General features: G+C 59.2%; 48 protein-coding genes (2 of these 48 running past the window's edge). 29 read left to right on the top strand and 19 right to left on the bottom strand.

From position 1 onward, the window contains the following. The 6 genes from XX99_RS17335 to XX99_RS17310 all read left to right on the top strand — a co-directional run. Positions 1-436, top strand: partial view of a formimidoylglutamate deiminase gene (locus XX99_RS17335; protein WP_050060658.1) — the 3' portion only. 944 nt of this gene lie to the left of the window's left edge; only the last 436 of its 1,380 coding nucleotides appear in the window; the start codon falls outside the window, past its left edge; it ends in the stop codon at positions 434-436. 42 nt (positions 437-478) lie between these two features. Then, the gene (argE, locus tag XX99_RS17330; protein ID WP_050060657.1) at positions 479-1,588 is read left to right on the top strand and encodes an acetylornithine deacetylase; all 1,110 of its coding nucleotides are present in this window, start codon (positions 479-481) and stop codon (positions 1,586-1,588) included. Positions 1,589-1,984: 396 nt separating this feature from the next. Continuing rightward, on the top strand, positions 1,985-2,446 hold the full coding sequence (gene purE, locus XX99_RS17325; RefSeq protein WP_050061127.1) for a 5-(carboxyamino)imidazole ribonucleotide mutase: 462 nt from the start codon (positions 1,985-1,987) through the stop codon (positions 2,444-2,446). An 86-nt stretch (positions 2,447-2,532) separates the two neighbouring features. Beyond that, complete coding sequence (locus tag XX99_RS17320; protein ID WP_050061126.1) at positions 2,533-3,681, top strand: 5-(carboxyamino)imidazole ribonucleotide synthase; 1,149 nt, start codon at positions 2,533-2,535, stop codon at positions 3,679-3,681. Positions 3,682-3,809: 128 nt separating this feature from the next. After that, positions 3,810-4,520, top strand: a complete 711-nt coding sequence (locus tag XX99_RS17315) for a DUF433 domain-containing protein (protein ID WP_184085024.1) — start codon at positions 3,810-3,812, stop codon at positions 4,518-4,520. Then, positions 4,483-4,908 carry a PIN-like domain-containing protein gene (locus XX99_RS17310; RefSeq protein ID WP_184085022.1) on the top strand — a complete coding sequence of 142 codons (426 nt, stop codon included), beginning with the start codon at positions 4,483-4,485 and terminating at the stop codon, positions 4,906-4,908. The genes XX99_RS17315 and XX99_RS17310 overlap by 38 nt, the downstream gene beginning before the upstream one ends. A 20-nt stretch (positions 4,909-4,928) precedes the next feature. Here the strand turns inward: XX99_RS17310 and sucB are convergent, their stop codons facing one another. After that, a complete protein-coding gene (gene sucB / locus XX99_RS17305; protein WP_050060654.1) occupies positions 4,929-6,593 on the bottom strand; it encodes a 2-oxoglutarate dehydrogenase, E2 component, dihydrolipoamide succinyltransferase in 1,665 nt (554 codons plus the stop codon). Positions 6,594-6,831: 238 nt separating this feature from the next. Between sucB and XX99_RS17300 the strand changes: the two genes are divergently transcribed. Then, on the top strand, positions 6,832-8,427 hold the full coding sequence (locus tag XX99_RS17300; RefSeq protein ID WP_050060653.1) for a Na+/H+ antiporter: 1,596 nt from the start codon (positions 6,832-6,834) through the stop codon (positions 8,425-8,427). Positions 8,428-8,798: 371 nt separating this feature from the next. Here the strand turns inward: XX99_RS17300 and XX99_RS17295 are convergent, their stop codons facing one another. Beyond that, positions 8,799-9,506, bottom strand: coding sequence for a cytidylate kinase-like family protein (locus XX99_RS17295; RefSeq protein ID WP_231581459.1), 708 nt, complete (start codon positions 9,504-9,506; stop codon positions 8,799-8,801). 137 nt (positions 9,507-9,643) lie between these two features. Here XX99_RS17295 and XX99_RS17290 point away from each other — a divergent pair, with 137 nt between their 5' ends. The 5 genes from XX99_RS17290 (at position 9,644) to XX99_RS17270 (ending at position 14,344) form a co-directional block, all read left to right on the top strand. Next, entirely contained in the window at positions 9,644-11,128 is a 1,485-nt protein-coding gene (locus XX99_RS17290; protein ID WP_082125744.1) for an outer membrane beta-barrel protein, read from the top strand. A 334-nt stretch (positions 11,129-11,462) separates the two neighbouring features. Then, entirely contained in the window at positions 11,463-12,779 is a 1,317-nt protein-coding gene (locus XX99_RS17285) for a collagen-like domain-containing protein (protein ID WP_082125666.1), read from the top strand. Positions 12,780-12,979: 200 nt separating this feature from the next. Next, positions 12,980-13,513, top strand: coding sequence for a phage tail protein (locus XX99_RS17280; protein ID WP_050060650.1), 534 nt, complete (start codon positions 12,980-12,982; stop codon positions 13,511-13,513). Between the two features lie 149 nt (positions 13,514-13,662). Further along, the gene (locus tag XX99_RS17275; protein ID WP_050060649.1) at positions 13,663-13,923 is read left to right on the top strand and encodes a DUF4160 domain-containing protein; all 261 of its coding nucleotides are present in this window, start codon (positions 13,663-13,665) and stop codon (positions 13,921-13,923) included. Beyond that, positions 13,910-14,344, top strand: coding sequence for a DUF2442 domain-containing protein (locus XX99_RS17270; RefSeq protein WP_050060648.1), 435 nt, complete (start codon positions 13,910-13,912; stop codon positions 14,342-14,344). The genes XX99_RS17275 and XX99_RS17270 overlap by 14 nt, the downstream gene beginning before the upstream one ends. 137 nt (positions 14,345-14,481) lie before the next feature. On the opposite strand, the gene XX99_RS17265 is transcribed toward XX99_RS17270, so the two are convergent. The 3 genes from XX99_RS17265 to XX99_RS17255 all read right to left on the bottom strand — a co-directional run bounded on the left by XX99_RS17265 (position 14,482) and on the right by XX99_RS17255 (position 19,404). After that, positions 14,482-15,273: a bestrophin-like domain gene (locus tag XX99_RS17265; protein WP_050060647.1), complete on the bottom strand. Its 792-nt coding sequence runs from the start codon at positions 15,271-15,273 to the stop codon at positions 14,482-14,484. Between the two features lie 730 nt (positions 15,274-16,003). Continuing rightward, positions 16,004-16,540, bottom strand: a complete 537-nt coding sequence (locus XX99_RS17260) for a type II toxin-antitoxin system antitoxin SocA domain-containing protein (protein WP_050060646.1) — start codon at positions 16,538-16,540, stop codon at positions 16,004-16,006. A 266-nt stretch (positions 16,541-16,806) separates the two neighbouring features. Beyond that, positions 16,807-19,404 (bottom strand): endonuclease MutS2, encoded by a 2,598-nt coding sequence (locus XX99_RS17255; RefSeq protein WP_050060645.1) that lies wholly within the window; start codon positions 19,402-19,404, stop codon positions 16,807-16,809. Positions 19,405-19,796: 392 nt separating this feature from the next. On the opposite strand from XX99_RS17255, the gene XX99_RS17250 reads away from it, so the two are divergent. From XX99_RS17250 to hemB, 3 genes are all read left to right on the top strand, one after another. Further along, positions 19,797-20,255 (top strand): hypothetical protein, encoded by a 459-nt coding sequence (locus tag XX99_RS17250; protein WP_050060644.1) that lies wholly within the window; start codon positions 19,797-19,799, stop codon positions 20,253-20,255. Positions 20,256-20,529: 274 nt separating this feature from the next. Then, a complete protein-coding gene (locus XX99_RS17245; protein WP_050060643.1) occupies positions 20,530-20,934 on the top strand; it encodes a hypothetical protein in 405 nt (134 codons plus the stop codon). A gap of 25 nt (positions 20,935-20,959) precedes the next feature. Then, positions 20,960-22,057 (top strand): porphobilinogen synthase, encoded by a 1,098-nt coding sequence (hemB, locus tag XX99_RS17240; RefSeq protein WP_050060642.1) that lies wholly within the window; start codon positions 20,960-20,962, stop codon positions 22,055-22,057. Between the two features lie 268 nt (positions 22,058-22,325). Here the strand turns inward: hemB and XX99_RS27330 are convergent, their stop codons facing one another. Then, positions 22,326-22,547, bottom strand: a complete 222-nt coding sequence (locus XX99_RS27330) for a hypothetical protein (RefSeq protein ID WP_156186050.1) — start codon at positions 22,545-22,547, stop codon at positions 22,326-22,328. Between the two features lie 226 nt (positions 22,548-22,773). Here XX99_RS27330 and XX99_RS17230 point away from each other — a divergent pair, with 226 nt between their 5' ends. The 5 genes from XX99_RS17230 to lipB all read left to right on the top strand — a co-directional run bounded on the left by XX99_RS17230 (position 22,774) and on the right by lipB (position 26,384). Further along, the gene (locus tag XX99_RS17230; RefSeq protein ID WP_050060640.1) at positions 22,774-23,250 is read left to right on the top strand and encodes a nuclear transport factor 2 family protein; all 477 of its coding nucleotides are present in this window, start codon (positions 22,774-22,776) and stop codon (positions 23,248-23,250) included. 438 nt (positions 23,251-23,688) lie between these two features. Next, positions 23,689-25,119 (top strand): dihydrolipoyl dehydrogenase, encoded by a 1,431-nt coding sequence (lpdA, locus tag XX99_RS17225; protein WP_050061125.1) that lies wholly within the window; start codon positions 23,689-23,691, stop codon positions 25,117-25,119. Positions 25,120-25,201: 82 nt separating this feature from the next. After that, complete coding sequence (locus XX99_RS26800) at positions 25,202-25,402, top strand: type II toxin-antitoxin system HicB family antitoxin (protein ID WP_082125743.1); 201 nt, start codon at positions 25,202-25,204, stop codon at positions 25,400-25,402. Continuing rightward, positions 25,402-25,614: a type II toxin-antitoxin system HicA family toxin gene (locus tag XX99_RS17220; protein ID WP_050060639.1), complete on the top strand. Its 213-nt coding sequence runs from the start codon at positions 25,402-25,404 to the stop codon at positions 25,612-25,614. Before XX99_RS26800 ends, XX99_RS17220 begins: the two co-directional genes overlap by 1 nt. Before the next feature lie 23 nt (positions 25,615-25,637). Next, positions 25,638-26,384 carry a lipoyl(octanoyl) transferase LipB gene (gene lipB, locus XX99_RS17215; RefSeq protein ID WP_050060638.1) on the top strand — a complete coding sequence of 249 codons (747 nt, stop codon included), beginning with the start codon at positions 25,638-25,640 and terminating at the stop codon, positions 26,382-26,384. Between the two features lie 298 nt (positions 26,385-26,682). On the opposite strand, the gene XX99_RS17210 is transcribed toward lipB, so the two are convergent. From XX99_RS17210 to greB, 4 genes are all read right to left on the bottom strand, one after another. Next, complete coding sequence (locus tag XX99_RS17210) at positions 26,683-29,358, bottom strand: ABC transporter permease (RefSeq protein ID WP_050060637.1); 2,676 nt, start codon at positions 29,356-29,358, stop codon at positions 26,683-26,685. Between the two features lie 176 nt (positions 29,359-29,534). Beyond that, positions 29,535-29,888 (bottom strand): PadR family transcriptional regulator, encoded by a 354-nt coding sequence (locus tag XX99_RS17205; protein ID WP_050060636.1) that lies wholly within the window; start codon positions 29,886-29,888, stop codon positions 29,535-29,537. Between the two features lie 166 nt (positions 29,889-30,054). Then, positions 30,055-31,110, bottom strand: coding sequence for a cytochrome P460 family protein (locus XX99_RS26795; protein WP_082125664.1), 1,056 nt, complete (start codon positions 31,108-31,110; stop codon positions 30,055-30,057). Between the two features lie 454 nt (positions 31,111-31,564). After that, a complete protein-coding gene (gene greB / locus XX99_RS17195; protein WP_050060635.1) occupies positions 31,565-32,194 on the bottom strand; it encodes a transcription elongation factor GreB in 630 nt (209 codons plus the stop codon). 362 nt (positions 32,195-32,556) lie between these two features. Between greB and XX99_RS17190 the strand changes: the two genes are divergently transcribed. The 5 genes from XX99_RS17190 to XX99_RS17170 all read left to right on the top strand — a co-directional run bounded on the left by XX99_RS17190 (position 32,557) and on the right by XX99_RS17170 (position 41,504). After that, the gene (locus XX99_RS17190; protein ID WP_050060634.1) at positions 32,557-33,834 is read left to right on the top strand and encodes a glycoside hydrolase family 18 protein; all 1,278 of its coding nucleotides are present in this window, start codon (positions 32,557-32,559) and stop codon (positions 33,832-33,834) included. Positions 33,835-33,931: 97 nt separating this feature from the next. Then, a complete protein-coding gene (locus XX99_RS17185) occupies positions 33,932-34,663 on the top strand; it encodes a hypothetical protein (RefSeq protein WP_156186049.1) in 732 nt (243 codons plus the stop codon). A gap of 393 nt (positions 34,664-35,056) precedes the next feature. After that, positions 35,057-36,457: a metallophosphoesterase gene (locus tag XX99_RS17180; protein WP_050060633.1), complete on the top strand. Its 1,401-nt coding sequence runs from the start codon at positions 35,057-35,059 to the stop codon at positions 36,455-36,457. After that, positions 36,426-37,877 carry a multicopper oxidase family protein gene (locus tag XX99_RS17175; RefSeq protein ID WP_231581458.1) on the top strand — a complete coding sequence of 484 codons (1,452 nt, stop codon included), beginning with the start codon at positions 36,426-36,428 and terminating at the stop codon, positions 37,875-37,877. The genes XX99_RS17180 and XX99_RS17175 overlap by 32 nt, the downstream gene beginning before the upstream one ends. Before the next feature lie 63 nt (positions 37,878-37,940). Continuing rightward, entirely contained in the window at positions 37,941-41,504 is a 3,564-nt protein-coding gene (locus XX99_RS17170; RefSeq protein ID WP_050060631.1) for a glycoside hydrolase family 38 N-terminal domain-containing protein, read from the top strand. A gap of 73 nt (positions 41,505-41,577) precedes the next feature. Here XX99_RS17170 and XX99_RS17165 read toward each other — a convergent pair whose 3' ends face one another. Next, the gene (locus XX99_RS17165; RefSeq protein ID WP_197081901.1) at positions 41,578-42,324 is read right to left on the bottom strand and encodes an SDR family NAD(P)-dependent oxidoreductase; all 747 of its coding nucleotides are present in this window, start codon (positions 42,322-42,324) and stop codon (positions 41,578-41,580) included. A 68-nt stretch (positions 42,325-42,392) separates the two neighbouring features. Continuing rightward, positions 42,393-42,965, bottom strand: a complete 573-nt coding sequence (locus tag XX99_RS17160) for an OsmC family protein (protein WP_050060629.1) — start codon at positions 42,963-42,965, stop codon at positions 42,393-42,395. Between the two features lie 203 nt (positions 42,966-43,168). On the opposite strand from XX99_RS17160, the gene XX99_RS17155 reads away from it, so the two are divergent. After that, positions 43,169-44,170, top strand: coding sequence for an AraC family transcriptional regulator (locus XX99_RS17155; RefSeq protein WP_231581456.1), 1,002 nt, complete (start codon positions 43,169-43,171; stop codon positions 44,168-44,170). Between the two features lie 102 nt (positions 44,171-44,272). Here XX99_RS17155 and XX99_RS17150 read toward each other — a convergent pair whose 3' ends face one another. Genes XX99_RS17150 through XX99_RS17135 form a run of 4 tightly spaced genes read right to left on the bottom strand, consistent with a single transcriptional unit; the run spans position 44,273 to position 46,925 of the window. After that, positions 44,273-45,523, bottom strand: a complete 1,251-nt coding sequence (locus tag XX99_RS17150) for an MFS transporter (RefSeq protein WP_050060627.1) — start codon at positions 45,521-45,523, stop codon at positions 44,273-44,275. Next, positions 45,520-45,849 carry a hypothetical protein gene (locus XX99_RS17145; RefSeq protein ID WP_050060626.1) on the bottom strand — a complete coding sequence of 110 codons (330 nt, stop codon included), beginning with the start codon at positions 45,847-45,849 and terminating at the stop codon, positions 45,520-45,522. Before XX99_RS17145 ends, XX99_RS17150 begins: the two co-directional genes overlap by 4 nt. A 2-nt stretch (positions 45,850-45,851) precedes the next feature. Then, positions 45,852-46,415 (bottom strand): isochorismatase family protein, encoded by a 564-nt coding sequence (locus XX99_RS17140; protein WP_050060625.1) that lies wholly within the window; start codon positions 46,413-46,415, stop codon positions 45,852-45,854. A 57-nt stretch (positions 46,416-46,472) separates the two neighbouring features. Continuing rightward, a complete protein-coding gene (locus XX99_RS17135) occupies positions 46,473-46,925 on the bottom strand; it encodes a MarR family winged helix-turn-helix transcriptional regulator (RefSeq protein WP_050060624.1) in 453 nt (150 codons plus the stop codon). Positions 46,926-47,209: 284 nt separating this feature from the next. On the opposite strand from XX99_RS17135, the gene XX99_RS27760 reads away from it, so the two are divergent. Beyond that, positions 47,210-48,409: a YXWGXW repeat-containing protein gene (locus XX99_RS27760; protein ID WP_050060623.1), complete on the top strand. Its 1,200-nt coding sequence runs from the start codon at positions 47,210-47,212 to the stop codon at positions 48,407-48,409. 113 nt (positions 48,410-48,522) lie between these two features. On the opposite strand, the gene XX99_RS17125 is transcribed toward XX99_RS27760, so the two are convergent. Next, entirely contained in the window at positions 48,523-52,014 is a 3,492-nt protein-coding gene (locus tag XX99_RS17125; RefSeq protein WP_082125663.1) for a TonB-dependent receptor, read from the bottom strand. Between the two features lie 231 nt (positions 52,015-52,245). Here XX99_RS17125 and XX99_RS17120 point away from each other — a divergent pair, with 231 nt between their 5' ends. Both XX99_RS17120 and XX99_RS17115 read left to right on the top strand, forming a co-directional pair. Then, on the top strand, positions 52,246-53,688 hold the full coding sequence (locus tag XX99_RS17120; protein ID WP_050060622.1) for a sensor histidine kinase: 1,443 nt from the start codon (positions 52,246-52,248) through the stop codon (positions 53,686-53,688). Then, positions 53,689-54,387: a response regulator transcription factor gene (locus tag XX99_RS17115; RefSeq protein ID WP_050060621.1), complete on the top strand. Its 699-nt coding sequence runs from the start codon at positions 53,689-53,691 to the stop codon at positions 54,385-54,387. A 154-nt stretch (positions 54,388-54,541) separates the two neighbouring features. On the opposite strand, the gene dnaN is transcribed toward XX99_RS17115, so the two are convergent. After that, positions 54,542-55,663 (bottom strand): DNA polymerase III subunit beta, encoded by a 1,122-nt coding sequence (dnaN, locus tag XX99_RS17110; protein WP_156186086.1) that lies wholly within the window; start codon positions 55,661-55,663, stop codon positions 54,542-54,544. Between the two features lie 991 nt (positions 55,664-56,654). Then, positions 56,655-57,671 carry the 3' portion of an NCS2 family permease gene (locus tag XX99_RS17105; protein WP_050060619.1) on the bottom strand. It continues 291 nt past the right edge of the window, so the window shows 1,017 of its 1,308 coding nt (coding positions 292-1,308); its start codon lies beyond the right edge, outside the window; the stop codon is at positions 56,655-56,657.

The following is a 57,671-nucleotide window of genomic DNA, read 5'->3' as shown; positions in this document are numbered from 1 at the left end:
GCGCGGCATACGCTTCGCTTTCGGATCGGATTCCGAGACGCTGATCGATCCTCTCGAAGACGCGCGGGAGATTGAGTATCACTTACGGTTACAAATTCAGAAGCGCGTAGTGCTGGACGAGATCGGCGGCAGGAATTTGTCACAGCGACTGTTTCAATATGCGACAGAAGGCGGGGCGCAGGCGCTGGGCTTCGACAGCGGCGTGATTGCGATTGGGCGTCCGGCGGATTTCTTCGCGGTCGATCTTGGCGATCCCTCGATCGCGGGCAACTCGCCGGAAGATTTGCTGGCCAGCATCGTCTTCGGCCTGTCGCGGACGGCGATTCGCGATGTGATGGTCGGCGGCGAGCATATTCTGCGTGATGGCCGGCATCCGTTGCAGGAGGAGATCGTGAATTCGTATCAGTCGGTGTATAGAAAAGTATGGCAAGCGTGAGCCAAATGACAGGCTGGCGAGCGTGAATTGGGGCTGTCGTTCATGACCCGCGCGGTTGCAATCCTGCGCGAACTGGTGGCGATTCCCTCGATCTCTGCGATGAGCAATCGCGCGGTGATCGAAGCAGCTGCGCGCATTCTTGCCGACGCCGATTGGACTGTGCGCATGCTGCCTTATACGGACGCGCATGGGACAGAGAAGATCAATCTCATCGCACAGCCCGCGGGGCAGAGCTCAGCTCAGCTTGATCTCGCCTTCGTCTGCCACACGGATACTGTCCCCTTCGACGCGCAGGCATGGCCCGATGCGACTTCGCTCATAGAAAAAGATGGCATGCTGCATGGCTGCGGATCATGCGACGTGAAGGGATCGCTGGCCGGGATTCTGGCGGCCATCGCGCAGACGCCGGCGATTCAGCAGAACATTGCGCTTATTCTTACTGCCGATGAGGAGATCGGCTGCATTGGCGCAACCAGGCTGCTCGCTTCGGAGCAGCTTCGTGCGAGGCGAGTGCTGGTTTGCGAGCCGACGTCGCTGCGTCCCGCAGTTGCGGGCAAGGGCTATGGCCTCGCCGAAGTTACCGTCACGGGAAAAGAGGCGCACAGCGCTTTCCCGCATAAGGGGCGCTCGGCGATCTTTGCGGCTGCTGCGATGATTGCGCAGATCGAAGCAGCAGCCATCGATCCCAAGATCAATCCCCTCTTCGACCCTCCTTTCACCACGTTCAATGTGGGCACGATTCAGGGCGGCACAGCGAAGAACATCATCCCCGGCGCATGCCGCTTTCTGGTGGAGTGGCGGCCGCTGCCCGAAGAGCGCCCCGCGGATGCCGTGGCATGGCTGCATCGGCTGGCCGAAGACGCCGTGCAGTCCCATCCCGATTGCACCATCAACATCGAGGCACGACGCGCGGATGCAGGATTCGCCTACGATGCCGATTCGCCCTTTGTGAATGCGCTTGTCAGCCAGCTCGGCACTGCGCCCACCGGCATCTCGTTTGGATCGGAGGCGACACGCTTCGCTGCGATTGCCGACGAGGTGGTCGTCCTCGGGCCCGGCAACATGCACACGGCGCATAGCGACCGCGAGTGCATTCCCGTTTCCGAGCTGGAAGCCTTTGTGGAGTGTGTCGGCGCGTTGCTGCGCGGTTAGAACTGGATGGAGCTTCAAGTTCGCTTGCTTTACCAGATAACAGCTATTCACCGCTAAGACGCTAAGACCGCCAAGGAAACTTTGCGATCTCGCGTCGACGGCATTCATCGTTCTGGCCTCGGAGGTCGGGGCCGTGCGTTGATGCTGAGCTAAACGACTATAGAAGCACGCGGGAAAACGAGACTCCCAAATCGTGAGGCGTGGATTGACGGGGCATCCGCGAAAGCCTGGCTTCGATTACCCTAAGATGTGCCACGTTCAACGGAGCCATACGAAGTGAAGAAATCAAGCAAACCTGCGAGATCGGCGGTCACTGAAGTTACAGAGGAAACCCCGGCTGCAAACCCGGTGCCGGAGGCGCTTCCGCCTGCACGGCCAGTCCTCGTGGGCGTGGTGATGGGCTCGAAGAGCGATTACGAATACCTCGCGCCAGCCATCGAAGTTCTCAAAGCCTTCGACATACCTTACGAAGCGCGCGTGGTCTCGGCGCATCGCACTCCCGACTGGCTCTTTCAATATGCGGAGGAGGCGGAGGGACGCGGGCTGCGCGTGATCATTGCGGCAGCCGGCGGCGCGGCGCATCTGCCGGGAATGCTGGCGGCGAAGACGCTGGTTCCGGTGCTGGGCGTGCCGGTTCCGGCAACCATGCTGAACGGCATCGATTCCCTGTTATCGATTGTGCAGATGCCCAAGGGCATTCCCGTGGGCACGCTGGCCATCGGCAGGCCGGGCGCGGCGAATGCGGCGCTGCTGGCGGCGCAGATATTGGCCACGACGAACAAGGCTCTGCGCGAGAAGCTGCGCGAGTGGCGCGAATCCCGGCGCGATGAAGTGCTGGCGCAGGAGCTGCCGTCGTGAGCGAAGAATCTAAACCAAAACGCGCCACGAAAGCGATCCTGCCCGGCTCGACCATCGGCATCCTGGGTGGCGGCCAATTGGGGCGCATGATGGCCATGGCCGCGCGCTCACTGGGCTACCGCATCCAGGTGATGGACCCCGACCCTTCGTGTCCCGCGCGCTTTGTGGTGGACGCGTGCTTCGAAGGCGGATGGAACGATGCCCGAGCAGCGGCCGACCTGGCGCGCGGCTGCGATGTGGTCACGCTGGAGATCGAACAGGTATCTCTCGCGGCTCTGGAGGCGGCGAAAAAATATGCTCCGGTGCGTCCCTCTGCGGAGTTGATGGGTGTTGTCCAGGATCGCATCGTGCAGAAGACGTGGCTGGCCGAGCGTGGCTTTCCGCTAGGGCCATGGCGGGCGATTGAATCGGAAAGCGATCTCGCGGAGGCCGTGCCGGCACTGGGCGGAAAGCTCTTTGTGAAGAGCGCGCGGGGCGGGTATGACGGCCGCAGCCAGGTGAAGATTGGGTTCGATGATCCTTCTATCTCGGATGAATCCCACGTCTCAAATTCGAGACGTGGGGCACCCGCAGCTGTTCATGCATGGAGATTGCTGGGTGAGCGGCCTTGCGTGGCCGAGGCGGCTATCGATCTCGATAAAGAGATTTCGGTGATGGTGGCGCGGGCTCCCAATGGCGAGACGAAGAGCTTTGCTTCGGCGATGAACCATCACGAAAACCAGATTCTGGTGTGGAGCGTGATTCCCTCTTCCATCCCTGCGGAGATGGAGGCGAAGGCGCAGGAGATTGCGTGCCGCATCGCCGCGGAGTTCGAGCTCGAGGGCGTGTTGGCGGTAGAGATGTTCGTGACGAAGCCGGGAGCAGACGGAACCAGCCAGCTGCTGGTGAATGAGCTCGCGCCGCGCCCACACAACAGCTATCACGCGAGCGAGCGCGCCTGCGTCACCAGCCAGTTCGAACAGGCGATTCGCGCGGTGTGCGACCTGCCGCTGGGCGATGTCTCCGTAGTGCAGCCAGCGGCAATTGCGAACCTGCTGGGCGATCTCTGGTTCAACGAGGACGGCTCGCCGCGCGAACCGCGCTTCGATGCGGCGCTCGCCGTGCCCGGCGTGCGGCTGCACCTGTACGAGAAGCACAATCCGCGCAAGGGACGGAAGATGGGACATCTGTCGGCGGTGGGTGCGACTCCGGATGAGGCGGTGCGGCGGGCGTTGGAGGGGCAGAGGCAACTTTAGGATGCCATTCCGGCGCGCGAACAATCAGTTCGGTTTCGGGTCACTTTGCATCCTAGTGGTATTCAATGTTCCGGCGTGTAAAACTTGATACTTGTGCCATCCGCGACAGCGGCTATAGTAGGTGCGACGTGGCTCGTAAAAAGGTAGACAGAACACAAGATGAGATAAGAGAGTACCCCTGCTACAGCATTGAGCAAGTAGCGTCGTATATTGGCGTGCCCAAAAGAACTTTGCGCAATTGGGTGACTGGCTACTCTTATCAAACCAGGCATGCGATGAAACGCGCGAACCCCGTCATCACACCGGCTGACCCTGAAAACAACTTACTGTCGTTTTATAACCTAGCGGAAGCTCAGGTGTTAGCTGCGACAAGAGAGCGAAATATTGGGCTCAGAAGGATCAGACATACGGTTGAGTACATGCGCGAAGTTCTCCAAGAAGAGAGACCTCTTCTACGTTGCGTCTTCGAGACTTCGGGGCAAGACATCTTTTTGCAGAATATTTCTGGCAAGAATCTTCGCAATCCATTAAACGTTTCTAAGTTCGGCCAATACGGTTTCCGGTCCATCTTAAAGAAATACTTGAGTCGGATCGAACGGGACGCGAACGGTAATCCAACACGCGTTTACCCCTTGAAAGCCGGAGCAAGGTCGGCCAAGCGCAACATTGTCATCCATCCCTTCGTTTCAGCCGGCAAGCCGTCCTTGGCCGAAAGTGGAATTATGGTTGAAGCAATCTGGAAACGAAAGAAGGCTGGAGAAACAGTTAAAACTCTCGCAAAGGATTTCAGGCTAAAACCGAGTGAGATCAAGGCGGCGATCAACTACTACGCCGCCTGATCCGGTTTTCTTTACAGACCGAAATCTTGGGGCCGAACTCTTTCCCGGCATGTTACGTGAGGCCGGATTTGCTCTGATCATTCACGATGAGCACTTCGGCAGACGTCAAGATGTTCTGGATCCAGAAGTGATCAGAGCCTGTGGAGAGAATGGATGGTTCTTGATGACGGCCGACAGCGATCTTCCTCGAAGATGGGCCAAGGAAATGTCCATCGCGCAAATCGGCGTCTTCTGCCAAACTAACAATCACCAGGGGCCGAAGTTATGGGCGCCGCGGATTTGTTCACTAAAAGCCGAAATCATGTTGCTAGCAAGTACTGAGGCTCGACCTTTTACGGCTTATATCACCGCGGAGATCAAGCCCCAATTACTTCTTAGAAAAGCCTAAGCAAAACGCTGACCGGTTTTCTACCCAATATCCTCCGACCAGTTCTCCAGGTACTTCTTTACCTCGGCCATGAATTTGCCTGCGTCGGCTCCGTCTACGATGCGGTGGTCGAAGCCTAGCGTGAGGTGGATCATGTGGCGGATGGCTATGGAATCCATTCCGTCTTCGGCGGTGACTACGGCTGGCTCCTTGAATAAGCCGCCTACGCCGAGGATGGCTGACTCGGGCATGTTGATGATCGGCGTTCCGAACTGCTCGCCGAAGATGCCGGGGTTGGTGATGGTGAAGGTGCCGGAGCCCACTTCGTCGGGCTTGAGCTTCTTGCCGCGGGCGCGCTCGGCCAGATCGGCGATGCCGCGTGCGATGCCGAGGAAGCTCTTCTCTTCGGCGGCCTTGATGACGGGCACGATCAATCCCCAGTCGAGCGCGACGGCGATGCCGATGTTGATGTTCGCGGGGTAGCGGATGGCGTCGCCTTCCATCTGCGCGTTGATGATGGGCATCTTGCGCAGCGTGGCCACGACGGCGCGCGTGATGAAGGGCATGTAGGTGAGCTTCACGCTGTTGCGCTGCTCGTACTTGTTCTTCTCTTTCTCGCGCAGCTTCACGATCCTGGTGAAGTCGATCTTGAAGACGGTGTGGACGTGCGCGTTGGTGCGCTTGGACTCCACCATGCGATTCGCGATAATGGTGCGCATCTTCGACAGGGGCACCAGCTCGCCTGGCGCAGGAATCGCAGCAGCAGGCTTTGCGGCGGCCGGAGCGGGAGCCGAAGGTGCAGCCGCGGCGGGCGCTGCTGCCGGAGCAGCCTTGGCGGCGGGCTTTTCGAGATAGCCGAGCACGTCTTCCTTGGTGATGCGGCCGCCGGCTCCGCTGCCGGAGACCTTGCTGAGGTCGAGGTTGTTCTCCTTGGCGATCTTGCGCACCAGCGGCGAGGAGCGGGCATGCTCGGCAGAGCCAGCCGCGATCTCTGTCTCGGCAGCTTCGGCGGAGGCGGCGGCCGGAACCGGGGCTCCGGGTGCTGCTGGGGCTGAGGTAGCTGGCGCAGTCGTTGCGGGAGCGGCAGCCTTGGCTCCGGCTGCTCCGCCGATCACCGCGACCACGGTGTTGATCTGCACGGTCGAACCGGCTTCAACCTTGATCTCGGAGAGCGTTCCGGCAGCGGGCGACGGAATTTCGGCATCGACCTTGTCGGTGGAGATTTCAAAGAGCGGCTCGTCGCGCTGGACGGTATCGCCGACCTGCTTGAGCCACTTGGTAATGGTGCCTTCGAAGATGGATTCGCCCATCTGCGGCATCACGACATCGGTTGCGGGACCTGCGGCAGGCGCGGCTGGAGCTGAGGGCGCAGCAGATGCACCGGAGCCATCGCTCGCCGGAACCGGCGCCGGAGTGGGCTCAGCCTTGGGAGCGGGGGCCGGCGCTGCGGCAGAAGCCGATGCCGATCCGCCTTCTTCGATCACGCCAACAACGGTGTTGATCTGGACGGTGGCGCCGTCGGCAACCTTGATTTCCTTGAGCACGCCGGCGGCGGGTGACGGAATCTCGGCATCGACCTTGTCGGTCGAGATCTCGAACAACGGCTCGTCGCGCTGGACGGTGTCGCCGGGCTTTTTCAGCCATTTGGTGATGGTGCCTTCAAAAATCGACTCGCCCATCTGGGGCATCAGAACATCCGTCGGCATGCAAATCCCTTTCCCGTGTGACAGCAATCAAGCGTGAACGCGCAAGAATCGATTATAAACGGCTGAAAAGCGGGTGGCGAAGAGGCGGTTGGCCGTGGTCCGGGCGGCAATCCCACGTTGTTCGGCAGCATTCGCCCGACCTGTCTGATACAACTGTCTTCGGCTGAATGCCTATCCTAAATGCCCTAAACACTGACTGCGAAGGCCAGCTCTGGTTACGCATATTCACAACACGGAATTGACGCTGCTGATCCTGGTGGTGCTGGTGTCGTCGCTGGCCGCTCTGGCGCAACGGGTCAAGACGCCTTATCCCATCGTTCTGGTGCTCAGCGGGCTGATTCTCAGCTTCTTTCCCGTCATTCCGCACGTTTCCATCAATCCCACATTCGTCTTTCTGGTCATCCTGCCGCCGCTGCTCTTCGCCGCCTCGCTCAACACTGCGTGGCGGGAGTTCCGCTTCAACCTGGTGAGCATTGCCATGCTGGGGCTGGGGCTGGTGGCCTTTACGGTGGCCGGCATATCGACGGTCGCCCATTTCTTCATGCCGGAGTTCGACTGGCGCACCGGCGCGGTGCTGGGAGCGGTCATCTCGACGACGGACGCCATCGCCGTGGCGGCCATCGCCAGCCGCGTGGGACTGCCGCACCGCGTGCTCGAGATCATCGAGGGCGAGAGCCTGGTGAACGACGCCACCGGACTGCTGGCCCTGCAGTTCACGACTGCGCTCGTGGTTTCGGGGGAGATTCCGTCGATCGGGGGCGGGGTTCGCGAATTCATCTGGCTGATCTGTGGAGGCGTCGCCGCCGGACTGCTGGTTGGCTGGTTCGTGGCGCGCTTCGACCGGCTGCTCTTCCGGCTCTTTCAACAATCGAGCGAAGTGCCCATCCTGGTGAGCATTGCTACACCCTACTTTGCCTACCTGCTGGGCGAAGCCATCCACTCTTCCGGCGTGCTGGCGACCGTGGTGTGCGGGCTGTACCTTGGCCGGACGACCTCGGAGACCTTTTCCACCCGCGCGCGGCTTGATTCCCGCGTGATCTGGAACACCCTGGACTTCGTTCTTAACGGATTTATCTTCATCGTCATCGGCCTGCAACTGCCTACGGTTCTCAACGGGATGAGAGATCGGGCCGGGCATCTCAACTGGCCGCATATGATCGCCGGCGCAGCCTTTGTTGCCGCTGTGGCCATCGCAGTCCGCATGGCGCTGATCTTTCCCGGCGCGCACCTGGCGTGGTTCCTGCGGCGCCGCTTGCTGCACCAGCAGGTGGAGAAGCCGACCAGCCGCGAACTGGTGGTTACCGGCTGGAGCGGGATGCGCGGGGTGCTCACACTGGCCGCCGCTCTCTCCCTGCCCGAGTTCCTCGATAACGGCAATCCCTTCCCCAAGCGCGGGCACATCATCTTTTATGCCTTCACTGTCATTCTGGTGACGCTGGTCGGCCAGGGGCTCTCCCTGCCGGCCATTATCCGCAAGCTGGGGCTGGTGGATTCGGACGAATCGCTGGACGAGGAGCGCAAGGCACGCCGTGTGCTGCTCAAAGCGGCGCTCAAAACCCTGCGCGAAACCCCGGGCGATGAAGAGGAGGGCGAGAGGAGTGCGGCCGCAATCCTGACCCGCTACTACGAGCAGCGGCTGGAGGCCCTTAGAAAGCAAGACGCCGAACCGGCGCAGCTCCAGCAGCGCAAGTATCAGGAGCTGGCGGCCAAGGTGCGGCGGGTGGAGCGGGAGCAGATCCTGCGCCTGCGCGGCGAGGGCACGTTTCGCGAGAGCACGCTGCGGGATCTGGAGCGGGAGCTGGATTTGTTGGATCTGCGTTGGGAGAAGAGCTGAGGGCTTTGATCCCTCGGCGGCTGAAGCCGCGCTCCTTTTGGTCCGCTTATGTACGGCCTCAAGGCCGTACCCTTCAGAAGCCTTGGCGGCAGTCTGGCAGGGCTTCTTTCGTCATTCGTTCTGGGCTTAGAGAGAGATCTCAGCGCAGCTGGCTGGGATTCTTCCTCCCTGCGGTCGTCAAGAATGGCGTTTGTTCTTCGGTGACGCCGGTGGCGATGCCGATGCGCCAGCAGACTACTGCAGGTCCCTCGACTCGCGGTGCTCGCTCGGGATGACAATTTTTTGGTGACGCGAGATGACCCGTTTGCGGTCACGCGGATGGCAAATTTGTTGAAATGCCGTCGCGTTGTGAGCGCATCGAAGCGCCGGGGTTAGCGCAGCGCGGGTTCGGTCACCAGTGTCCCGGCCCCATCGATGGTGGCTTGCACCATGGCGTCGAAGCCCATGCAGGAGTTCAGCATGAGGTGGTAGAGACGGCGGTCGGTCCAATCCTGATCGAAATAGCGGCGGATATAGGCGGCGCGGCGGCGGTCGGTGGCCAGCAGTTCCTGCTCGGCCTCCCTGGCGTGCTCGGGGAAGTTCTCCTCAAACCAGAGAATCTTGCGCCACATCGAGGCGTAGACGAAGACGTGGAAGGCTCCCGGCGCGCGGGCCAGCATGGCGGCGGCTCCGCGGCCGACGACGACGCAGCTTCCCTGCTCGGCGATGCCGGTGAGATAGTCGCGGACGAACTCCACCATGCGGTCGCTGTCGAAGACATCCAGGTCGGAGGGGGCGGGGAGGCGCTCCAGCGAGCCGTGCCAGAAGGCCTTTCCGAAGCGGTGGTACCAGGGGTCGAGGCGCTCATCGCATCTCTCGGCGAGCTTCTTGGTGACGCCGGCCTTCTGCGCGATCTCCTCGATGAGGCACTGGTCGATCAGCCTCCAGCCCAGGCGCTCGGCGAGGTGCTCGGCGTACTCGGCGCCCTTGCTGCCGTACTCGCGTTCGACAGTGATGACCCGGATCAATGGCCTGTCTCCTCCCGAAATTGCGTGCCGAATGCTAGCACTGTTCCTCTTTGAATCGCAAACTGTCTGCATGGGTGCATCTTTCTGAATTTATCGCCGCGTTTACGCCGCTACGGATAAGCTCGAAGAGGGACGATCACTGCTTCGAACGAACCGGAACGGCGCCGGTCTCGTATGCAAAACAATTCGCCGTACTGAAAATTCCCTCCATGACCCCCCAGAAATCCATCGCAATCAGAGAAATAGCGCCGTCGCGGCGAAATTCACCGCTTCTTCTGCTGTCGCTTCTCCTGACCCTATGCGGAGGGGTCTGTGCGGCCCAGACGCCGTCTCCGAGCCCGGCATCGCAGGGAAATCAGGGCCTTCCGGAGAGCCCGGCTCCGCAGCAGGCTTCGGCGCAGGGTTTCTGGGCGCGGCTCGCCGGGGCGTACCGCGAGGACTGGCATCCGACGCAGCCTGCCGGTCCAGCTCCGCTGCGACGCGGATTGCCCTCGCCGCTCGATTCGCCGCCCTTTCCGAACGCCGACTGGTCTTATGGAGGCTCGCCGACCATCGGCGAGGCGGATACGAATACCTATCCGCTGATGACCGCCTGGAACGGAGCGAAGAGCCGGACCAAGGTTTATGGGTGGGTCGAGCCGACGGTCAACGGCAGCACCTCTTCGCATAGCAACTCACCCGAAGCCAATGACCTGTTCTCGAACCGCCTGGAGATGGATCAGATCGTTCTCTACGTGGAGCGCCTGCCAGACTCCGTGCAGCGGGAGCACGTCGATTTCGGCTTTCACCTGACCGCTCTTTATGGCACCGACTACCGGTTCACGACGGATAAGGGTTATCTAAGCTTTCAGCTGCTCAAGGACAAGCACCAATATGGGTTCGATCCGAGCCTGGAGTATGTGGACGTCTACTTTCCCCATGTTGCGCAAGGCATGAATCTGCGCGTGGGGCGCTATATTTCGATACCCGGAATTGAAGCGCAGCTTGCTCCGAATAACTATATGTACAGCCACTCCCTGCTGTACTCGGTCGATCCCTTTACTGACACAGGCGCGCTGGCGACTATCCAAATGAACAGCCACTGGGTGCTGCAGACCGGCATCTCGGCGAGCCACGATGTTGCGCCGTGGACCCCGGACGCGAAACCATCGGCGACGGTATGCGCGAGCTATACGACGGCATCGGTGAACGATAACTTCTACCTCTGCGCCAACGGCATCAACAACGGTAAGTATGCCTATAACAACGTTCAGCAGTACGACGCAACCTGGTACCACAAGTTCTCGAAGACATGGCATACCGCGACCGAGGTCTACTCCATGTCGCAGCGCGACGTGCCCAGCGTCTTCGGCCCCATCAAGCCGGAGCTGAATACCTTTGCGGCTGCATGCCATGCAGGTTTAACTACCTGCTTTGCCCCGGAGTATGCGGCTGTGAACTACATCAACAAGGAGCTGGGACCGCATAACTTCATCTCCTTCCGCAGCGACTATCTCGACGATAAGAAAGGACAGCGTACCGGCGTGAATTCAAAGTACACCGAGAACACGCTGATGCTGGCGCACTGGATCGGATCGACGATACAGATTCGGCCGGAGATTCGTTTCGATCGCGCCTGGGATCGCAAAGCCTATGACAACGGCAGGCGGCAGAGCCAGTTCACGGCGGCCACTGACTTGATTTTCCACTTCTAGAAAAGGGAAAGATCGCGGATTCGCGTTGTAGTCAGGGTAACCCTATCAAATAACTTTTAAGTTATTTCACGATAGCTTATCTTTTCCACCTCGAAAGTCGTAGTTACCTTCACTCTCGGCCTCCCTTCTTATCCCGCGCATATATTTTCTTTACAAAACTTATCTCGCCTGCTTAGAATCGCCCGCGTCCCGGATTAGACCGGAATCTTGCCTCCCGGCCTGGGCTCTTGTGTAACAGACAGCATCGAAGCGGCGGGTTCGCAGCACCTAGTCGAGCCTACATCTATGTACGACAGTTAATGGCACGGCCTACTCACTTACCTCGAGGATAGTTATGCTCGCACGTCTATGTCTTGCCTTGTGCCTGGCGGCTCCCAGTCTCCTTCTCGCTCAGGAAAACACCATTCCGCTGATCTCGGATGTGACCGAGAACGCTGCCGGGACCCAGATCACGATCAACGGAATTGGCTTCGGAAAGACAGCCCCTTTCGTCGCGCTGGGCGAAACCGAGCTGAGCGTAGTCAGCGCCAACGATCTCGCGGCTACCGCGAGGGTTCCGAGCGGAACCACGCCGGGGACATACCTGATTTATCTCAGGAATAGCCGGAGCCGTCGCGTCGCCCAATTCACCGCAACGATCGGTCAGCAGGGAGCGGCCGGACCGCAAGGACCAGCGGGACCGATGGGGCTGCCTGGTCCAGCTGGTCCAACTGGTCCGGCTGGCGCTAAAGGCGCTACTGGAGCAGCCGGACCGGCTGGAGCCACAGGCGCAACCGGACTTACGGGACCGGCCGGCGCAACTGGCGCAGCCGGGCCAGCGGGGCCGATCGGACCTACGGGCGCCACAGGAGCAACCGGGCTCACCGGACCAGCCGGCGCAACGGGTGCGGCTGGACCCATCGGACCGGCGGGTCCAACCGGATTGACCGGGCCGGCAGGGGCGACCGGCGCAACCGGAGCGACAGGAGCAGCCGGACCTATCGGTCCCACGGGACTTACCGGGGCGGCGGGAGCCACTGGCGCGACGGGCGCAACAGGGCCTGCTGGACCGATCGGATTGACGGGTCCGGCGGGGCCGACAGGTGCAACCGGGGCTGCTGGGGCGACCGGAGCTGCGGGCGCAACAGGAGCGACCGGACCAGCAGGGCCGGCGGGACCTGCCGGACCTGCTGGACCTACGGGTGCTACCGGAGCAACCGGAGCGACGGGGCCTGCCGGACCGGCTGGCGGATCGAATCTGTCCGGCTTTTCCCTCAACGCCGCCTTCGTCAACCCCGGAAGCGGATCGGCAGGAACCACCTATTTCCTTGCACCCGACGCCGTGAGCGGTATTGACGTCAACAACAACACATCCATCCTTTCCCAGGCGAACTTTGTGGTGGCTCCCTCGGCGTGCACCGTCTCCGCACTCAATGTTGGAGCGAACAACTTCGCTGCGCCCACGGGAACTGACACCGTCACCGTCACCGTCTACAAGAACACAACGGCCACCAGTATGACGTGCAGCACTACGGTCAATAACAATGGGGCCAGCTGTTCCGACCAGAGCCACACCTTCACCGTGGCCGGCGGCGACATCCTGAACCTCGCCTACTCCGAAACGAACGTCAACCCCAACCTGAAGATCACGACCACTCTCATCTGCCAATAACTGCTTATCGACCAAGCCCCGGTCCGGACCGCGCTATGACGATCCGGATCGAGGCATGAATCGATGAGCGATGCTGCCGGAGTCTGGCTCGAAGCTCGATCCCAAACCATCGTTGCGATTTGATCTAGAGCGCGACCGGCACACCGCCTGCGACTTACTACGCCGTAAATTCGCTCAAGAAGAAATAAGGAGAATGCTGAATGAATAACTATATTGGCCAAATCCTGCTGGTCGCCTTCAACTTCGCCCCGCAGGGCTGGGCTCTCTGCAACGGACAGACGCTCTCCATCGCGCAGAACACCGCGCTCTTCTCGCTGATTGGAACCACCTACGGAGGAGACGGTGTGAGCAACTTTATGCTGCCCAATCTGCAGAGCCGGGTTCCTGTGCATCAAGGCCAGGGCCAGGGCCTAAGCCCGTATGTGATGGGCCAAGTGGGCGGAGTGGAGCAGACCGCTCTGCTGGTCGCCAACCTGCCCTCGCATACTCACCCGGCCAACTGCAGCAACACGCCGGGCCCGAACGCCGACCCGACGAACGGTTTCTGGGCCGAGGTGAACACGGGAGGCCGCGAGCCCTCGATCAGCCCCTCCTATGCGACCAGTGCCACCAAGACGATGGCTCCCACCGCGATCGGTCTCACCGGCAGCAACCAGCCTTTGGGAGTGGTGCAGCCGTATCTGTGCATGAACTACATCATCGCGCTGCAGGGAATCTTCCCGTCACGGGGCTGATTCGTCCGAGATAGAAAACAAACAGGAGCCGGAGTTGAGCTGCTTGTCCTCGATTGATCTGGGGATGAGGAGCCCTCCGGCTTTGGTTTTGTTGGCGTCTATTTCTTTTTTGGGGCTATAGAACCTAACCATGTTTAGGTTATGATTTTATGGGATTACTAAAATTCGACGGTGTCCTGTTCGTGGTCTACTCCAATGATCATCTACCGCGGCATGTTCATGGATATCTCGGGGAGACAGAGGCGATTGCCGACCTTTGCAGGGATGGATCGATCACACTCGCGGATCGCAAGGATGCTATCCGGCCATCGAATGCGAAACGATCCGACGTAAAGAATATTTTGGACGCCGCCGCTCTGCGCTTCGAAGAGCTTGTGGCGCTGTGGGAGAAGATGCATGGCAAAACATAGAATCGTGACGACCGACGCTGAGATCGATCGCGCCATTGCGCGTGCGGAGAGCCTTGAAGGCGAGCTGCGTGTGACCGCCGTTGAATACAGGCCGAGCCCGGGACTCGATCTGCTCATCCTCAAATTAAGCGATGGACACCGGTTGCTGATTCCGCGTGAGGATCTGGAGGGATTGCAATCGGCTACGCGAGATCAAATTGCGCGGGTGGAGATTCTCGGCGATGGAACCGGGCTGCACTGGCCGTCTCTCGATCTCGACTATTACGTGCCGAATCTGCTGCGCGGCGTGTATGGAACAAAGCGCTGGATGGCGCAGATCGGACGCAGCGGCGGTTCGGTTACGAGCAAGGCCAAGAAGCGGGCTTCGCGGGCGAATGGGTTGAAGGGTGGGCGACCGCGGAAGGTGGTCGCGGCGTCGTAAGTGGAATCCTACATCTCGAAGGCGGGATGGGACTGGCCGTCCAGGCAATTGGGCCTTTGGCGCTCGTTCTGGTGGTCATCACGATGGTTGAGATCTTCCACATCGCAAGGGCGAGATCTGGGGCACGCTGCTAGCCCCTATTTCATGAGTGCTTGATATACGCGCTCCAGAGATTCAGGCCCAACGGAAACATTCCCCCTAAAAGGATTGTCCAAGGCCGCGATGAGGAAGATTAATAGTCCTAGCAGACCGCTCATCAGGCCAGTCATCCAGCGGTGCATGATCATAGACCGCATATCGAAAAAGAAAGTGACACTGATCGAGATTATCGCTCCAAAAATTACCAGCCACCAAAGTGACGGTGGAAGGCTCATGTCAGTACTTTCCAGCCTTGAACGCCTTGCCTCCACTAACTGATTGAACTGTCTGAACACTTCAGCATGGAGAACCTGTTGTCCCAATGACTTTGGCTCGAAATTCAGAATATCTTCCTGCACGCTCGACAGTATCTCATCAGCACCACCGGGACTGATGCCTTTGCGCTGAAGTGGCCAGCTTTTGTCAATGATCTCGCGCGTATATGCCCTCAGGTCAGCCATTAGCTTCGAACTTACAGGCTCCGGGTAACCGCGCGAATCCCGATAAAGCGAGGCAATAATCTGTGCCTCGTGATCAACGCGATCCTGAACGGCGGAGTAGTTAGTCCAAGTTCCCACGGCAACCAGGCCTAAGGTAATGCCATAAAACACCGTCACCGCGCCAAGAAAGTAGCCAACGATGTCATTGTGTGAATGATCTTCGGAGTGGGCCCGCTTTGCTATCTTTCGTGTGAGCGGAAGCCCGATGAGGCCGAAGAGGACAAAGGCTACAATGCACAGCAGAGCGAATAACCAATTGGGGAGATCGTAAACCCAATAAAGCGTGAACATTTCTCTCTCCTGACATCTGATTTAAGCCAGTCGTTTACTCCGTCCGGGCGACCTGCTTGGAGTAATGATGTCACTCCCCGCGTGGCCTAAGTCCGCCGCGTCCCGTGTAGAAAGTTAGCGCTTTTTTTCTCGTACAGTTATACATCACGTGTTGCCGGGGATGACCTTGGAACCGTGAGGGCTCTAAAAAACTTGAAGCGTGTTTCCTAAATCTTTTCGTAGGGTGATTCAGAAGCAGGCGAGATAGAAGGAGGCTCTCTAAGTGGACTTCTATCCGCCGATTGATCCAGACCCACACCTGAAAATCTGGCGGCGTGCCGACGCGAAGGGGTGGTTATGAGCAAGGCCAAGAAGCGGGCTTCACGGGCGAATGGGTTAAAGGGTGGGAGGCCGCGGAAGGTGTTGGTTGTGTCGTAAGTGGAAGCCCACATCTCAATGGCGAGATGTGGGCACCCGAGCGCTATTGAGAGCCTCTGAACAGAGCTGCATGCAGCGTGACTTCGTTATCTGTGAATGAATAAAGCACAGTGATGTCAGGAATTTTGAGCGCCTTACATCCAGATTGGCGATAAATCCAATAAATGCCTGACCGATGCGTTCCAGCCTCAGGCCTGCGGCTCAAATACCACTCTATGGCTTCGATCGATTCGTGGACTAATCGAAATGTTTTCGAGGCGGCGTCTATATCTTGTGATACTTCAGGGTCATGAATCAACGTCCGTAGTTGCATTTATCGAGTGAGTTCCGCAATCTTGCGATCTGCCCACTGCACATCCTCCTCGGTTATCTCCCCGCGATTGGCTAAGACTGTATATATAGGAATTTCTTCGCCAATCTCGGCAGCCTTCCAGATCTCGTTGTGGGTGGCATCGCTCACGGACTTCGCGGTATTTTGGTCGCACACCATGGTGATCATCCGATCTATAAGGCTTATTTCCTGCGCGGTGAAAAGGCCGTCTATTTGCGGCTCAGTCAGAGAAATATATTCTTTCTTCGGCTTGCCATAGTAGACAGCATCCTTAACGAGGATGGCATGATCCTCTACTAGCTCATTAATAACCGGAACTATGGCGTGAGCCCTGGGGCCGTATTCTCCCTTGACGAACTTCACGCCAGTTAGAGGCTCGTCTGTTTTCAAAAAAGAACTGGTTTCTGTATACCAAATCACTTTGTTTAACTTGGTTGCTCCTAAACGAGAGGGATTCTCGCATCTAGAGCAAATGAAGTGAACAAGCGTTTTAAATTTCTCTCTTTTGAAGGTGCTCATATGCCCTCCGCAATCTCGACCTAGACTGCCTTCCGTCTGACGATGCACGTTATTCCTATCGGCACCAAGACGTTTACCCCGACTGCGGGAAGGCATTCTCAAACTTTCATACAGATTTAGACGCAACGATAACAATGAATTTCACACCTTGCACAGATTAATCTCCAGCGGCCGCATTTCGCATCAGAAAATGCACTCTATGAACGTGATTTGTTCTATATGGGAGTGTGAGTTTAAGCGATCGCGATGTAGCCATTGACAGAACCTTACTCTTTAAACTCCACCACCGTAGCACCAGCTCCGCCTTCGTTCTGTCCTGGCTCGGTTACTGTGGCTACCTGGGGGTGGTGTTTTAGCCATTCTCTTAGGGTTCTTCTTAAGATCCCCATTCCGGTCCCGTGGATGATTCTTATTCTGGGCAGGCCGTTCAGGAATGCTTTGTCTAAGAACTTCTCTACTTCGTCCTGAGCTTCGTCGGCGGTGCGGCCGATTACGTTGATCTCCCAACTGATGCTGGCGTCGGGTTCGGCCATGGATACTGAGACTCCGCTGCGCCGGCGTACGGCCTGGAGCGGCGTCTGGCGCTGGTTGGTATTGGATGGCGAGTGGATGACCTCGGCGATCTCGTCGCGGGCTACGCGCATCTTCATGATGCCGACGGAGACTTCGAAGTTCTTGTCGTCGATCTGGCGCTGCACGGTGGCGGTCTTGCCCAGCGTCTTGAGCTTGACGGTGTCCCCCGCGGAGATGTGGCGCACGATGTGCGGCTGGGCGTGGGCATCGCCCTTGTCGGCTCCGGTGTGCGTGGCGACGACCGAGGCGTTGAAGCCCTCGGCAAACTCGCGGCGCAGGCGGGCGATGCGGCGCTCAGCATCCTTACTTAGCTTTTGTTGGGCGGCCTTGTCGTCGATGGCCTTGACCGTCTCGCGCGCCTGGTACTCAAAATCTTTCAGCAGAGACGCGAGCTGGTGCTCCATCTCCTTGACCTTGGCGCGCCACTCCTTCATGCCGTCAGCTTCGAGTCTCTGCTTCTCCCTCTTTAATTCGCCTTCAAGTATCTGGTAGCGGGCGCGCTCGGCGGTGACTTCGCGGAGCTGCTGGTGCAGGCTGTCGAGGAAGCGGCCGATGTCGAGGGTCTGCGTGCTGAGGCGGCGGCGCGCGGACGCGACCATCTCCGGTGCGAGGCCGAGGCGGGCGGCGATGTTGATGCCGGCGGAGGCTCCCGGCACGCCCTGGCGTAGCTCGTAGGTGGGGGCGAGGGTCTGCTCGTTGAATCCCACGGCGGCGTTGATGACGCCCTCGGTGTTCTCGGCATAGACCTTGAGCGAGGTGTGGTGCGTGGAGATGATGGACCAGCAGCGCGCGTGCAGGAAGTGCTCGGCGATGGCGACGGCCAGGGCTGCGCCCTCTTCGGGGTCGGTGGCGGAGCCTAATTCATCCAGAAGAACGAGCGATGCCGAATCTGCGCGGGCGGCGATGCGGTTGAGGTTCACGATATGCGCGGAGAAAGTCGACAGGTTCTGCTCGATGGATTGCGCGTCGCCAATGTCGGCGAGGAAGGCGTCGAAGATGGGGAAGACGGCTTCTTCGACGGAGACGGGCACGCCGCTCTGGGCCATGATGGCGAGCAGGCCGGTGGTCTTGAGGCCGACGGTTTTGCCTCCGGTGTTGGGACCGCTGATGATGAGCTGGCGGTCGTCGGTGGTGAGCGCGAGGCTGACCGGAACGATGGCTCCTCCCTGGGCTTTGAGGCGATGTTCGAGGAGAGGATGGCGGGCGTGTTTTAGGGTTAGGTTGGCCTCGGGGGCTAAAGCCCCTTTCTGCTCGGTGTGCGCGGTCCGCGGGCTGAAGCCCGCTCCTACCTGGGTTTGATCCCACATCTCAGAATCGAGATGTGGGGCACCCGATGCAGTGGACGGTGTGTCGCTTAGCGAGAACTTTGGGGCGATGCAGTTGTATTCCTGCGCGAAGCGGGAGCGGGCGTGCAGGGTGTCGACTTCGGCGAGGACTTCGGAGCCCTTCAGGATGGTTGGCGCGTACTGGCCTATCTGGCGGGTCATCTGCGCGAAGATGCGATGGATCTCGGCCTGTTCGTCCTCTAATAATCGGACGAGGTCGTTGTTGAGCTCGATGGTTTCGAGGGGCTCGACGTAGACCGTTTGCCCGGACGAGCTCGATCCATGAACGACGCCTTGCACACGGCGCTTCCACTCGGCCTTGACAGGGATGACGAAGCGCTCGCCGCGGATGGTGATGAGGTCATCCTGCGTCGAGCCGCCTTCGGCGAAGCGGCGCAAGGCTCCGCGCAGGCTGTCTTCGATGGCTTTTTGTTGACGATCCATCTCGCGGCGGATGCGGCGCAGCTCGGGCGAGGCGTCATCGGTGAGGCTCCCGTCGGGCAGGATGCGGTCGCGCAGCGACTCGACGAGCGGCGTGAGCGGGGTCGAGCAGAGCTCAGAGCTCAGAGCGCAGAGCTCAGGTAATGCATCGGCGAGCGATTGTGGCGGTTGGGCGATGATCGAGGCCCATGCCGAAACGTCTTCGGCGAGGTTGACTACGCGGCGAATCTCTTCGGCTTCGAGAGCTGCGCCTTCGATGCGCGACTTGGCCAGCAGGTCCGAGGGATCGAAGAGGGAGCCGACGGATGGCCGGACTCCTTCGTTGAGCAGCAGGCGCATTTCAGCGACCAGGGCGTGCTGGCGGTCGATCCAATCGCGGTCGGTCGAGGGCGCGAGGGCGAGCAGCCAGTCGCGGCCGGTGGCGGATTGGGCGTAGGCGGAGAGCAGCGCGAGAAAACGATCCCACTCGAGCGCGGAACGGCTACAATCGCTGACGATTGACGGAATAGGATGCGCCAGGGGCATGTTTACATGATAGTCGGCTGAAAAGCGGGTCGCGGGGGAAGCGGTTGGCTGAAGGGCGGATGGCTGAGAAGCGGGTCGCGGGGGTTGTGGTATCCGAAGAGAAGAGTTTACCCACATCTCAGAAGCGAGATGTGGGGCACCCGGTTTTTAGCTGACCGCTTTTTAGCCAACCGCACTCTAGCTAACCGGCTTTTAGCCAACCGCTTCTTAGCCGGCGGGAACCCGCGCGGCTCTGCATACGTACTTTCTTTCAGGTTCTTTTGTTGTAAAGGAGGGCCAACATGTTCTGTAGCGGGTGTGGACAACCGATTACTCCGGGGCAGCAGTATTGTTTGCGGTGCGGGCGGGCGGTTCCGGTAGCGGGGCTTGCAGGAGGGCCTGTTGGCGGGCCGGTGGCTTATGGTGGAGTGGTTATTCCTCCGGTTGGTTATGTTTATAACCGCGTTCACCGGCACCTGCAGGCGGTGAGCGTGTTGTGGATCGCCTATGCGGCGTGGACCATGTTCCAAGGGCTGCTGGCTCTGTCGTTCTTTGCGGGCGGACCGCTGGGACATTATTTCGGGCACTGGAATCATGGGCCCTTTGGGGAGTTTCCCTTCAATCGCATGGCCTGGCTAGGGCCTGTGATCCTCTTCTCCACGATTGCGCGGACGATTCTTTCCGCGGTGACGGGTATTGCGCTGGCGCGGCGAGCGCCGTGGGCGCGCATGTTGGCGCTGGTCGCGGCTTTTCTTACGCTCATCAAACCGATTACGGGAACGGCTCTGGCGATCTATACGCTGTGGGCGCTGTTTCCGGCGGCTTCCGCGGTTGAGTATGAGCAGATGAAGTGCCGGGAGCCGCTCTTGTAACTCCACTTTGACTGCAGGGTAGAACCCACATCTGAAAATCCAGATGTGGGGCACCCGGTTTTGTTTGAGGGATGGAAACTGCTGGTCCCTCGGCTCGCGGTGCTCGCTCGGGATCACAGGTCTGGAGGACGGCCCTGACATGAAAACAGTCCGCTCAAGACGTCTCCATCGTTGCCACTCTTTGCCACAATGAAGCGTTTCCTTGCGTCGCTCGAAGACGGGACTGCCCCTTTTCCGAGAAGCTTGATCTACTCAATTGGCAAGGAGCACTGCAATGATCCGTTCCGTGTACGAAGGAGAATCGCTATTCGAAGATGAGTCCGGTGGGACGGCAGCTCGAACGGCCAGGTTCACGGTCAAGCTGAATCTGCTTCAAAATGGATTCAACGCAACCGATGACTTCCTGGATAGCTGGATAAAGCTTTCCGCCGCGGGACGCTTTGGAACCACGCTGGGGTTTCGGAAACGCGTCTGCGAAGGAGATCACTTTCAGGTGATTGTGCCGCTGCGAGGAAAGAAGAAAGTAGTGAACGGCTTCGTCGTGTGGGGATATCCGATCCTGTACACGTGGGACGGTAAAGCGAAGCCCGTAATGGCCAGAGTAATGCCACCGGGCTGGCACATTTCGCAACCGGGACGATCGATCCTTCCGCCGCAATTTTGCCAAACGAAACCGTGAATCCCGCACGCTTTAAAATCAAGATATGGAATTTCCTGTTACGCGTTTGCGCCGTCTGCGACGCTCGGAGGCTATGCGCAGCCTGGTGCGTGAGACGAGCCTTGAGCCCTCTGCGCTGATTTATCCCTTGTTTCTTTGCCCCGGTGAAGGTGTGCGCAAAGAGATCGGCTCGATGCCCGGCGTCTTCAATCTCTCTATCGATGAAGCGGTGAAGGAAGCTGAAGAGGCTGCGGCGCTTGGTCTCGGCGGCCTGCTGCTCTTTGGGCTGCCGGAGTCGAAGGACGAAAAGGGCTCGGGCGCTTACGACGAAAATGGAATCGTGCAGAGCGGACTGCGCGAGCTGAAGAAGGCGGCGGCGGCGAAGAAGCTGCTGCTCATCGCCGATGTCTGCCTGTGCGAATACACCTCGCATGGCCATTGCGGGATCGTGAAGAAGACGAAGAGTAGTTCGGGGGCGAGCAGTTCGGGGGCGAGTAGTTCTTCAACGAAGGGGTCGGCGGCGGCGAAAAAGTCCGCCGCTGGTTCGGGAAAATCGGATAGCGGTTCGGATGCCGACTATGAGATCGAAAACGATTCGAGCCTGCGCCTGATCTCGAAGACGGCCGTGTCGCTGGCTGCGGCGGGTGCGGATATCGTGGCTCCGAGCGACATGATGGATGGGCGCGTGGCGGCGATTCGCGACGAGATGGACGAGGAAGGCTACGAGCAGATTCCGATCCTGTCTTATGCCGCGAAGTTCGCATCGGCGTTTTATGGGCCGTTTCGCGAGGCGGCGGATTCGGCTCCGCAGTTCGGCGACCGACGCAGCTACCAGATGGATGGGGCGAATCTGCGCGAGGCGATGCGCGAGATCGATCAGGATCTGGGCGAGGGCGCGGACATGATCCTGATGAAGCCGGCGATGCCGTATCTGGATGTGATTCGCGCGGCGCGGGAGCGCTTCGATGCGCCGATCGGGGCGTATCAGGTGTCGGGCGAGTACTCGATGCTGCAGGCGGCCTTTGCCAAGGGCTGGCTGGAGCCGCAGCGGGCGATGATGGAGTCGCTGCTGTCGATCCGGCGCGCAGGTGCTGGGTTTATCGTGACTTATTTTGCTAAGGATGCGGCTCGGGTGCTGGGCTAAAGCAGACTGGTATGGGCGCCAATCACTATTGGCGCCGTCCGGCAGATATTGATCCCGAACCATTTTGCTTGATCGTCTCGGAGCTCCAACGCTGCATCCTCGCTTTAGACGATTTGGGTGTTCCGCTGGCAGGTCCCAGCGGCAACGGTCTTCCGCAAATCTCCGCGCGGAGTCGATCGCTTTCAACGGAGTCAGCGCCTGCGGCCATCCTGAAAATGATGAAATCTCGATTCCATTTCCATCTGAACTGGCATCGGGGGTCGGCGCCTCAGACGACGCCGTTGTGGGGCGGTGGTTCATCGGCGTGGAGATTCGGCGCAGAACGTGTAACGGGAATTGCAGCTACGAGCCATTTCTTCTGCCCCGTGTCGTAAAGCCGCGCACGCTCACCGTCGACGATCCCGACGATCGCCCATTCGAAGACTGCAAGACAGGCTTTCGCCCTTATGATCTTGCAGCGCAGTGCGCACTGCTCATTTGCAAGCATCATCTCGGGAATCGATTCAACGTCTGGTCGGGTGGATCCGACTGGCACTGGAATGACGCGCGTCGAATCTGCTACCTCTCCCTCCACTATCCGTTGACTCAATTCAGAATCGACCGCGATCTAGGCTTGATCGAACAATGAGGTTACAACTCACAACGGCTTGAAGATTCAAGAAACAAAAGCGCTCACGGAGCATCTTTCACTAGAGAAAAGATTCAGGAGAAAGCGAATGACATCGACCGTAGCGACTACCCTTGCGCCCCCCTTCACCCGTGAAACCGCTATCCAGAAGGTTCGTGCCGGCGAAAATGGCTGGAACTCCCGCAACCCGGAGAAGGTCTCGCTGGCCTATACCGTCGACAGCATCTGGCGCAATCGATCGGAGTTTGTGACCGGCCGAACGGAGATCGTTGCCTTCCTGACCCGCAAATGGGCCAAGGAACTGGATTACCGGCTGATTAAGGAGCTCTGGGCCTTCGACGGAAATCGCATTGCGGTGCGTTTCGCGTATGAGTGCCATGACGCGTCGGGACAGTGGTATCGCTCTTATGGCAATGAGAACTGGGAGTTCGACGAGAACGGCCTGATGAAGCATCGGCATGCGAGCATCAACGACCTGGCGATCAAGGAGTCGGAGCGTCTGTATCACTGGCCCCTGGGAACGCGTCCCGAGGATCATCCTGGGTTGAGCGATCTGGGGCTTTAATTTCTATTCAGCTGCGGAGGGGGACTGCAGGTCCCTCGGCTCGCTGTGCTCGCTCGGGATGACAAATTTGTGTGGGGAGTTGTAGCTTTTGTTGAATCCCACATCTCAAACGTGAGTGTTCAGTCTCATGACCTTCTTTACAGAATGTCCCTGTAGATCCTTTACACTTCTGCGCTCGGCTCGCGGTGCTCGCTCGGGGTGACAAGTTTGTGGGAAGTTGCAGCTTTTGTGGAATCCCACATCTCAAGATCGAGATGTGGGGCACCCGCCTCATTCCGTCCTGTCGACGCACGGTGGTCTCGCATCTTTGCGCCTGGCTGTGCATCTTGAACTTTGGAACCCTTGCGTACAATAAGACTGTTTGGGTGAAGGCGGCTTTTGCCTCCTTTTCGCTCACGCATGTGGCTTGCAGAACCCATTTTCAGATCGGAGTTTCCCTTGGCAGAGACCATTTACGACGTAGCGATCATCGGTGGCGGCCCCGCCGGCTATACCGCAGCCATCCGCGCGGGCCAGTACGGCTTGAAGGTCGCGTTGATTGAGAAGGATAAGGCCCTGGGCGGCACCTGCCTCCTGGTCGGCTGCATCCCGACCAAGGCCCTGCTCTTCAATGCCGAGGTCTACGACCATCTGAAGCATGCGAAGGATTACGGGATCGACGGATTGAGCGAAGGCTCTCTGAACTGGAAGACGATTCTCGACCGCAAGAACTCGATCGTGACCCGGCACACCAAGGGTCTGGACTTCCTGATGCGGAAGAACAAGGTGACGGTGGTTCCGGGCTTCGGCAAGCTGACCGGTCCGGCAAAAGACGGCGTTCACTCGATCGAAGTTACGCCGCAGGATGCGGAAAAGGGCAAGGCCACCACGGTCAAGGCGAAGAACGTGGTTCTGGCCACCGGCTCCAATGCCCGGCTTCTGCCTGGCCTCGAGGCCAGCGACCGGGTGATGACGAATATCGAAATCCTCTCGATGGCGAGCATTCCGAAGTCGCTGGTGATTATCGGCGCGGGTGCGGTGGGCGTTGAGTTCGGATCGATCTTCAAGAGCTTCGGCTCCGATATCACGATCATCGAGTATTTGCCGCGGCTGGTTCCTGCCGAGGATGAAGAGGTCAGCAAGGAGCTGGCTCGCGCCTTCCGCAAGCGCGGCATCGACACCAACGTCGGCGCCAAGGTGGAGAAGGTGGAGACGACCAAGGACGGCGTGAAGGTGACCTTCACCGGCTCGGACGGCAAGCAGGTGGTGAAGGAAGCCGAGAAGGTGCTGGTGGCCGTAGGCCGCGCACCGCGCACCGAAGGCATTGGGCTGGACAAGACCAAGGTGGCCGTGGACCGCGGCTTCATCAAGGTCAACGAGTACATGCAGACGGATGAGGCGGGCATCTACGCTATCGGAGACATCGTGGCGGGCATGCCGCAGCTGGCTCACGCTGGTTCCATGGCCGGACTGGTTGCAGTGGCCAAGATCGCAGGCAAGTACGCGCGACCCATCAAGCGCGAGCGCATTCCCGGCTGCACCTATACCGAGCCGCAGATCGGCAGCGTGGGTCTAACCGAGGCCAAGGCGCGCGAAAAGGGCCTGGAGATCAAGGTGGGCAAGTTCCCGTTCGTGGGCAACTCGAAGGCCACCATCGTCGATTCGCACGACGGCTTCGTGAAGGTGATTGCCGATGCCAAGTATGGAGAAATCCTCGGCGTTCACATCATCGGGCCGCAGGCGACGGAGCTGATCGCCGAAGCGGTGACGGCGATGGAGCTCGAGGCGACGGTCGAAGACATGATGTGGACGATTCACGCTCATCCCACTCTTTCCGAAGCGATGCTGGATGGCTTCAGCAGCGTGGAGGGGATGGCGATCAACGTTTAAGTGACCGGGGTGAGTGACTTTCGATTTAGTAAACAGACGAAAGGGTAGCCTCGGCTACCCTTTCACTTCTATGATTCCTTTTATGACCTATCGAGTGGTGCTGCAAAAATCCGAGGAAGGTTTCGCGGTTTCTTGCCCGGGTTTGCCCGGCTGCTGGTCACAAGGTGCTACGGAACAAGAAGCGCTGGCGAATATCCAGTCGGCTATCGCTGAATACCTCGAGGCCGTCGAAGAGCTTACCCGAGGGCGCGACGTTCGTGAAGTGGAAGTAGCCGCTCATTAATGGGCAAGCTGCCTGGGGTCGCTCATCTTCATGCAGTGCGGGCTTTGGAGAAAGCGGGCTTCCGAATCTTGCGGCAAGGCAAACACGTCGTGATGACGAATGGCGAACGTATCCTTACCATTCCTCGACATAATCCCGTAAACGCCCTGACCATGGGCGGAATTATTCGCGATGCGGGATTGACGATAGAACAGTTTCGCGAGTTTCTGTGAAGCTGTGTCCGGTCTGATTCCGAATGATCCTCAATCTTGTCCATCTCGGCCGTGTCGATTATGCCTCGGGGCTTTCGATCCAGAAGCAGGTGATCAAAGCTCGGCATGCGGGACTGATCGGCAACACGCTGCTGCTGCTCGAACATCCGCCGGTGTTGACCTACGGGCGCAACTCCGGCCGCGGCAATATCCTCGCCAGCGATGAGTTTCTTGCTTACCGCGGAGTGGAGATCCATGAGATCAATCGCGGCGGCGATGTCACCTACCACGGGCCGGGCCAGCTGGTGGGTTATCCCATTCTCGATCTGCGCAGCTTCACTCTGGGTGGATCGGAGAAGCGGTTGGGCGCGGTCGACTATGTGCGGCTGCTCGAAGAGGTTCTGATTCGCGCCTGCGCCGATTTCGGCGTTCGTACGCAGCGCATTGCGGGACGCACGGGAGTGTGGACTCTGGCCGGCGGGTCGATCGAGGAGAAGAAGGTCGCGGCGATTGGAGTTCATATCTCTCGCGGCATTACTTCCCATGGGTTCGCGTTGAATGTGACGACCGATCTGCGCGATTTCGATCTCATCGTGCCTTGCGGCATCTCCGACCGCACCGTTACCAGCCTGGAGCAGGAGACGGACGTGGGTTCCCCGGCTACGATGGAAAACGCCATCAACGCGGTGGCTCGCCATTTTGGGCGAGTCTTCGAGCACCAGGTGCTCTGGTTGGAATCGGTCGAGGATCTTCTCGGCGTGGCTCCGCAGGCCGGCGAGTCAGCAGGTTAGCTAGTCAGCTGCCTCGTTCGCTCCCACATCTCAAAATCGAGATGTGGGGCACCCGGTTGGGTTTTGGAACATCTCCCAAGGGCTGAAGCGCTGAAAGCCTGGTTTGTATCAGGACATGGCTGAAGCCATGCCCTGATACAGAACCATCTACCCGTCAGCGCACTGCTGGTCACCGGCATCGGCCTTTACGGCGTGCTCGCCTCTTCCACGGCCTTAAGGAAAACTGCAGGTCCCTCCACTTCGCTTCGCTTCGGTCGGGATGACAACGCACCGGTGGCCAACGAGCATCGGCGTCGCATCACTCCGAACGTAGCGCCTGCATGGGATCGATGCTTGCCGCTCTGACTGCCGGCACGAGCGAGGCGATGGCGGCGATCAGGCAGAGGATGGCGAGCGACGCGGAGAGGATCCAGGGATCGCGCGCCGAGGTTCCGTAGAGAAACGATGCGACCGCACGCGAGGCTAGAATCGCGGCGATGAGTCCGGCCACGCAGCCTGCGCCCGCGGTCCATGCATTTTCGCGGAAGATGAGCCCGATCACCTGCGACGGCGCGGCTCCCAACGCCATCCGGATGCCGATCTCGCTGGTCCGCCGCGCGGTGGAATAAGCGAGCACGCCGTAAAGGCCGATGCCGGTGACCAGCAGCGCGCTAACGGCAAAGAAGATGGAAAGCAGCGCCATCACCCGTTCCGCTGCAATGGAATCGTCCACCTCTTTGTCCATGGTGTGGAAGCTGGGCTCCGGAATGTCTGGAGAGACGGAGGTAAGAATGCCGCGAATCGCCGCTGCCAATGGTGCAATGGGGCCAGAGAAGCGAACCATCGCGGTGAAGCTGGGCTTCTTGTTATGCCCGTCGGCGCTTATGGGGTAGTAGACCGTAGGCGGCGCAGGCTCTTTCAAAGTGCTGTACTTGGTGTCTTCGACAATGCCGACGATGGTCTCGATCCGTTCGGGCTTGCCGGGTATCGAGCCAGCCAGAGTCTTGCCCAGCGCATCGCCGGATGGAAAAAACATCTTTGCCGCTGCGTGATTGATGATGACCCGGCCTCCCTGGTCAGGCAAATCTCGCGTGTTGAAATCGCGGCCTTCGAGGATTGCCGTACGCATCGCGTCAAAGTAGCCGGGGCCGATGGTATTGGTATAGACGTCGCGGTCTCCTCCGCCGGGTGCATGCTCGCTGCTCATCATCGAAGAGCCGGAAAGAGGCGGCACGCTGGCGTAGCCCACGGCGCGCACCCCGGGCAGAGCGGAGATGCGTTCGGCGATATCGCGATAGAGGCGAATCACCGCTGGCCCCTCAAGCGGCTGCCGGTCGGGATCGATATTCACTTCGACCAATCCGTGGGCATCGAAGCCCTGGCCGGAGTGATAAAGCCGGAAGAGGCTGGCCCCGAGCAGTCCGGCTCCGGTGACCAGGACCATGGTCAGCGCCACTTCCAGCGTCAGCAGGGCTTTGGGCAACAGCCGCCGGTGTTCGCTCTTCGTGGAGCCTCGTCCTCCATCCTTCATGTGCTGCACAAGATCGCCGGCCGTGGCCTGGAACGCGGGCAGCAGGCCCACCAGCATGGTGGAGAGAACCGCAGCGCCCGCTGCAAAGAGCAGCACGCGCCAGTCGATGCTCGCATCCAGATAAAGCGTCTGCGAGCCGTGCGTCAACATGTTCACCAGCAGGCGGCTGGCAAGCGGCGCGAGTGCGAGCCCAGCGCCAGTTCCGAGAACAGCGAGCAGCAGGCTGTCGATCATCAATTGCTGAATCAGGCGGCGGCGCGAAGCTCCAATCGCGAGCCGTGTGGCAATCTCGCGTTCGCGCGATGCGGAGCGGGCCAGCAGCAGGCTGGCCAGATTGAGACAGGCCAGCAACAACACCAGCACGCAGAGCGCGAAGGTCATCAACAACGGGCTGCGATACTCGGTGCGCAGATTGGAGAAGCCGGCCGCTCCGGATTCGGCGCTCACGCCGAGACTTTCCCGGTCCGCCTTGAAAAATGACCACTTCGGATCGGTGATCACCTCTCGCATGATCGCCGGAGAAGCCGCCGCCAGCGCCGCATTGGCCTGAGCCAGAGAGACGCCGGGCTTGAGGCGGGCGCCCACGCGCAGCCACCATGACTGATAAGACTGATCCAGCATGGCGTAGGGGCCATCCACCAGCGGCTCGGCGCTCAGCGGGATGTACAGCCGGGGCCGGTGCGTGGCATCGGCGCCGATGAAGCCGGGAGGCATGACACCGACGACGGTGAAGGCAACGCCATCGAGCATGAGCCTGCGGCCCAACACGTTCGGGTCGCGATCGAAATGCACCTTCCAGAAGGAGTCGCTGATTACAACGCCATACCCAGCTGCACCCTTGCGATCATCGCCCGGGGTGAGCGCGCGGCCCAGCTGCGGTGCTGTCTCCATGGCGTCGAAAAACTGTCCGCTCACCATGGCGCCATCGACCTGCTCATTGCCGTTCTTGCCTCGAAATTGAAACTCATGGGAATTCGTAGCAAAGGCGTGGTGGAAGATATCGTGGCGAGCTTCGAGCGCGCGAAAGAGCGGTGTGCAGAAGCTATAGGCTATCGGCCCGGGATGTAACTTGAGCAAGACCAGCCTCTGCGCATCGGGCACGGGCAGAGGACGCAGCAGCAGTCCGTTCAACAGGCTGAAGACCGCGGTGTTCGCGCCCACACCTAATGTCAACGTGAGTATGGCTACGAACGTAAAGCCGGGCGAACGGCGCAGCAGGCGCGCGGAGAAGGCAATGTCGCGCAATAAATTCTCGATAGCCGGCCATTGCCACGATGCGCGGCTGCGCTCCTCGATCACGGTGCGATTGCCGAAGGCCCGGCGCGCCGCCTGCTCTGCTTCCTGACGGCTGAGGCCATCGAGACGCATGAGCTGTTCGGTCTTCTCTTCGAGGTGCTGGCGCAGCTCCTCGGACAAATCGCTGTAGATGCGACGGCGGCGGAAGATAAGCCTGAATGGGTTCATAGAGTGCTACTCGTTTCTCAGCGCTTGCACGGGCCCGATGGATACGGCGCGGCGCGCCGGCAACAGTGCGGCTATAAGGCCTGATCGCGCCAGCGTTGAAATGGCTGCAAGAAAAATCCTCGCGCTTCCGTATGAACGCGGAAGATGCTCGATAGCCAGCCACGCGCTTCCTCTTCTCAGGATTGCTGTCTGGCCGGGCCTAGAACCAGCGCAATGCCTTCGAACATGCGCTCGAAACTCAACTTCTCGCGCTCCAGGCGACGCACACCGGCAGCGGTGATGGTGTACATCCTTATGCGCCGGTTGGTCGAGGAGATGGCCCATTCCGCCTTGACCAGCTTGTCTTTAAGAAGACGCTGAAGGGCGGGATAGAGCGAGCCTTCTTCCACCTGAAGAAGATTGTTGGAGCGCTGCTGGATGTGCTGGACCAGCGCGTATCCGTGCGCCGGCTGCCGGCGCAGCGATTCGAGAATCATCATCTCGAGCGCACCGGGAAAGAGATCACGCGATGTTTCTTTGCCTTGTACCATAATGCCTTGTACCAACAGGCCTAGACTAAAATGGTGTCCGGCCGGATGTCAAGGGTTTGTATTCTCTCGCAAAAAATTGGACTTCCGAGGAAGTCCACTTTGAGGATCGTTGAGTCAACGATTCAGCTTGGCTACAAAACGAGAGGTGCGGGGTGCTGCTACAGCTTCATCTGCGCCCGTAATCGGTGAAGACGTAATCTTTTGTCTTCACTTTCGTGTGGCATGTGAATCCGCACTTGGCGTCGTTCGCCTGCGGCGGCTTGTCAGTCAAGTTGCCGAGCCTGAATTGACCGGAGGCTGCGTCATACTCGAAGACGCCATAACCCCATCCGCCGCTGTCCGCGAATCTCTTGCTGTCCTTCACCATGAAATCGACGTCATGCTGCGGGCCTGGCACGGTCGGCGCACCGGGTTCACCGACATCGACCTTCGCAGTCCAATGGACCTTCGCCATCTTGGCGCCATCTGGAAAGGGCTTGCCGTTACCGGGAATGCCCGACTTATAAGCCTCGATCATCACAGGATTCCCGAGAATCGCAGCTACCGCGTTTCCATTGTGGCTAAGAGCGATCACGGGCCAGCCTTCGTATCCTCTGAACTCAGCGAACGCGAGACCATTCGGTACTTTGAGGGTGTACTTGTCCTGCGCGGACGTGACGGTTCGTGTCTGTGAAGGGCCTGCCGTGGAAGCGGAGGCAGCGTCGAGGCGGGGAAGGTTGTGGATGTAACGCGTAAGCTTCCAGGTGTCGTTCTCTGAGATACTCGACTTCCATGCCGGCATGCCGGTGAGGCGGACTCCGTTTTGTATGATCCAAAACAGTTCCGCGTCGCTCCAATGCTGCACGTGGGCTGAGGTCAGATCCATGGCAGGCGGCGCCATGTTGCGCCCGATGTTGGTGTCGCCACGCGCCTCCGGACCATGACACTGCGCGCACGATCCGAGAAACACTTCCTGGCCCTGGCTCGCGACCTCTTCCGTATCGGGCAGCGGGTTCTTCATCTTCCCTGCCTCCAATGGAATGGCGACGTCTTTCGCCGCATTGGCCAGGCTGGTCTCTCCCTCTGACGGAGCTTTGCCCGCAGTGCAGCCTTGAAGCGAAGCGCCCAGCATCGCACCGATCACGCCAAGCATCAGCTTATGTTTTAGCGTCGCGCTGCGATCACTTCCACACCGCGCGCCGATCGCCGGCAGACCCACAGCTTTCCTCTTACGTTCAGGCATGCCGTGCTCTCCTTTTACAAAGAAAGTTTCTAGGCCCGATCCAGCGTGTGATTGCCCCTTGGGGCTTCTGATGTCTGTGGAACTGAATGCGGCGGTGGTCGAGTCCCGCTCCGCGCCGCCGGCCGCTAACGCGGCGCGAGTGATCTATTTGTACTCCGGCGCTTATGGTTTGGGAAGACTACGTTTCAGCTGTCGAGTGAAGGACGGGATCTCGAAAAAGTTGGGGCTGCGCGCCTCCGACATCGCGCGCTGCCGCAACCCAACAAATAGCTGGAGACTCACAGACTTCTTCTAAGTGATCTGAGCGTGGCGATAGCATGGATTCATGGAGGCTCGCATCGCTCTCGTGCGATATGGATTCCTTCCGCAACCTGCGTTTATGCGGACGCGACTCATCTTCCGTCGCTTGCCAAGAGCCGATATCGTTCTATTACGGTCGTCGCTCTTTCATGGCTTATGCCGTTTCGTCTTCTTCGTCGAGTGAGAGCCGGCGAGGAAGTTCTTTGGTCGAGGCCTCGGATCCAGGCGGTTCACGAAACGGTTCCACAGGGATGCGCTTGTAGCACACTTCCTCCACCGTCAAGTGTTCTGTGCCGCCCGGGGCGTGAAGAACTACGCTGTCCCCCGCTGCCGACTTCATCAATGCGCGCCCAAGAGGTGACATCCAACTGATGTGGTTGCGGTCGAGATCGATCTCGTCAACGCCTACGATGCTCACCACTCGCTCCGCTCCCGCGGCATTGGCATAGCGCACGGTCGCACCGAAGAACGCCCTCGTCTGCCGCTGCCCCGATCTCGGAGCTTCCGGATCCACCACTTCTGCGGCTTCGATTCGCTTTGAGAGAAAGCGTATCCGCCCATCGATCTGCCGCAGTCGTCGCTTGCCATACTGATAGTCGGCGTTTTCACTACGATCGCCATTGCTCGCGGCCCACGCCACCACCTCCACTACGGCGGGGCGGTCCCTGGTGAGCAGAAACTGGTGCTCATCTTTGAGGCGCTGCAGCCCGCTGGGGGTTATGTAGTTTTTGACTCCCGACGCGGGCTCGTCCGCTTGTGGTCTTCTGGTGAACCCTTTTTGCATCTCGTATTACTCCCAGCGTGAATCCGGTGAATGTGCCAATCGATGTGGATGAACACCGATGGAGAACCTGAGGTTCCCCGTTCGTGGGAGTTCATCTGCATCGCTCCCTTATTTTTTCACGTGTTCCTGCACTTGAGCGATCGTATCCGTCATCACGAACAAGAGCCGGATAAAACACATTGGGACATCGGCGTGGATAAGCCGGCATAGAGGAGACAATCAACCTGCCTGATAAGTGCATTGGCGATGAAGCACTCGCCGAGAACGGCGATACGGGCGGCACATATGTTGTCTGTTGCCAGAGACGCTGTATAGCTGTATATTCCTCCCGCCAGCTTCCATCCTCTCCTCGAGGTAGGTCTATGCCCACTCGTGTCTCTGCCCGTTTTCCGGGCCGCGCCTTCACTTTCTTCCTCGCCAGCCTGCTCATTCCCTTTTTTCTTGCGCGTCCCATGCTCGCCAATGAGTTGGGACATGACCAAAAATCCAAAGTGGTCGGCGGCTACTTCGAAGAGTGGAGTATCTATTTCGCCGATTACAACATTGCCAATCTACAAACCAATGGCGTTGCAGATAAGCTCACGCATCTGACGTACGCCTTCGGCGACGCTACGCCGACCGGCTGCGCCATTGCGGATAGCTGGGCCGACTATCAGGACCCATATCTTCCAAGTGTCAGCGGCGCGCCCTACGCTGGGCCGCTATACGGGAATTTCGCCGCGCTGCAACAGCTCAAGCAGCTACATCCAAATCTGAAAGTGGAGATCTCGCTCTCCGGGGCCGCGGGCTTTTCGGCCGCTGCGAGTACGGCTGCGGGCCGTCAGGCCATGGCCGCCAGTTGCATCGATCTGTTCATCAAAGGCAATCTCGCGCCCGGAGTTTCAGCAGCGGGAGTCTTCGATGGCATCGATATTGACTGGGAATTTCCCGCCGCTACTGACACGGTAAACGCAACACTGCTGCTCAAGGAGTTTCGCAAGCAGCTGGACGCCCTGGGCAGGGCCAACAACAAGCATTATCTGCTGACGATGTTCGGACCCGCCGGCGAGCAGAATTTCTCTAACCTCCAGCTAGCCGAAGCCGGGCGCCAGTTAGACTTCTTCAACCTGCAAGGTTACGACTACCACGGCACCTGGGAGACTTCTACCAATCACGCGTCTCCGCTCTTCGACGACAGACAGGATCCCGATGCCTCTGATAATTTCTACATCGAATACACGGTTCGCTCGTATCTTGAGGCCGGTGTTCCCGGAGAAAAGCTCGTCCTTGGCATTCCGACGTATGCGCGCGGCTGGACTGGCGTTCCCAGCACCAACGATGGCCTATATCAGGCTTCGACCGCTCCGGCTCCGTTTCCTTCGACCGATTCTCTGCAGACGCCCGGCGTGATCACCTATCTCACGGTCACCGGCCTGACCGGCTACACGGCTCACTTCGATGAGCGCCGGCTCGCGGTGTGGCTCTATGATCCCAGCACGCAAACCTTCTGGTCCTACGATGACCCACTCACGGTGTGGCTCAAGACGACGTACGTCCGCACGCGCGTTCCTGGGGGACTCGGCGGCGCATTCATCTGGGCTCTCAAGGACGACGACGCCAACGGCACCATCACGAAAACCACGGCTGCCGGCCTCAGGTAATTCCGCGCCGGTTTGGTTTTGCGGGCCGAGTGAGAATCACAATGATCGTTTGCGACGCGCACAACTGGCATTTGCAAGCGCATGGAGGCGGCGGTAAATGAGAACAAACAGGATCGTGTGGAGGTACGCAGCGCTGCTTGCCGTGCTGTGCGCGGCAGCATGGCGAATGCAAGCGCAGGACGCGAAGCAACCGTATCCGAGCATGGCTCCGATTGAACAATACCGGATGGACCGGGATGCGGAGATAGCGTTGGCGCGCACTGCGGCCCCAGCATCCATATCGAAGGATGCCGAGGTTATGGTGATGGGGCAAAAGAATTACGAGATCGCAGTGGAAGGCAAGAACGGTTTCGTATGCCTGGTGGGGAGAGCGTGGCTGGCTCCATTTGGAAGCCCGGAGTTTTGGAATCCCAAGAATCGAAGCCCTGAGTGCTACAACCCTCCGGCTGCGCTATCCGTGTTGCCCTATGTCATGAAGACGACGGGGATGGTATTGGCGGGACTTTCCAAGACTCAGATCTTCGATGGAATCAAGGCGGCAGTCGACAAGAAAGAGTTGGGCGCTCCGGCCTCGGGCTCGTTGATTTACATGATGTCAAAGGAAGCGTACCTTACCGACCGGCCACCCCATAACCTCGACCACCTGATGTTCGATCTTCCACGCATGGATGGCGCGGCCTGGGGCGCAAATATGGACGGCACGCCTATCTACTATCAGCAGTGGGATACGGCGCCGATAACCGAGTTCTATGTAGTGATGGGCGCGTGGTCGGACGGAACGCCTGTTAACGCCGACGGTAATTCTGCGAGTCATTCTCACACACATTAGGAGCGGGTCTGAGCGGAGAGACTCGCAGTTGAGGCTATCCGAATGATCAGGGATCTCCCGCTTGCTCCTAACTTCTAACGCCCGCAGAAGCCCAACCTCATGTTGATTTCTAACATCCGTGGGGAGGGCATTACACTCTGTTACCGGCGCCTGGATCGCCGAGGCCAAGCTATACTCCTCTCTGGTCTGGTAATTAATGACATTATTTTCGATAATCATGTGATTATTTATCGTCGATTAACAGGTGGCCTTTATCTTGGACCTGTCTACGACCTCTCTCGCGCCGGTTTGCGGTGCGACTTGTGTGTCCCTTTCTGAAGACAAAGAAAGGGGTGCGATATTCCCTTCTGTCCGGCTGTTCGATTTCACGCCTCATCTGTAGGAGCACTCATTTTGCTGCAATCGTTGTTACGCCGTCCTGTTCTCCTGTCGATTTTCGCGGCTCCCTTGATGGCGTTGCCGTTAGCTGCTCAGGTGCCAGCCAAGTCTCCGTCGCTGCCGTTATCCGATTCGATCCTGGCGCGCATTCCGGCTGACTATCGCGCCGAGGCTCAGGCGAAGATCAGGCAGCCGGAGGAGATTCAGCAGCAGGCCGGGAAGATGGCGGACGACGAGCTGGTGGCAACCGTGCTGCACGTTCTCGGCGACATGCCTGCGGAGTCGGCGTTCCTGCTCGACCGGCTCGACAAGGAGCCATCTGCGACGCTGCGCATCGACCTCATCCAGGCACTCGAAAAGCATTGGCAGGGCGATGCCCAGGACTTATCCATTCTTGAAAGCCATGCGTCGTCGGACCCTGACGTGACGGTCTCCATCGCCGCGATCGAGATGCTGAAGACGGTGCGCATCGATTCCTTGAGCCGCCTGCTGAACGCGAGGCTCGGAGCTGCGGTCGCGGCCGGCGATATTCATAGCGCGGGCCTGGTGCTGGACGAGCAGAAGCTGCTGCAGCAGACGCGCTACGGCATCGCGTTCCCCTCGTTCATGCGTGTTCCGCCGCCGCTCTTCTCCGTGGCCCCGGCGGGCAAGCCGATTCGCGTACTGGCCTTTGGCGACTTCGGAACCGGTTCCCCTGCGCAGAAGCAGACCGCGGCAGCGATGGTGACGTATGCCAAGAGCCATCCCTTCGATTTCGGTCTGACTCTGGGGGACAACTTCTACCCGCGCGGGCTGAACAGCCCCGACGATCCGCGCTGGCAGACGCAGTGGGAAGAGCTTTACAGCCCGATGCACATTCCGTTCTATGCAGTGCTCGGCAACCATGACTGGAGCGGCCCCAACAGCCCGGCCGCGGAGATTCTCTATTCGGCCAGGAGCCAGAGCTGGCACATGCCCGCGCCGTACTACACGTTCACGGCCGGCACGGTGCAGTTCTTCGCCTTCGATACTCCCGCGGTCGACGAGGCGGAGTTGAAGTGGCTGGATGAGGAGCTGACGAAAAGCACGGCGCTGTGGAAGGTGGTCTTCGGCCACTACCACATCTATTCGGCGACGCGCGGCGACAACAAAGAACTCATCGCGCGGCTTCTGCCCATCCTTAAGAAGGATCACGTCGATGTGTATCTGAACGGCCACGATCATAACCTGCAGGAGCTGAAGCCGGAGGGAAGCGTTCACTTCTTTGTAAGCGGCGGCGGCGGCGCCGGCCTCTACGAGATGAATCCCTACGACCGTTCGGTTTTCCGTCAGAAGGTGAATGGCTTCACGGTTCTTGAGGCCGACAGCAAGACGCTTGCGCTCAGTTTTGTGGGGACGGATGGAAGTGAACTCTATCGCCGAACCCTCACCAAATAACAGACTCCTGAATGATGGGCGGCTGACGCGGCGCAGCTTTCTCTCCGGCGCTGCGGCGGCTGCGGCCGGAGTTGCAACAGGGCCGGCGTGGGCCGCTTTATCGAGAGACAACACGCCGGCCGACGTGACGCTGCGCATTGGCGCGGTGAAGGCTGAAGTCGCTCCGGGAAAGACGATCCTCACCACGGGATACAACGGCAGCGCGCCGGGGCCGCTGATTCGCCTGCGCGAAGGCGTTCCTGCCACCGTGGACATCTTCAACGACACCGGCATTCCTGAGTATGTTCACTGGCATGGCTTTCCTCTGAGCGCGGCCCTCGATGGCACGCAGGAAGAGAGCAGCTTGTCTGTGCCTGCGCATGGGCATCTGCGCTATCGCATGACGCCGCGGGCAGCAGGTTCGCGATGGGTGCATTCGCATGTGATGACGATGAACGATCTCAGCGTTGGCACATACAGCGGCCAGTTCGGATTCGTCTACGTGGAGCCGAAGGAGGATCGCGGCCGCTACGACCAGGAGATCTTTCTCTCCACGCATGAGTGGGAGCCCTTCTTCTTCGATATGGACGACGATGACAACCCCACGGCCGTGGAAGAGTTCGGCGAGACCGATTGGGGACCGAGCATGGTCGAGGTCGGCTACCGCATCGGCTCGATCAACGGCAAGGCGCTTGGCCACGGCGAACCGATCCGCGTGAAAGAAGGGCAGCGCGTTCTGTTCCGCATCCTCAACGCCAGTGCGACCGAAAATATTCAGCTCGCTCTTCCCGGTCACGAATTTCTTGTTACCGCACTGGATGGAAATCCGGTGCCGCGGCCGCGAAGGGTTCCTTCGCTCGATCTGGGCGCTGCCGAACGTGTCGATGCGATCGTCGAGATGAACCATCCGGGCGTGTGGGTTCTGGGCTCGACCGATGACGACGTGCGCGGCGCGGGTTTGGGCATTCTGATCGAGTATGCGGGGCACAGCGGAATCGCGACGAATGCGCGTGCCACCGTTGCACCGTGGGATTACACGCAGTTTGGCGTGGCGCGGCAGTCTTCTGCGGATGTCACGCTGCCGATGGTCATCGCGCGCATTCCCGGCGGCTCTGACGGCCTGGAAGGCTGGACGATCAACGGCAAGAGCGGTGGCGCATCCGCTCCGCCCGAGGCGTTGCGGAAGGGCGTGCGCTATCGATTGGCCTTCCACAACACCAGCTCCGATGCGCATCCTCTGCATCTGCATCGCAGCTCGTTCGAGCTGACGAGCGTCGATGGAAGAGCCACTAGCGGCCTGCTGAAGGATGTGGTGCTGATCGGCCCCCACCAGCGGATGGAAGCCGATTGGACTCCGGAGCAGGAGGGGCTGACGCTCTTTCACTGCCACAACCAGTTCCACATGGACCGCGGCTTTCAGATGTTGTTCGACGTGGGGTGAGCCGATGGCCGGTCGCGTCCTACGGTTTCGTGCTTACACGATTTTTGCCGGGAGAGATTGAGAATGCTCGTTGCTTTCCGCGCTGTTCGCTCCGTTGTCCGTTTGCTCTCTGCTACAGCGATGCTTGCCGCAGGAATCGCCGCCGACGGCCAGACGATGGCCGTGCCGGATATCACGACGACGCCTACACTCTTCGTTATCCCTTACGCTCATCTGGATACGCAGTGGCGATGGGAGTTTCCGCAGACTATCAGTCAGTTTCTGCTGCCGACGATGCGAACGAACTTCGATTACATGGATAAGTATCCTCACTATGTCTTCAACTGGACGGGTGCGAACCGCTATCGCCTGATGAAGGAGTACTTCCCGAGCGACTACGCGCGAATGAAAGGATATGTGGCGAGCGGACAGTGGTTCCCTGCCGGCTCTTCGGTGGAAGAAGGCGATGTGAATTTGCCGAGCGCTGAAGGAATCTTTCGCCAGATCCTGTATGGCAATGAGTATTTCCGTCACGAGTTCGGCAAGGCCAGCAACGAGTTCATGCTGCCGGACAGCTTCGGCTTCCCCGCGTCGCTGCCCACGATCCTTGCGCATGCCGGACTCGTGGGATTCTCGACGCAGAAGATTGGCGGGCGCTGGCCTGCGGGCCCAGAAGCCGGTGGGCCTAATTCAGCGGAGCAGACGCCGGACGGTGTTCCCTTCAACGTCGGCGTGTGGGTGGGGCCGGACGGCAAGAGCGTGATCGCGGCGTTGCATCCCGGCGCGTATAACAGCAGCATCTACACCGACCTGAGCGAAGCGCCCGATACGTCCATCGGGCAGACGCTGCTGAGCAGCGCACAAAAACCACCGCTCACGGCAGAGCAGACCAATGCGCTGCACAAGCTAGCTGCGCTCGATACCGACTGGGTGAAGCGCATCGACATCAATGGCAAAGCGTCGGGCGTATTCGCGGATTACCGCTACGTGGGCACGGGGGATACAGGCGGAGCACCGCAGGAATCTTCCGTCAAGCTGCTCGAAACTATCACGACGAAGAGCGACACTGTATTGCCGTCGTTGCCCAAGCTGAATGGTGCGCCCGCGTTTCCTGCGCATTCGGTGACGGTGCGCGTGGGCGAAGGGCCGGTGCATGTGATCGAATCTTCTGCCGATCAGATGTTCAAGGTTATTAAGCCGGAGATGGCTGCGCACATGCCGCACTATGAGGGCGACCTGGAGCTGACCGATCACTCCGCGGGCTCGCTTACGTCGGAGGCTTATCACAAACGCTGGATCATCAAGGATGAGAATCTCGCGGACGCCGCGGAGAAGGCTTCGATCGCGGCACGGTGGCTGGGCGCGCGGGACTATCCGCAACAGCGGCTGAATGACGCATGGATGCTGGCGCTGGCGGGGCACTTTCACGACACGGGAGCGGGGACATCGACGCCGCGCGCTTATCAGTACGCGTGGAACGACGACGTGATCGCCGCCAACCAGTTTGCCGCGGCGCTCACCAGCGCCAGCACTGCTGTTGCGTCCGGCCTCGATACGCGCACGCGAGGCGTGCCGGTGGTGGTCTACAACGCGCTCAACATCGCGCGGCAGGATCTGGTCGAGGCTGCGGTGGTTTTTCCCGGCGGTGCTCCAAAGACGGTGCGCGTGTATGGTCCGGATGGACGAGAGATGCCTGCGCAGTGGGAGGACGGCAAGGTGGTCTTCCTGGCTTCGATGCCATCGGTGGGCTATGCGGTCTTCGATGTGCGCCCGGCTACGCAATCAACAACGAACGATACGTTGCGAGTCTCCGATCGTTCGCTTGAGAATCAGCGCTATCGGGCGTTGCTCAACGACGATGGCGACGTGTCGAGCGTCTATGACAAGAAGCTGGGCAGGGAGCTGCTCTCCGCGCCTCTGAGGCTCGCCATCTCTACCGATGTTCCTCGCAATTATCCGGCGTGGAATATGGATTTCGCGCAGGAGCAGGCGGCTCCGCGAACCTTTGTAGGCGGACCTGCAAAGATTCGCATCCGCGAGAATGGGCCGGCCCGCGTTTCGCTCGAAGTGACGCGGCAGGCCGAGGGTTCGCGCTTTGTGCAGACCGTCAGCCTGGCGGCTGGCGATGCCGGCAACCGCGTCGATCTTCGCTATGCCGTCGACTGGAAGACTGCGGGCGCAAACCTCAAAGCTGCTTTTTCGCTGAGCGCGTCGAATCCGAAGGCGACTTATAGCTGGGACATCGGGACGGTTCAGAGAAACAATTCGCAGACGCGGCAGTATGAATTGGGCTCGCATCGCTGGATCGATCTGACCGATAAGAGCGGAAGCTTCGGCGTGACCCTGCTGACCGATGTTAAAAATGGCTCGGACAAGCCGGGGGATGAGAGCATTCGTGTGACTCTGCTGCGTTCTCCAGGCACGAAGCCCACTGCCGATGGCCATCCCGGCAACTACAGCGATCAGACAACGCAGGACTGGGGACATCACGACATTGTGCTGGGGCTCGCAGGGCACTCCGGTGACTGGCGCGAGGAACAGACGGTGTGGCAGGCCTATCGCGTGAACGATCCGGTGATTTCGTTTACGACGGAAAAGCACGCGGGCGCGCTCGGCAAGAGCTTTTCCCTGGTGCGGGTCAGCGATCCTGCGGTTCGAGTGCTTGCTTTCAAGCAGGCCGAGGAGAGCGATGAGCTGATTCTTCGCATGGTGGAGCTGAACGGCAGGCCGGCTTCGGATGCCCGCGTATCCTTTGCCGCCCCGATTGGGTCGGCACGCGAAGTGAATGCGCAGGAGCAGCCGGTTGGACCGGCTGAAGTGAGCCACGGCGAGTTGATTGCATCCTTCACGCCGTATCAGCCGCGCACCTTTGCTTTGCGGCTCGCGCCGCCGCGGGTTCTGCTTACGCGACCGCACACGCAGGCGGTTGCACTGCACTACGATCATGCTGTCGCCAGCAATGACGATACGAAGGTCGAAGATGGAGGCATCGACGGCGAGGGAAATGCGATGCCGGCGGAGATGCTTCCGGCGGTGATCGACTATGGTCCGGTCAGATTCGAGCTTGCAGCAGCGAAGAGCGGCGCGCCGAATGCGGTCACAGCGAGGGGCCAAACCCTGGCGCTTCCTGCGGGGCGATTCAGCCGTGTCTATCTGCTGACGGCTGCATCTTCGATGGAGGATCAGCAGACTACTTTTCGTGTTGGGAGCCGCGTCGAACATCTGAACATTCAATCGTGGACAGGCTGGATTGGCCAGTGGGATACGCGTATCTGGAAAAACACTCCAGAGCGCGACTGGGCGGTTTCCGCCAATCACCCCGTGTGGCCTCCGGTCCATGCGGCGAGCGATGCGAAGCCGCCGGCGTGGCGCTATCCCGACGACTATGTGGGATTGAAGCCTGGCTACATCAAGCAGGCTTCGCTGGGCTGGTATGCGTCGCACCATCACACGGCGGAGGGGCTCAATGAGCCGTACCAGTATTCGTATCTCTTCGTGTACTCGCTGGATCTGCCTGCGGGCGCGCGCACGCTTACGTTGCCGGACAACGATAAGATTCGCATTCTGTCGGTGTCGGTTGTTGACGACAATCCGTCGTTGATCCCCGCGGCGCCGCTGTTCGACACGCTGGATCGGTCGGAACCTTAGACAAATCGCATGTGACTCGCGCCACGCGACCGCTAGCCGGAAATGGTTCCGGCTAGCCGGTCAGCCCTCCCGCTTAATACTTGTTCCTCCCCGCCATGACGCCGCCGTCAACGTCCCAGATTGCGCCGGTGACCCACGAGGATCGATCCGACAGCAGGAAGGTAATCACTTCTGCGACTTCCTGAGCAGTTCCAATGCGGCCAAGTGGATGGAAGCTGTTGAAGGCCTGAAGCGATGCATGCACTTCTTCCCTGGCGATGAAACCCTCATAGATCGGTGTTTCCACCACGCCCGTGGACACCGAGTTCACCCGGATCTTATGGTGAGCGAGCTCAATTGCTAAATGCTGCGTGAGAGCGTGCAACCCTGCCTTCGCCATCGAATAAGCCGATGACGGCGTGATCCCCACGGCCTGTTTGGCCCACATGGAACCAATGTTGACGAATGCACCGGGGCGTCCCGCCGCGACCAGGTTGGATGCAACTTTCTGTGCAATGAAAAACATGGCCCGGCTGATCCCCTGGTACTGGTCGTAATCGGCTTCGCGATGTTCCAGAAATGGCTTCGGAAAGAAAACTCCGGCGGCATTGACGAGCAGGTCTACGTTCGCGTGATGGGCATCGATCGTATGCAGCAGGTCTTTGAGCCCTGCCGAACTGGTGATATCGACATTCATCGCCTCCACCGGGCCAAGGGGAGACAATGTCTTTTGAGCACCCGCGGATTTTGTGGCATTTCTGCCGATGATCACTACTTCCCCGCCGCCCCGGAGAACGTTGCGCGCCGTTTCCAATCCCATGCCACTCGTGCCGCCGATCACTAGCAACTTTCTCCCGCGAAACTCCTGTTCCATTTGTTTTTCCTCTCTGTTGTCTTTCGTTCTTGTTGTTAGAGGCGTTCGGCAGTTACCGATACTGGGACGCCTTTGGTGAGGGAGTCGAAGACAGGCGAATGTCTGGGCCCCAGCTGGCCAATCTTCTCCAGCTGATCGTCCGGCACGTCGGCTTTGATCTTGAACTTGACCTGAATTCCCTGATATCCGTTGCGGACATTGCTGTCGAGTTCGAGAAATCCGTGCAAATCGATGTCGCCTTCGAGCGAAGACTCGACCTCCTGGATTTGAATTCCCTGGGCGGCAGCGTGATACACCATGGACGTTGTCAAACAGGCGGCCAGGGCATGAAGCAGATGTTCCACTGGATTGGCAGCGGTGTCCTTGCCGAGCAGGACTGACGGCTCGTCTGCTTCGAGCACGAATGGCTTGGACCGGGATAGATTTTGGCCGGCACCATCGTACGTATCCACCGTCGAGTTATTGCAAGCTCCCTCCGTCCATTGATTGCGAATGCGAAATTTGAATTTCGCGATGGCCGGGGCAGCCTTAATGGCATCGATAGTCTGAAAGAGCTGGTCAACCGCAACCCCATTGATATTCGTTGGCTGCACACGCGCAGTTGTCATATTGATGTCTCCTCACTGATGTCCAGATTGACCTGACAATGTAACCTGCCGGGTCACTCTCATCATGCGGTGAATCCAGGCCGGCCGCTTGTCTGAGCGTCTGGTTTTCTTGCTGGAGGCGGGGGTACCATGTGTCTAGTTGTCTCAGCGTCCGCCCTGGTTTGCCGGAAGCTCTGTGCAAGTTGGAGGCTCTTTTGGATGTCTTGTCTGAAGTCTTGAAAGTGGTAAGACTGGACGGCGCACTGTTTTACAACGCGGAGTTTTCTTCTCCGTGGAGCTTTCGCTCACCTCCATCCCGCACTATCTCGTCTTACCTGCAGCCGGGTTCCGGACACGTCATCATTTATCACTTGCTGACTGAGGGCCGAGCCCATGCCCGTCTGGAGGAAGGTAAAAGCATCGCTCTTGAAGCAGGCGACGTGGTGATTTTTCCTCACGGCGATGCCCACATCCTGGAGAACGGGTCGGGCGCCGAAACCGTGGATTACGGCAAGGAACTGCTCCGCATCTTCTCCCACGGTCTTAAGGCGGCGTACCACGGCGGCGGCGGGGAAATCACCAAGTTCGTATGCGGCTACATGGTTTGCGAACCCCGGCTGAGCCAAGTGTTCCTGAGCGGCCTGCCGCGGCTCTTCAAAGTCAGCATCCGCGACGACCAGGCTGGCGGCTGGCTGGAGAACTCGATCCGATTTTCCGTTACCGAGGCGAACGCGGCGCGCGCTGGAAGCGAAGCCGTGCTTTCAAAGTTGTCGGAGGTATTATTTGTCGAGACGCTACGACGCTACATAGCCCGGCTGCCCGAGGATCAATCCGGTTGGCTGGCGGGTGCGCGCGATCCGGAGGTTGCAAAGGCCCTGGCGCTGATGCACCGGCAGCCGGCTCATCCCTGGACTCTCGCCGATCTGGCGAAAGAGGTGGGAACGTCCCGCTCCGTGGTTGCAGAGCGATTTCGCCGCTACCTGGGCCAGCCTCCGATGACATATCTGACGCAGTGGAGATTGCAACTCGCAGCCCAGATGCTGACCTCCACCAGCCACAGCGCGGCGCAAGTTGCCTCTGAAGTCGGCTACGAGTCTGAAGCTGCCTTCAACCGGGCATTCAAACGCGACTTCGGACTTCCTCCGGCGCGTTTCCGCTCCCGTTCAAAAGCCCAGGCTGCAACGCCAACGCCGCAAATCGTCCGAAAGGGCCGGCCAACCGGATGACGAATTTATTGTGACTGCTTTGTTGTAGCTGGCAGGATGTCGATATGGGGACACAGCCTTTGAAATGGCTGCGTGTCTGCGCGGGGAGCGCACCGCTATCCGTTAGCGTGGACTTGAAGTCACGGAGCCGACTTCTATATCCCTTTGCTGGGGCGATCTTGTCAGGACATAGATGGCAACGAGAGCTGCTGCAAATCCTGACGATGCGCCTACGCCCAGCGCCCAGCGCGGGCCGAAATGGTTGGCCACCCAGCCGACGATGGGCGCACCGATTGGCGTTCCTCCCAGTGCGACGGCGAGGCGGAAGGCCATCACCCGGCCTCGCATGGCCGGCTCGGTCGAGAGCTGCATCATGCTGTTGGTGGTGTTGGTCAGCGTCAGGCTGGCGACACCTATGACCACGAGCGCAGCGGCGAACCACCAATAGCCGGGGGCCAGCGCCGCAAGCGTGCAGCCTATTCCGAAGATTGCCGAACCTATCAGCAGGGTGCCAAATTTCGGTTTCTCGCGACCGGCTGCGATCAACGCGCCGGAGATGGTTCCTACGGCCATGATGGAGGAGAGCAGGCCGAAGCCACGCGCATCGGCGTGGAAGACCTTCACGGCCATGGTCGAGATGAAGATGGGGAAGTTGAGTCCGAAGGTTCCGATCAGGAACAACATGAGCAGGATCGCGCGGAGATCCGAGCGATTCCAGACATAGCGGAAGCCTTCGATAAATCCGCCTGCTGTACGCCGGGTTCTTGTGTTTGGGTAGAGTTCAGACACGCGGAAGAGCGACATGGAGATGAGAACCGCGGCGAAGGACAGGCCGTTGACCGCAAATGCCCAGCCTGTTCCGACTTTCGCGATGACCAGGCCGGCGACTGCGGGGCCGATCATGCGGCCGGCGTTGAAGGATGTCGAATTGAGAGCGACTGCATTATGCAGGTGCTCGTCGCCAACCAGTTCCGCGACGAAGGTCTGGCGCACTGGAGCATCGAGCGCAGCCGCAGAGCCAAAGAGAAACGCAAACACGTAGACGTGCCAGAGCTGCACGCTGCCGGCGATGGTGAGAACTCCCAAGGCCAGCGCCAGTATGCCCATTGTTGCCTGGGTTAGCATCACGAGCTTGCGTTGGTTGAAGCGGTCGGCGGCCATGCCGGTCCAGGGCAGCAGGAGAAGCTGCGGAGCGAACTGGAGCGCCATCACGATGCCCACGGCCGATGCGTCATGGTGCGTGAGCTGGGTGAGGACGAGCCAGTCCTGAGCGACACGCTGCATCCAGGTCCCGATGTTCGAGACCAGAGCGCCTGCGGTCCACACGCGAAAATTGAAGATGCTCAGAGCGCGGAAAGCTCCTGAACTTTTCATGAACGCTCCGGCGCGTTGCCTCCGTGGAACTGGCCGAAGTGCTGCGCAGAGAAGAGGCCGATGAGCAGTGCTCCGACTGCGAGCGCGAGAACGTCGCTTAGCGATCGAAGATCAAAGCTGCCAACGCGCACGACTAGCATGTAGCCAACGGCGGCATTGAAGAAGCCCCAGAGAACGTTCACGGTCGACGAGGAGAGTCCAATGCCGGAGGGCTTTGCGAAGGGCGATTGAAAGGCACGTCCCATCATGCCGCTGACAAGATGCGGGATGGCATTGGTGAGGAACGCTCCGGCAAAGAAGTACGAGACCAGATGAAGCCAGTTCATGGTTATACGCTCCTTGTTGCCAGCAGATTGACGACGTCCTGGGCCGAGCCAGTCTCTCCGAGGCGGGGGAAAACATGAGCGAGGCTGTACGCGTGCGCTTCGGGGCGCATATCGGTCATGGCATCGATGGCGAGCGTGACGTTGAATCCAGCCTCATAGGCCTGACGTGCGGTCGACTCCACCCCAGTGGCGGTTGCCACGCCGGTGACGACGACCTGCGTCACTCCTTTAGCCTTCAGCTGCGCTTCGAGGTCGGTGCTCGCGAATGCTCCCCATGTCTGCTTGGTCACGACGATGTCGCTAGGCTGGCGATCGAGCTCGGGAATGAAATCGCTGAATCCTTCGGGGAAGGTCGAGAAGCGGCGCGGCTGCTCGGTTCTTCCCGGTGCGCCTCCATCGACATTGACGAGGACGACGGGAAGATCATGCTGACGGAATGCTTGAAGCAGTATGCGGGTGCGCCCGATGACATCGGCGATAGGGTGAACAGTGGGCAGGCTGACGATGCCCTTTTGAAGATCAACGACGATGATGGCGGTCTTTGCATCGAGCGTGGTGAGTGGCATTCGGTTCTTCTCCGCGAGCGTGATTGGGATGAGAGTGAAGTATTCGCGCAGGAGGCGTCAGTCTTCGACGAGCCGCGTGAGCAGGTCCACGGCGGCCGCGAGCTTTTCCTGCTCCTGAGCTGAGAGCTTTTTCTGGATGGTGTTGGTGAGCCAATCCTGTCTTGCGGCGCGGCCTTCCCTGAGCAGCTTCTCGCATTTCCGGGAGAGCGAAATCAGGGTCTGGCGTCCATCGTTCGGGTCGGGAGAGCCGGCCACTAATCCAGCTTCAAGCAAGGATGTGACGATGGCGCTCATGGACTGAGGACGCATGCCCTCGGCACGAGCCAGGCTGGACACTGCCGCCGGGCCATCGTTCTCGAGACGGAGCAGAACCGAGACCTGCGAAGGAGTCAGATCGTTGCGGCCGCCCTGTTCCCGCAGTTTCCTCTTGATCTTGCTGAAGAGCGCGCGGAGCTCCACGGCTAGTGTTGCAGCGCGCTCCGCTTGAGAATGGTTGGCGCGATCGCCCATGAATGGATTATCGCATATATACAGTTTACCTGTACAGATTAACTGTATATACCGAGAGAAAGCCAAAAAGAGAAAGGCCTCGTGAGGACGGTTCAGAGGCGGACTCGCGAAATTACATTTCGGTAATGAACCTTCGCGCGGGCAACTTAATGACGTAATCTGTGTTCCGATAGAGTCGCCCGCATTGTTTTGAGGGACCCACGACAACCGCCGGTTGATCCTCGAAGCCCGCGCAGCAGAGCGGCAAGCAGGGTAAGCGAAGGACGAGGCAAAAGGAAAGAACCATGAAGCTACCTCGCTTGTTCCGCATTCTGCTGTTCACGGTGATGCTCGCAGCGATACCCTGCGCATCCTATGGCCAATTTTCGATTGGCATCTCGATCAACGTCGCTCCTCCGGTGCTTCCGGTGTATGTGCAGCCGGTATGCCCGCAACCGAACTACATCTGGACGCCTGGCTACTGGTCCTATGACCCAGACTATGGCTATTACTGGGTGCCCGGAACCTGGGTAGAAGCTCCTCAGCCAGGGTATCTCTGGACGCCGGGATATTGGGGCTGGGGCGATGGCGGCGTGTATGTATGGAACGCCGGTTACTGGGGAACACACGTTGGCTTCTATGGCGGCGTGAATTACGGCTTCGGCTACGGCGGCAACGGTTTTGTGGGCGGCGAGTGGCGCGGCGGATCCTTCGCCTACAACACGGCGGTGATGAACGTGAATACGACGATCATTCACAACACGTACATCAACAAGACGGTGATCATCAACAACACCGTCGTCAACAATAGCCGGACCAGCTTCAACGGCGGCCCGCAGGGCATCCGGGCGCAGCCCACAGCACAGGAGCGTGGCTGGGCCAACGAGCGGCACATTCAACCGACCGCCGCACAGGTGCAGCATGTAAGCTTCGCGAAACAGGACCGCGCCAACTTTGCCTCAGTGAACCACGGTGCTCCGGCGCATGCGGCGCTCGCCAGACCTGCGACCTCACCGGCGGACTTCAGCCGCGCTGTACCGGCACGCGGCGCGAAGCCGGCGCCTTTCGTGAAGGCGACTCCGGAGACGCTGCCGAAGGCGGCAGCGCGCCCGGCTGCAAGACCTCAACCAGAAGGACGGCCTGCTTCCGGCAATAGGCCAGCGCCTGCGGCCAAGCCAACTCCTCAAACCAGGCCGGCTGCCGAAAACAGGCCTGCTCCGGAGAACAGACCGGCACCGGCAAACAGACCGGCACCGGCAGCAAGGCCAGCTCCGGCTGCGCGACCTGCTCCCGCGGAACGGCCTGCAGAAAATGCTCGTCCGGAAGCACGGCAGCAGCCCGCTGCCAGACCGGCTCCACAGACGCGTCCCGCTCCCGCGGCGAGACCGCAGGAGCAGGCTCGGCCGGCGGAGCGTCCTCAGCAGCAACAGCAGCATGTGCAGCCGAAACAGCAGTCGCGTCCCGAGCCCGAGAAGAGACCGGAGGGTGAGAAGAAGCCGGAGTAACTTAGGCAGAGAAAGCCTGGGCCGTGGGCCCAGGCTTTCTTTGTTTCTGGTCGCAGTGAGATACAACTTCATTAACTCTTTTGTTGCGATTTAAGTGCGGTGTTCTCGAAAGTCTAGAAATCCAGACGCAGGGCTACTTGCCCGGTTCGATTTCCAGCATTCTCCGCGGTCTGTGGGGCACTTAGAACTCCGAAGGTGGAAGTGTTATCGAGCTGAGTCGAAGGAGGAGCAAAGTTGGTGTGATTGATCACGTTGCTGAAGGTCGACTCGAAGCGCAGCCGAACTCCTTCCGTGACTTTGAACACCTTGCCCAGTCCCAGAGCGACAGCCTCTGTTCCCGGGCCTTGCAGTGAACCTACAGCGGCACTGCCGAAGCGGCCAGCTCCTGCAGGAGTGGGCTCGAAGGCGGCGGGATTGAAGTATTTCGCCCGCGATTGGCCACCATAGAGGTTGTTCGAAACCTGGTCTGGACGCAGGAATGCGCCGCGATTTACGACATTCGTATTGGACTGGTCGAAGGAATCGCTGATGCTTGGCGTCAGCCACGGTCCGGTTTCGAGCAGCGTCACATTGGTGAGCTCCCATCCTCCCAGCACGGCGTTTTTCCATCCACCCGTATTCAGGAAAGTGTGGCCTTCTCCAACAGGAATTTGATAAGTTCCCGAAAGCAGGAAGCGGTCGCGGCGGGTTCCTTCCACGTTTCCGTAATTGCTATGGACATGAAAACGGTCTGCGATCGGCAGGCCGTAGTTCACCTCGCCGGCGAATGCGGTTGGTGTGTCTCCCTGATTGTCCGCGAGGTTTTTCGCCAAGGTGTAGTTGGCGTCGAAATAGAGACCGTGGCCCATCTTATGAGTCTCTTCCAGTTCGAAGGCGTTGTAGGCCTGCGTGCCGGCGTTGAAGGTGCTGTAGAGCGTGAACCAGTTGGGATAGGGCGCACGGGGATCCACGTAAGGGCTGGCCGCGGTGGTCTGGTACGGCGTTGTGCTCGCCGGAATCTGGTTGAGGTCTTCGGTGATGTTCAGCCGATAAGTGTGCATGCCCACGTAGCTCGCGCGCACGCTGTCGCTACTGCCGATCTGCCGCTCTACGGTTAGGTTCCACTGGACCGATTGCGGATCGCGATAGTTTGGATCTACGCCTTGATCCAGTCCGCCTCCTCCATATTGCACGGTAGTGCTGGGGGGCGCCGTATTCGGAAATTGGATCAACGGCGTGCCGTTCGACGTCAGCGAGTTCGAATAGGTGTGCAGCGCGGAAGTGGGATTACCGCTGTTGTTGAAAGAAAGCGGGCCGAGATTGGTCATCGTGAAAATGCCGAAGCCGGCGCGGATGACTGTCTTCGTGTCATTAAAGGGGCGATAAGCCAACGAAATACGGGGCTGGAAATTTCCCTTGTAAGTGTTGCGCAGGCTCTGCGACAGATGATCCTGGCTCGCTGTGACGTAGTTTGTGCAAGGCAGAGCGGTGTTATTGAGATTGCATGCATTGAAGGACTGCTGAAAGGCGAGGTTGGAAGCCTGGATATTTTGTGCGGCCAGATACGACGAGAGCTCATCGGGCACCACGATCGAATTATTGCTCTGATCGAAGTTCGCCAGATTGCCGCCGTCTTCGTGGAATCCCGGGAGAATCTGCCAGCGCAGACCATAGTTCAGGGTGAGCTTGCTGGTTACCTGGTATTCATCTTGTGCGAACGCACTGTACTGCCATGCGGTGCCGCCGACATCCGGGCTGGAGACGGCGAAGAAGATATTCGTCGGTGTGCCCTCTAAAAAATCACCGAATGCGTTCCCTGTAAAGGTCGGATCGAAGGTGAATTGACCGAAGTCGTCCGATGGTTCAAAGGTCTCGATGTCGAAGTAGCGAACACGACGGATGTCGATGCCGCCTTTCAGCGTGTGACGTCCTACCGTGTAAGTGAAGTTATCGGTAAACTGTAGCGTCTTGGACTGCGTCACGCCTGTCTTGTCCCGGCCGATTGACGTGAAACCAGTACCGGAACTGAAGTTAAATGTGGGGAAGGCATGAGTCGTCGGATGTTGGCTGATGTTCACACCCGTCAGATCTAGTTGCGAGAGAGCCGCTGCACCTTCGATGGGAAAGTTCACACTGGTGATGACATTGGTAAAGCCGAAGCGGAACTCATTCAGCATGCGCGGGGTAATGGCGTAAGTATGCGAAACCAGAAAGCTGCGGTTATGCACACTGTCGGAATCATTCGGCAGCAGTGGATTCGCAACGTCTTCCGTAAGGTTCTTCCGGCTGAAGCGAGCATACGCCGACTGCTTGGCATTGATCGTCTCATCGATGCGAATATCGGCACCATCGGTACGCGCCGGAGTCGACTGAAAATTCTCATAGTTGAAGTTCGACTGACCTCCGATATTGGGCAGAGGATAATAAGCCAACAGAGCCTTCGCGGTAGGGCTGATATTCTGCTGCGGGATCGTCGGGCCGTTCAGCGCCGAAAGATCGCCGTTCCGTTCGGCCTGAGTGGGAACTAGAAATTGCTGCGCCACTGCCGTGGAACGACGGTTTCCTTCGTAGTCGAAAAAGAAAAAGGTCCGGTTCTTGCCATCGAAAAGATGAGGAATGACGAGCGGTCCGCCCATCGATCCGCCAAAGGTATTGAAGTGCTTAGGGGACTTTCCGGAGAAGCCGTATGGGCTTGCGTCGAGCACATCGTTTTGAAGGTACTCGAAGAGGCTGCCGTGAAAAGCATTGGTGCCGCTCTTGGTGGTGAAGGTGACGTCTCCGACCTGAGAAAATTCTGCACTGTTGTTGAATGATGTGACTCTTACTCCAGCAATGCCTTCCTGCGAGGGATAGGCATCCTGCAACGCGCCGTTCTGACGGACGTTTGCGGTTGAGACGCCGTCCACCGAGAAATTCACCATGGAGGAGCTTGCACCACCCAGCGCGATGTTGCCGGAGGAATCCTGCTGCACGTTCGGCGAAAGCAGCAGCGCGCCGAGCGGACTTGTCGTCGTAGCCCGATTGTTCAGAGGAAGCTGCGTGATCTGCTGGTTGTTCTTCGAGTCACCGAGCGTGCCGTTTTCTGTGTTGATCTGTTCGGTGTTGGCGACGACCTGAACCACCTCCGCCTGCGAGGCGACCGACATCGTCACCGGGATGCGCAGGTCCTGACGTGATTCGAGCGCTGCTCCCTCAACGACGGACTTGGTGAATCCGGAGTGCTCTACAGTGATCGAATAATGGCCGGCTTTGAGATTTTCGAAGAGGAATTCCCCGGCGTCGCTGGTCACGATGTTCCGGTCGAAGCTCTGGTCCAGCGAATGAACCGTGACCGACGCACCGGGAATCACCGCGCCCGATGCGTCCTGCACCGTGCCGCGAATGCTGCCGAAGGTAGACTGCGCATTTGCCATAACCGACGTCGCAACGAGGGTCAGCACCGCCAGGAATAAGTGACGCAGCAGATGTCCTGCGCGACGTTTGCGCGCAGGCTTGGCGTCAACGTTGCTTTGATCGTCCTGAACATTCTCGATGGATGCCAGAAGCAGAACGCGCTCCAGTTCGAGATGCAGGATTCTGTGCGCTACGGCCGAGGAAGTATGAAGTGTGGCCTTGGATGTACTCATATAATTTTGCCGTCCATTTCTCTCCGGTACTGTGACCGGCTGCTCTTAGCTGACGACAAAACCCGTGAGTGCCGCGTAAAACCCTGGAAATCCTTATGGATTCTTTATCGCGAACGGAACGCGAACAAAAGATTATTTGCGATTTCCGATTTTCATCGCAGGCAGTTACTTTCTTACGGACTATTTATGCCTTGAGACTTAAGCTCGGACATATCTTTAGGCCACCCAGCGATGAAACAGATACGAGAATCCCGGCGCACGATTCATTTCGTCGCCATTATTCTTCTCGTCGGCAGCATTACCTTCGCGGGATTCAGCCTCCATATCAATAGCTTCATCGCTGGATTCGTCTACCTCTTACCTGTTCTGCTTATCGCGTTTTTCTGGGGATTCTGGGAAGCTACGCTGGCATCGGTCTTGTGTGTCCTTTGTCTGGATTATTTTTTTACCGATCCGGTATTTGCCTTGTACATGGCGGACCCGCGGGATTGGGTCGCGATCAGTGCCTTTGAAACGGTCGCGCTGTTGGTCAGCAAGCTCGCGATGCAGGCAAAGAGCAGGGCTGCAGACGCCGAAGAACAGCGGACTCGACTTGAAAAGCTCTATCGCATCAGCAGAGACGCTCTTCTTTTCGATCAGCCGGAAGATTGCGGCGCACAACTCGTCGCCATCGCACGCGAGGTGCTCCAAGCCGACGGAGTTGCTCTTTGGGACGCGGCAGAGGACAAGATATGTATCTCCGGACAAGTTGCAGTCGAGACAAAGGAATTGCGCGCCACCTATGAACGTTCCGTCGACGAGGATGATGCAGCTCGTGGATTGTGGAAGCGTGCCGTTTGCTTAGGTCAGAAGCCTGTCGGAGTTCTTTGTGTTGCAGGCATAAAGATTGATTTGCCCATCTTAGATTCGATTGCCTCGCTCGCCGCCATCGCCATGGAGCGGGCGCGCAGCTTCGAAGAAAAGAGCACTGCAGAAGCGGCAAGACAAAGCGAGCAGCTTAGAACGGCTGTTCTCGACGCCCTGGCGCATGCCTTCAAAACACCACTGACGACGATTCGAAGCGCGAGCTCGGGCCTGCTGGAGATCGATGGATTGCACGGCTCACAAAAGGAGCTGGTGGAGTTGATCGATCAGGAGGCCGGACGACTGGCTGACCTCACTGCAAGGCTTCTTACCACTGCGAAGCTCGACGGCAGCACGCTGAAACTCCGCCGCGAGCAAGTGCAGTTGACGGAAATCGTTGAGAAATGCAGTCACGAATGCTCGAGCGCTCTAACCCGGCATGATCTCTACATTCGTGACATCCCGAAACAGAAGAAAGTCTGGGCCGATCCGCAACTCGTGAAGCTCGCTTTGAACCAGATGCTCGACAATGCGGCAAAGTATTCAAGCCCCGCATCCCGAATTTCCCTCGTCTTCCATGAGAATGCGGTCGAAACCGTCATCGGTGTCCACAATGAAGGCTCTTTCATACCATCTGAAGAGCGCCATCAGATCTTTACCCGCTTCTATCGCACCCCCGGGGCCGAACATAAGGCGCCTGGAACAGGAATCGGCCTTGCCGTAACCAAGAGGATCGCAGAAGCCCACGGTGGAACGGCTTGGGTCGAAAGCGAGCCCGGCTCCGGAACCACCTTCTTTCTCTCACTACCGCAGGGGCCCAAAGGGGAATGAATGAGCGAGCCACATGGTACAGTCCTGATCGTTGAAGATGATTTCTCCTTGCGCAGGTCGCTTCGGATTACGCTTGGCGCACTGGATTTCGAAATCCACGAAGCAGCCAACGGCGAAGAAGCGTTGACGCGGGTCACGATGCAGCCATACGACGCCGTGCTGCTCGATATCAACATGCCCGGTATGGGCGGCATTGAAGCCTGCATGCGGATACGACGCAACTTTCCGAGGCTGCCCATCCTGCTGCTGACAGTCCGCGACAGCGAAGACGACAAGGTCAACGCTCTCGATGCCGGCGCCGACGATTACATCACCAAGCCGTTCCAAACGCGCGAGCTTGCGGCTCGTATAAGGTCGGCGATCCGCCGCTTCCACGCGCCGGCAATACCGACCGAAGCACCTCTGACGATTGGAGACATCACGTTAGATCCCATGCGCCGCCGGGTGACGAAGGCGGACGCTGAAATTCGGCTCACCCCGCGTGAATTCAAGACCATCCATCTATTAATGGAAAACGCAGGAAAACCTATCACGCATGCACGCCTGCTTGCCGCCCTCTGGGGCCCGGGTTACGGAGACGAGCGAGAGTACCTGCGCGTGCTGGTGAGCAGCCTGCGCAAGAAGGTTGAAGTCAATCCTGCCAGCCCCGAATATCTGCTGACGGAAAGCTACATAGGCTATCGCTTTCGCGAGGCATAAACGCTGCAGATCGAATGCGACACAGAGTGGAGCAGGACTCCAATTCGCGCGCACTTTCGAGATATTTACGCGTAAGTGGCAAAACAAAAGCGGCCTTTCGGCCGCTTTTATCGTCTCTCTGCGGCGAAGCCGCGTGTGCCTGGACGGCGAGTCCTCAAATCCGCATGGGCATGATGATGTAGCGGTACTTGTATTCGTTGTCGGCGTCTTCGGGTCTTACCTGGCCTGCCGACTGGGCGTCTTTGAACTCGAGGCGGACTTCGCCGGAGTTTCCGATGGCCTTCAGGAATTCGATCAGGTAGGAGGAGTTGAATCCCACCACCAGGGGATCGAAGTTGTAGGGCGTCTCGATGATGTCCTCGGACTCGCCGGAGTCTGTGGAAGATGAGGAAATCTTCACTTCGTTCTGTTCGAGGCGCACCTTCACCGCTCCCGAGCGCTCGTCGGCGAACTGCGCGACGCGCTGGATGGAGCCCATCAGGTCTTCGCTGCGCACGATGACGAACTTGTTGTTCTCGCGCGGCATGACGGCTTCGTAGTTGGGGAATTGGCCGGTGAGCTTGCGGCTGGTGAGGATGCGATGTCCCACGCGGAAGAAGAGGGTGTGATCGTCCTCGGCGAACTCGATGGTTTCTGCGTCGGTATTCGAGAGCAGGGATTGCAGCTCGGAGAGCGCCTTGCGGGGGATGAGCGTTTTGCGCTCGCCGCTGACGTTCGAGAGCGTCTCGCCGGTCTTCTCGATATGCGCCAGGCGATGGCCGTCGGTGGCGACCATGGCCAGCGATTCGGCCTTGAGGATGAGCAGGGCGCCGTTCAGGGTGTAGCGCGACTCTTCGTTGGAGATGGCGAAGATGGTTTTCGAGATGCAGTTCTTAAGCGAGGCGGCGGGGATGCTGGTGACGCTGCTCTGCGGGAACTCGGGCACCTGGGGGAAGTTGGCGCGGGCCATGCCGACCATTTTCGTGTTGGAGCGGCCGGAGCGGATCTGGATCCAGTGGTTCTCCATGAGCTTGATGGAGATGTCGCCGTCGGGCAGCAGCTTGATGTAGTCGTAAAGCTTGCGCGCGGGGATGGTGGAGGAGCCGGGCTTCTTGACCTTGGCGGCGCAGGAGGTCTTGATGCTCTGGTCGAGATCGGTGGCGGTGATGGTGATGCGGTCGTCCTCGGCTTCGATGAGGAAGTTGGAGAGGATGGGGATGGTGGTCTTACGCTCGACGACGCTCTGCGTGGCGGTGAGCTCGCGCAGGAGATCCTGACGGCTGATGCTGATTTCCATGTTGGCACCCTGGCTGGCAGCCGGTGTGGATTTTTCCAACTCGATTCCTAACCCTGTCGTTGCGCCTGACATGCCGGACCCCCAATGCGATTTCGCCCACTGTACACCAGCCCAGCCCAAAGTTCGAAGCGGTGCATGCAGATAGACTCGTCTCCGCTTCATTCTAGTAACAAACAGATGTTTTGTGTTCTCTGGAAAACTCGCTTTTTGATAGGAAATACGCGGCCGGAACGTGAAGCGGCTGTTTGGGCCGGACGCGCCGGTCACGCCTCCCCGGAGAGCGGGCGCTGGTACTGCTACTAAGAAGCTTTTAAAGGGTGTATTTACCCAGCAGCAGTAACCGTTTGGCTCGGAAAAGTGGAAAGGTGGACGGAAACTGCTCAGGGCGCGGCTTCCAGGCATGGTCCAGTTTTAGAAAAGTGGTCCCGAAAAAAATCAAAAGCGGGAAGAGTGGGTGGAAGACCCAAACACCCTACCCGGCTTCTCCTGCTTCTGCACAGGGGGTCCGAAAAGGGATGTGGAAAGCGTGGCGGATTACGTGGAAAGCGGGTTCCCGTACAGGCAGGGGTGGGGTCTGGGAAGAACCGGCTTTCAACAGAGATCCGGTTGTCCGCAGTTTGCACAGGGGAACGGATAGGTGGGGAAAAGGTGGGTGGAATTGGCTTGGGGCTGGACGTCCGGGCGATCGCGCCTTCGGCGCTGGGTGGTGATTTTTTTTAATTATTTTGTGGTGGGGAGTTCGGTTCGGGTATGAAGGGGCTCTTTTTTCTGGGTTCGTTTCCTGGACTGGCGTTCGGGGCTGACGAGATTTGTGGTCTCCCACATCTCAAAATCGAGATGTGGGGCACCCGGTTTTGTTTGGGGATGGGGACTGCAGGTCCCTCGGCTCGCGGTGCTCGCTCGGGATGACAATTTCTAAAATTTTCGACGGCGAGAGAGACGGTTGAGACCGATCGTTGAGGCTGCTTGTGGACACAAACGGCGACCGCGGTCAGGCGTTGGAGACGTAGATGAAGCGTGCGAGGAAGAGTATGGCGAGCAGGTAGAGGAGCCAGTCTTCGCGGCGGAATTTTCCTGACAGAATGTGCACCGCGGCGTAGGCGATGACGCCGAAGCCGAGTCCGTTGGCGATGGAGGCGCTGAGCGGGATCATGATCAGGGTGAGGAAGGCGGGGATGGCGGAGAGCGGCTCGGTCCAGGGGATCTCGGTGATGGTGGTGAGCATGAGGCTGCCCACGATGATGAGCGCGGGGGCGGTTGCGGCGGTGGGAACGATGCCGACCAGCGGCGCGGCGAAGAGGGCGATGACGAAGCAGATGCCGGTGACGATGGCGGTGATTCCGGAGCGGCCGCCGGCGGCGACGCCGGCGCTGGATTCGACATAACTCGTGACCGTCGATGTGCCGGTGAGCGAGCCGAGGATGGTCGCGGCCGCGTCGGCGAAGAGGATGCTGTTGAGGCGCGGGATATTGCCATCCGGGGCGATGAGGTCGGCTTTCTTGGCGACGGCGACCAGGGTTCCGAGGTTGTCAAAGAGATCGACGAAGAAGAAGACGAAGATGATTTCTAGCAAGCCGACGTGGATCGCCGATTTGATGTCGAGGCGGAAGGCAGTCTGGGTGAGGGCGGCGATGCTGTAGGACGAGACCTTCCAGTGGACGAGGCCGAAGGGGATGGCGGCGAGCGTGATGGCGATGACGCCGATGAGAATGGCTCCGCGCACGCGCCACACCTGCAGGGTGGCGATGACGATGACGCCGAGGAGCGCGAGGGCGGTCTGCGGCGCGCGCACGTTGCCGAGGGTGATGAGCGTGGCCGGGTGCGGGACGATGATGCCGGCGTTGTGCAATCCGATGAAGGCGATGAAGAGGCCGATGCCTCCGGCGACGGCGGCGTAAAGCTCGTGCGGGATGCTGCGCAGGATGAGCTGGCGGATGCCGCAGGCGGTGAGCAGCAGGAAGGCGATACCGGAGATGAAGACCGCGCCGAGCGCCGTCTGCCAGGGGAT

The sequence above is a fragment of the Silvibacterium bohemicum genome, assembly GCF_001006305.1.
Classification (GTDB): Bacteria; Acidobacteriota; Terriglobia; order Terriglobales; family Acidobacteriaceae; genus Silvibacterium; species Silvibacterium bohemicum.
The sequence above is the reverse complement of the archived record's forward strand: the minus strand, read 5'-3'. Positions and strand labels throughout refer to the sequence as shown.

Excerpts from the sequence above, each read along its gene's own strand:
- XX99_RS26800 (WP_082125743.1), top strand. The coding sequence starts at position 25,202 with ATGACCTATCGAGTGGTGCTGCAAAAATCCGAGGAAGGTTTCGCGGTT.
- XX99_RS17265 (WP_050060647.1), bottom strand. The coding sequence starts at position 15,273 with ATGTTCACGCTTTATTGGGTTTACGATCTCCCCAATTGGTTATTCGCT.
- XX99_RS26795 (WP_082125664.1), bottom strand. The coding sequence starts at position 31,110 with ATGCCTGAACGTAAGAGGAAAGCTGTGGGTCTGCCGGCGATCGGCGCG.
- purE (WP_050061127.1), top strand. The coding sequence starts at position 1,985 with ATGGGCTCGAAGAGCGATTACGAATACCTCGCGCCAGCCATCGAAGTT.
- XX99_RS17120 (WP_050060622.1), top strand. The coding sequence starts at position 52,246 with ATGAAACAGATACGAGAATCCCGGCGCACGATTCATTTCGTCGCCATT.
- XX99_RS17320 (WP_050061126.1), top strand. The coding sequence starts at position 2,533 with ATGATGGCCATGGCCGCGCGCTCACTGGGCTACCGCATCCAGGTGATG.
- XX99_RS17205 (WP_050060636.1), bottom strand. The coding sequence starts at position 29,888 with ATGGTACAAGGCAAAGAAACATCGCGTGATCTCTTTCCCGGTGCGCTC.
- XX99_RS17275 (WP_050060649.1), top strand. The coding sequence starts at position 13,663 with ATGGGATTACTAAAATTCGACGGTGTCCTGTTCGTGGTCTACTCCAAT.
- XX99_RS17285 (WP_082125666.1), top strand. The coding sequence starts at position 11,463 with ATGCTCGCACGTCTATGTCTTGCCTTGTGCCTGGCGGCTCCCAGTCTC.
- XX99_RS17230 (WP_050060640.1), top strand. The coding sequence starts at position 22,774 with ATGACATCGACCGTAGCGACTACCCTTGCGCCCCCCTTCACCCGTGAA.
- XX99_RS17255 (WP_050060645.1), bottom strand. The coding sequence starts at position 19,404 with ATGCCCCTGGCGCATCCTATTCCGTCAATCGTCAGCGATTGTAGCCGT.
- argE (WP_050060657.1), top strand. The coding sequence starts at position 479 with ATGACCCGCGCGGTTGCAATCCTGCGCGAACTGGTGGCGATTCCCTCG.
- XX99_RS17270 (WP_050060648.1), top strand. The coding sequence starts at position 13,910 with ATGGCAAAACATAGAATCGTGACGACCGACGCTGAGATCGATCGCGCC.
- XX99_RS17115 (WP_050060621.1), top strand. The coding sequence starts at position 53,689 with ATGAGCGAGCCACATGGTACAGTCCTGATCGTTGAAGATGATTTCTCC.
- XX99_RS17260 (WP_050060646.1), bottom strand. The coding sequence starts at position 16,540 with ATGAGCACCTTCAAAAGAGAGAAATTTAAAACGCTTGTTCACTTCATT.
- XX99_RS17290 (WP_082125744.1), top strand. The coding sequence starts at position 9,644 with ATGACCCCCCAGAAATCCATCGCAATCAGAGAAATAGCGCCGTCGCGG.
- hemB (WP_050060642.1), top strand. The coding sequence starts at position 20,960 with ATGGAATTTCCTGTTACGCGTTTGCGCCGTCTGCGACGCTCGGAGGCT.
- XX99_RS17245 (WP_050060643.1), top strand. The coding sequence starts at position 20,530 with ATGATCCGTTCCGTGTACGAAGGAGAATCGCTATTCGAAGATGAGTCC.
- XX99_RS17190 (WP_050060634.1), top strand. The coding sequence starts at position 32,557 with ATGCCCACTCGTGTCTCTGCCCGTTTTCCGGGCCGCGCCTTCACTTTC.
- XX99_RS17295 (WP_231581459.1), bottom strand. The coding sequence starts at position 9,506 with ATGCAGACAGTTTGCGATTCAAAGAGGAACAGTGCTAGCATTCGGCAC.
- XX99_RS27760 (WP_050060623.1), top strand. The coding sequence starts at position 47,210 with ATGAAGCTACCTCGCTTGTTCCGCATTCTGCTGTTCACGGTGATGCTC.
- XX99_RS17220 (WP_050060639.1), top strand. The coding sequence starts at position 25,402 with ATGGGCAAGCTGCCTGGGGTCGCTCATCTTCATGCAGTGCGGGCTTTG.
- XX99_RS17160 (WP_050060629.1), bottom strand. The coding sequence starts at position 42,965 with ATGACAACTGCGCGTGTGCAGCCAACGAATATCAATGGGGTTGCGGTT.
- XX99_RS17185 (WP_156186049.1), top strand. The coding sequence starts at position 33,932 with ATGAGAACAAACAGGATCGTGTGGAGGTACGCAGCGCTGCTTGCCGTG.
- XX99_RS17280 (WP_050060650.1), top strand. The coding sequence starts at position 12,980 with ATGAATAACTATATTGGCCAAATCCTGCTGGTCGCCTTCAACTTCGCC.
- XX99_RS27330 (WP_156186050.1), bottom strand. The coding sequence starts at position 22,547 with ATGATGCTTGCAAATGAGCAGTGCGCACTGCGCTGCAAGATCATAAGG.
- XX99_RS17145 (WP_050060626.1), bottom strand. The coding sequence starts at position 45,849 with ATGAACTGGCTTCATCTGGTCTCGTACTTCTTTGCCGGAGCGTTCCTC.
- XX99_RS17170 (WP_050060631.1), top strand. The coding sequence starts at position 37,941 with ATGCTCGTTGCTTTCCGCGCTGTTCGCTCCGTTGTCCGTTTGCTCTCT.
- XX99_RS17135 (WP_050060624.1), bottom strand. The coding sequence starts at position 46,925 with ATGGGCGATCGCGCCAACCATTCTCAAGCGGAGCGCGCTGCAACACTA.
- sucB (WP_050060654.1), bottom strand. The coding sequence starts at position 6,593 with ATGCCGACGGATGTTCTGATGCCCCAGATGGGCGAGTCGATTTTTGAA.
- dnaN (WP_156186086.1), bottom strand. The coding sequence starts at position 55,663 with ATGGAAATCAGCATCAGCCGTCAGGATCTCCTGCGCGAGCTCACCGCC.
- greB (WP_050060635.1), bottom strand. The coding sequence starts at position 32,194 with ATGCAAAAAGGGTTCACCAGAAGACCACAAGCGGACGAGCCCGCGTCG.
- XX99_RS17125 (WP_082125663.1), bottom strand. The coding sequence starts at position 52,014 with ATGAGTACATCCAAGGCCACACTTCATACTTCCTCGGCCGTAGCGCAC.
- XX99_RS17150 (WP_050060627.1), bottom strand. The coding sequence starts at position 45,523 with ATGAAAAGTTCAGGAGCTTTCCGCGCTCTGAGCATCTTCAATTTTCGC.
- lipB (WP_050060638.1), top strand. The coding sequence starts at position 25,638 with ATGATCCTCAATCTTGTCCATCTCGGCCGTGTCGATTATGCCTCGGGG.
- XX99_RS17140 (WP_050060625.1), bottom strand. The coding sequence starts at position 46,415 with ATGCCACTCACCACGCTCGATGCAAAGACCGCCATCATCGTCGTTGAT.
- XX99_RS17210 (WP_050060637.1), bottom strand. The coding sequence starts at position 29,358 with ATGAACCCATTCAGGCTTATCTTCCGCCGCCGTCGCATCTACAGCGAT.